The sequence below is a fragment of the uncultured Methanobrevibacter sp. genome, assembly GCF_902770715.1.
GTDB lineage: Archaea > Methanobacteriota > Methanobacteria > Methanobacteriales > Methanobacteriaceae > Methanocatella.
In genome coordinates, this window is record NZ_CACXTS010000002.1 from 57,672 (window position 1) to 106,301 (window position 48,630).

Sequence of the window (48,630 nt, forward strand, 5' to 3'; positions counted from 1 at the left end):
GTCAAAAGGCATGCTTCATTTTGGGATTTTTCCGCTTTCAATTCATGATATGTTGGATAACCTATTTCAAAAACGGCAGGCATGTCACTGGTCATTTCACGTGCCAGCATGTCCCACGGAGCGGATATTTTCAAAACATCATACATTGTCTGGTTGTTTTCCCTGAGCTCATTTTTAGCGTTGTCGCTTGCCACATCATATTCGTCCTGATCGCCCATACCCCCTGCATCTGCAATATTGATTGCATCATACAAGTCACATGCATCGTCAACTGAGGTATTTGACATCAGCAATTTGATGTTTTCACGAATATCATCGAAAGAGTCGCTTATGGCGGCTGCAACCGCAATAGGTGTTGTCATCATGACAATTCCCAAGTTGGTGTTGTTATTAATCCACCTGTCAGTTTCGGCAACTGCCTGAAGGATGTATTTTCCCAGTTCAGGATTTTCAACGTCGACATCAGTGCATGCTTCACGAATGGAGTCTCCAATAACAATTCCGCTTATCACAAAGTCTTCAAATACCATGTCATCATAATCACGGGTTCTGTGAACATTGCCTGGCTTCGGGTATCCGCTTACCTCTAAAGCAGAAGCGATCTGAGCTATTTTTGCAATTTCATTAGCGTCCATTTATATCATCTCATTGAAAAGCAGATATGGTGCAAAATTAGTGATTATTAAGTCTGCTCCAGCCCTTTTGATTGAAAGAAGAGATTCTGTAATTGCCCTTTCAGTCAGATATCCTTTTTCAATAGCTGCCATTATCATGGAGTATTCTCCGCTTACGTTATATGCAACCAAAGGCAGCATGAACTCATCTCTCACCATGCGAACGACATCCAAGTATGGAAGTGCCGGTTTGACCATCAAAAAGTCCGCACCCTCTATCACATCAAGTTCACATTCACGGATTGCTTCCATGGCGTTTCCAGGATCCATCTGATAGGATTTCCTGTCACCCAAATGAGGTGATGAACATGCAGCAACCCTAAACGGCTCGTAAAATGCGGATGCGTACTTGGCTGAATATGACATTATCATCACATTTTCATAACCTTCATCATCCAAGGTCTGCCTGATTGCTCCTACCCTGCCATCCATCATGTCTGAAGGGGCCACAATATCAGCACCCGCTTCTGCATGTGAAAGTGCAACTTTGGCAATGTAAGGCAAGGATTCATCATTCAATATCTCGATACCATGGTCAGTGTCCTCATTTTCCTTTATCATGCCGCAATGGCCGTGAGAAGTGTATTGGCATAAGCATACGTCACTTATAACAACCAGATTTGTTTCCTTTTTGAGTCTTCTTATTGCTTTTTGAACAATTCCTGTTGCTGAATAATCCGGAGAAGCTATTTCATCTTTAGTGTCCTCTTTAGGTATTCCAAATACAATTATTGATTTCAATCCTTTGGCTTCAAGCTGCTTTGCGAATTCTATTCCACTGTCAAGGGAGTATCTGAATTCTCCAGGAAGGGAGGAAATCTCTTCCTTTTCGTCGCCTTCAAGCTCTTCCTTAAAGTAAATAGGATAAATCAAGTCTTCTTTTTCGAGTTTTGTTTCTCGTACAATATCTCTAATCTTGGCATTCTTTCTAAGTCTTCTCATTCTTGTAGTCGGAAATTCCATAATAATCACTAGTTAATAATTTTGATTTAGAAATATTTAAATTAATATATGATGAAACTGATGATGATTCTGAGATTCCGTCCGGTTAAATTAATCATACAAAATAGTTTAATATAATTTAAAAAATAATATTAAAAGTAGCTATTAAAAAGAGGCCAACTATGTCAAATTCAATTGGAGAAAAATTTAAAATAACAAGCTTTGGTTCAAGTCATGGAGTTGCAGTAGGAGCCATCGTTGACGGATGTCCTGCAAATCTTGAATTGACAGCAGAAGATATTCAAAAGGAACTAAACAAAAGAAAACCTGGAACAAGCAGCGTAACCACTCCCAGAAAGGAAGCTGATGAAGTTCAAATACTTTCAGGTATTTTTGAAGGAAAAACCGATGGGACACCAATTACCGGAGTCATTTTCAATAAAAATCAGCACTCCAAAGATTATTCCATGTTTAAAAGCACTCCACGCCCATCCCATGGGGACTTTGGCTGGATGAGCAAATACGGAAACTACGACTACAATGGAGGAGGCCGTGGAAGCGGCAGAGTAACTATCGGCCATGTCATAGGCGGTGCAATAGCCAAAAAACTTCTTGAAACACAAAATATTGAAGTCATATCCCATGTGATCCAAATAGGAAACATTGAAGCAGAGCCTCAAGATTTCAATACAATAAAAGAAAACATTGAAAAGAATCCTGTAAGATGTGCAGATTTAAAGGCTGCTGAAGAAATGGAAGAATTGATTTTGGCAAAAAAACAGGAAGGCGATTCAGTTGGCGGAATTGTGGAAACAATAGCTGTCGGCACTCCAGCAGGTCTTGGCGAACCTGTCTTTGAAAGGCTGGATGGAGACCTTGCAAGAATCCTAATGAATATTGGTGCCGTCAAAGGAGTTGAAATTGGTCTCGGATTTGATGTTGCAAATCGCACAGGCTCTGAAATCAATGATGAATATCAAATTGAAGACGGGAAAATCACAACAAAGACCAATAATTCCGGCGGAATCATCGGTGGAATGAGCAACGGAATGCCTATAGTTTCCAGAATAGCCATAAAACCTACTCCATCCATTTCCAAATGTCAAAATTCAATCAATCTGGAAAAAATGGAAAATGAAAAAATAGAAATTAAAGGAAGGCATGATCCTTGTATCTGTCCTAGAGTGACAGTCGTGGCCGAATCAAGCACTGCAATTGTCCTTGCAGACCATATGATTCGCTCAGGATTCATCCATCCAACTAATTTGGAAAAGAATATTTAACTTTTTTTAAGAATGCTAAGCTCATCAAACTCCTTATTTTTAAAGGAAGTTTGATAAGAGTTTCTTCTTCCGCTGTTGAACAATGCATGGGAAGTGCTGTGCATTGAAGATTCAACATCCTTGAGTGAAATCAATCTGAATTTCTTAGGATTATTGTAGTTCACATTGAAAGATAATCCGTCAAATGCCGCAATTGTCTTGACGCCTGTTTGTTTGGATATTTTTTTGGCTTCAACAACAGGATTATTCGATATCATTTTAAGGCCCAAATGAGTCATTACGGCAACTTTAGGCTGCACTTCTTCAATCAAATCCATGAAATTGCGTGAACACATGTGTCCAGGTATTGATTTGTTTCCAGGCCTTAACACACTTGCAATCAGTATGTCCGCTCCCTTATGGGCTTCGCCTAATCCTTCAAAGTAGCCTGTATCCGAAGTATATGACACCTTGAATCCGTTGTAATCTATTTGAAATCCAATACCTGCAGGATCGCCGTGCTCAATTTCAGTACCCTTGACCTTGATATTGTCGACCTCTTTTACGACACCAGGTTCCAAAACAACTGTGTCTGATTTGGACTGATGGTATGAGGAGATGCAGGGACCCCACTTTTCAAAACCTTTCAAGACGCTTCTGCTTCCGAATACTGTCCCATTATATTTGGTCATTCCTCTGGTCATTGACTCAATGAGAATTTCAGCATCATTGTAATGGTCTGTATGTGCATGAGAGACAAAGATTCCGCTTAAGTTACGGGGATCAAATCCAAACTGGTAAGTTCTTATAAGCGCTCCTGGACCCGGGTCGACATGATAATTCTTTCCGCCCAGATTATCAATTCTGAAGCCTCCAGTCATTCTTCGCTGTGAAATGGCGGAAAATCTTCCACCACCACTACCTAAAAATGTTATTTTCATTTAAACCCCCACTTATAATGAACATAAAATTATATCGCATCTAAGAGAGGACTTATCTTTTTTGAGGCACAAATCTTCGTTTTCAATAACGACTTTATCTCCGATTTTTACGTTGTCGCTTTCAGTGAACATCAACACGTTTTGACCAGGTCCTGCCAATTGTTTCCAGTTTCCGTCCATAGCCTGTGTTTTGTCATTTAATTGGACTTGCAGCATGTTTCCATCAATTGCAACTACACGACCTATATCTCCCTTTTCAATAATCTTGTTTGCCATGTCAATTGCAAGACTTTGTTGGACAAGCTGCTCTGTCAATTCTTGCCTGAATTTGGTCAAGACCTTAATATCGTGGTCAATAGTTATGTTCAAGTGCTTTTGTGCACTGGAATCTGAAAAACTAGGTTGCTGAATTAAAACATCAAATTTATCCCCAACGGTAGGTGTTTTTGAAGAGACCTGAGATAGAATATCCTCAAATACTTCACCCATATATCTCAAACTCAGGGAAGATTTCCAATTCTTAGAGATTAATGATTCGGCCAACTGTTTTGCATATTGATTACCGAAAAGTATAATTCCTTTATTCCCGGCTTTACGGGATTTGGTTTCTGAACCTAATAATTCAATTATCTGATAACCATTTGTTGTACCATAAATCCTTCTTCTTTTTGTTTCAAAAGTTCCTTTAGTACTCACTTCACCGCGAATGCAATTTCCAACGACTTTCAGTTTATTTGCGTCATCTGTAATCTTGATTGAAATTCCGAGTTCTTCCGCTCTTTTTAAAAATTTTTCGTCGCTTTCAATAGCACCACTATATAATTCTTCCTCTAATGTTCTTAATTGTTCTTTATCACCGAAATATCCTATTTTTCTTTTATCAGCTGCCATTACACATCCTTTTTTACCAATGTAAGCAATAATTAAGCTCATAATATCTCCTGAATTTGATATTCATAAAAATATTCAAAATATTTCAAAATATCAATAATTTATTAATCATATATATTTATGCTAATCCTATATTATAAAGTTTAATAAGTAAAATTGAAATTACACTAAAAAAATTAAGGTTTCACTCTTTTTAAAAAATTGTTAAAAAACCTTAATAATAGTCAAAATTATTTTTAAAGTTATTTAAACGAATATTTAAACAAAAATATTTAAATAATAACATAACATATATTATAATTAGTATAATTGTTAATTATTTATCATTATAGATTAACATGAACACTAAAAAGAATATGGAGAGGAACTTATGATTGATCTCAATAAAATGTTTAAACCTGAATCTGTGGCTGTAATTGGAGCATCCAACACCCCGGGTAAAGTTGGACATATCATTGTTGACAACCTTATCAACGATGGCTTTGAAGGCGCAATATATCCAGTAAACCCTAAAGGCGGAGAGATTCTTGGTAAAAAAGCATATGCAAATATAAAAGACATACCTGAAAAAGTAGACCTAGCAATTATTACAATTCCAGTGGCATTTGTAAACCCTGCTGTTAAGGAATGTGGTGAAGCAGGCGTGGAAAACATGGTAGTAATCACTGCTGGTTTTAAAGAAGTAGGTGGAGAAGGTGCCAAATTAGAAGCTGAATTGACAGCACTTGGTGAAGAATACGGTATAAACATTATTGGACCAAACAGTTTAGGAATCACTGATTCACACACACCGTTAAACGGATCATTTTCACAAATGATGCCACCAACCGGAAATATGGCATTTATTTCACAAAGTGGAGCTATGATGGTAGCTATCATCGACTGGAGTGTAACATCCGGAATTGGATTCAGTAAAGTAATCAGTTTAGGAAACAAAGCTGGAGTAAGTGAAATCGAATTATTACAATACTTGGCCGAAGATGATGAAACCAATGTAATCATCTGTTACTTAGAGTCAATTTCAGATGATGAGGACTTTGTAAGAACCATGAGAGAAACTGCACACAAAAAACCTATCATTGTCTTGAAATCAGGTTCAAGTTCCGCAGGAGCAGCTGCCGCATCCTCACACACAGGAGCGCTTGCAGGCAGTGACCTTGCATTTGACACAGCATTCAGACAATCAGGAATCATGCGTGTAGAAACAATGGCTGAACTATTCGACTTAGGTTTAGCATTCTCCAAAGCACCGCTCCCAAGGGGAGACAACGTTGCTATCATTACCAATGCCGGTGGTGGAGGAGTACTCACAGTAGATGCAATGGAAAAAGCAGGATTGTCACTTGTTCAATTCGATGAAGAAACCACTGCAAGACTAAAAGAATGCGTTACCGAAGAAGGTAGTGCGAAAAACCCTATTGACGTACTTGGAGATGCACCTGTAAGCAGATACAAAGAATCATTGGAAATCGTATTAAGTCAAGATGAAGTGGACAGTTTAATCGTAATGGTTTGTCCTACTGCATCAGCAGACCCTGATGGAATTGCTAATGCCATCTTAGAAGAAAGGAAAGAATTCGACAAACCTATTATTGTTGTAAATATGGGTGGGCCATCATTCGAAGCTGCAAACGAAGCTTTAAGAGAAAACGGTGTTCCAACATACGTATTCCCTGAAACTGCAGTAACCGCTCTTGAAGCAATGACAAGATATGCAAAATTGGAAGACAGAGTATACGATGATGTCGTTGATAACGTTGATGACGTTGACAAAGATGCAGTAGCAGCAATCTTTGAGAAAGTGAAAGCTGATGGAAGAGACACCTTGCTTGGTAGTGAAGCATATGCAGTAGCTGAAGCATACGGAATTTCAGCTGCACCAATTAAACTATCAACAAGCGCTGAAGAAGCAGCAGAACTTGCAGAAGAGATGGAATTCCCAGTTGTGCTTAAAATCGCATCCGATAAAATCTTGCACAAATCCGATATCGGCGGTGTAAAAGTAGGAATCAGCACTGCTGAAGAAGCAAAAGCAACCTACGAAGAAATTATCGCTAACGCTAAAGCAGCACACCCAGATATTGTTCCTGACGGTGTGGAAGTGCAAAAGATGATGGATTCCGGTGAAGAAGTCATTGTCGGTATGATTCGTGACAAACAATTCGGACCTATGATTGCATTCGGTATGGGTGGAATCTACGTAAACCTTATTGAAGATGTTGAATTCAACCTCGCTAAAGGAATGAGCTCACAGGAAATCGATGAGCAAATCGAAAAAACCAAAGTATCCAAATTGCTTGCAGGATACAGAGGAGAAGCACCTTGCGATGTTGAAGAAGTCAAAGAAGCTATTAAAAGAGTAGCAAGATTAACCTTAGACTTCCCAGAAATATCTGAACTCGATATTAACCCAATCTTCGTTTACGAAGAAGGTTCAAGTGCACTCGACATTAAAATAAAATTATAATTTCTCTTATGAGAAATTACTCTTTTTTTCTTTTTTAACTAATTCATGATTAACTGATTTTGTGCTGATAACATGGAATATGATTTAAGTAAAGTTGGCGTTGAAAAAGACTTGCAATATGAATGCATTACAACTACAATGAGCAAGGATGGTGTTAAGAATGCAGGTGCCTTTGCATTCGTATACCTTGGCGAAGATAAAGTGCACTGCCATATCTTTGAAGGGTCAAAAACCTTGAAAAACATATTGGATACTAAAGAGTATGTAGTTAACATCACACAAGATTCATTGGTTTTCACCTATGCTACACTAGATTGCTTAGGCGATGAATATTATACCGATGACACCGACATTGCCATCATTAAAAACACCCCTGCTTACATTATTGTTGATGTTGAAAACATTGAGATTAAGACACCTGAAAACTTCCCAATCAAAGGGGACAAAAACATCTATTTCATTACCGGAAAAATCAGAGAATACGTAATTAACGATGAACATGCACGGGCATTCAACAGAGGAATGTCAGGACTGATTGAGGGGCTCGTCAACTTTTCAAGATATAAAATTGTTGGAGAAGAGCAAAGAAAAGTCTATATGGACAAATTGCTTGAAAATCAAAGAGTCATCAATAAGGTTTCAGATGATAAAACCAAAAAAGCAATGGATTATCTTGTAAAACAGTACGAGAAATACTAATTTTTAAAAAAAAGAAATTAAAGCATAGTTAATTCAACTATGCTTCCCAATATAACATTTTATGTGGGATAGTTTGATTTATTATTCCAAGATCAACTTCTAATTTTTGGAAAGAATCCACACTAGCTTTGTAATTGTCATCTAAACCTGAGATGAATGGGAAACTTTCTAAAGAGTCAGCTTCCACAGCAGGATCGGTAACAATGTCTTCTGGTAATAATTTTACAACTTCATCAGTAGTGTCATTTTCAATGCTGTCATTGATGAATTTAGTTGCATTTTCATGAATTGCAATAATTTTTTCAGCTGCATCTTTATGATTTTTAAGGAAATCATCAGATGCTACAACAACACAGCATGGGTGACCTGGTAAAATTTCAGATGAATCAGCTAGCTCGTCAATGTTATCGTTAGCTTCAGCAATACTTACATAAGGTTGGAAAGTAATAGCTGCAGGAATATTATTGGTCTTTAAAGCGTCATTGATTGATGGCACTTTCATTGCAGACTCATTAATATCATCTAATGATAAACCATGTTGTTTTAAGTAATATGAAAGTAAAACATGTTGGATTGAAGCTTCACCTGGAGTTGCAATAGTTTTTCCTTTTAAATCTGAAGCGAAATGAATATGGGAATCATCAGTTACAACAATTCCTGATCCTTCAGTTTGTGCCGCAGAAATAACTTTAGCCGGAACACCAGCAGAAACAGATGATAATACAGGAGCAATTCCAACGTATCCAACATCAACATCACCACTAGCCATAGCGGTCATTAAGTCTCCACCGTTGTTAAATTGAACAAGTTCAACAGTAATGTTATTATCAGCATACATACCTTTAGCATCAGCAACAAAAAGGGCTGCATCGTGGTCTGAAGGTAAGTAACCTATCTTAACAGTGTCATCTCCTCCCCCTAAAAAGTCGAAAAGACCTGCACTGGCTGTACCCATTACTAAAAATGCAGCAAGTGCTAACACTAAAACAAATGTAATTTTTTTATTCATTATTTTTCACCGTAAATTAATTTAATTAATTGACAATTATTAATATCGAAAGTATATTATAAAAATATTACTTAATAGCTTTATTAACAATTGTTATATTTTGAATCCCCTATTTTAATAATTACTCTAGAAACATATAAATCTATTCATTTAAATTTACCCGTTCAGGAGCAGTGAAAATAGTAAACCTATTGTCTCTTACAAAACCAATCATAGTAATGTTGCCTGTACGGGCTACATCAATGCCTGAAGAGGCTGGAGCGGCATTTGAAATAATAATTGGAATTCCAACACGAATTACCTTAATCAGCATGTCCGCAGGCATTCTTCCACTATATGAAATATAGCATTTGCCGAAATCATACCCCTCTTTTGCAGCGGCACCTATCACCTTATCAACGGCAACATGGCGGCTTACATCCTCACGGATTATGATTTTATCCTCAAATTTTAACTGTGCAACATGAACACCAGCTGTTTTCTGCCAGATTTTCGCCTCATCTGTCAGATGTTTGATGTCTTTGATAATTTGAGTAGCATTAATCCTTAAATCTGATGTATTTGGCTCAATTGTCTTTAGTTCAGACCTTATTCCACCGGCATTATCCGAATTTACTCCCTGATACTCAAGCAATCTGCAGACACAGGCATGTTCACAGTTTCCTTTTCTCTCCTGAACAATACCCTCCTGTTCCAAATCCTCTTCAGGATCATGGTTCAAGCTTGTGGAAACCAGAACATTTGTTCCATCCAGAGTAATCGATTCAATATCGGAATAATCCTTAATCAATCCTTCACCAAGACAGTATCCGACGGCAAAGTCCTCCAAATCCTTAGGATAAGTTGAAAACTTGCGGGGCGGAAGAAAATCAATGAACAGATAAGTGTATTCGTCATCCACACTGTTTTCCTTTATTGTCTTGTATTCGCCGTTATTCCATTGAATAACGTCAGTCTGTCTTAAAAATTCCATAATTATTACCTTCCTGCAAGAGCAACATCAACATAACATTTAAGCTTTTCACATTCATTCAAGTCAGCATTTTCCAGATTGTGAATGCTGGTCTGCTTGTTGTTTTTGGATAGAATAATGTGGGTGTTGATGTAGCCATGCTCCTCAATCAGCTTTAAAAGCCTTTTGCCATATGTCAAATCCGGATTTGAAATGCGGTTAAGCATTAGGCCTAAGGTTCTGCCTTCATCGATTCCCAATACCTCGCACATGCCATACATCTCATTAATTATATCGGCGGCCCAACTCTTTAAGGTTACTTCCTCGCCGTCCTTCAATAGCCTCATCGATTCGACATAAGCCTTTTCAGCAGTGTTTTCTTCATTTAACCTTGCTTCGCTCTGCCAATTTGCATAATCGGATTCGCCCTTAACAAGCATATAAATCAAAAACATATGAAGAAATTTCATATCATGCTCTACAAGACCACACTGATAGAATGGATTGATGTCCAAAGTTCTAATCTCAATATACTCAATTCCATCATTCTTAAGGGAATTAAGCAAATCCTTAGGATTTTTTGGCTTTAACCTGATTTGAGTATACAGTTCCTTGGCCTCGGACAGATCTCCCCTTTCAATGAAATCGTTAACATCATCGACAAATTCATCAACGGAGTTATAGGATGGATTCAATTCAATCAGATTCTTATATCCGCAGGAAGCATTCCTAAATGAAGGTCCTTTAGTGGAATAATAGCTTCCGAAATCATCCTTTGCATCCATCAAATGCAGACATTCATTTGAAAATGTCTTGTGAGAACCGATTGAACAGCCGGTCAGGTAAATGATCAGCCAGCAGTATCGCAGGTAGTTTCTGGCGATTTTCAAATAAACCCTATCTTTGAATTGCCTAAAGCTCAGATTATTGTCATCAAGGGAATGAAGCTCCTTTAACAGTTTATCTGAAAATGAAAAGTTGAAATGAACTCCGGATATCATCTGCTTTTTGACACCATATTTTTTAGCCAAATCTTCACGATACTTTTGTGAGGATATTCCCTCATCAGAGTATTGGGCTATTGGAATCTGATCCCAATATGGCAGGATACATGGAATTGACTGGAACCAAAGATATTCATCTTCGGGAAGTGATGAATTTACAAGGTCTGCCAATAGAGAAAAAGTATTGAATGCCTCATCAATCGTATCGAATGTTGGAGTTATAATCTCTATTTGGCTTTCTGAAAAATCAGTAGTGACTAACGGATTTGTTAGCTTGTCTCCAAATACTTCCGGATGAGGAGTTAAAGACAATTTTCCCTCTCCTTTGGCTCTTAAGGACTCCCATTCAATTCCAAAGGAACCCTTTAAAATTTCTTCTGATGATAATTTAGATAAATTCAATAAATTCATTTCTCCGCTCCAATCATATTCTGCTTATTTTACCATACTCCTCAATCATTGTTTCCAACGATGTGTCATCATTTAATTTAATTATCATGTTCTTTCCAGGATTTGTATGGCATTTAATACGTTCATATAATGGTTTTAAGAATACTTCTTCACCAATTCCCCTATCTTGCAATCCCTGCTTGGATATGTCAACGACATCCTTTGACAGTTTACACAGGTCATCCCTATCGATGAATGCTGGAATATCATCCTTAATCAGCAATTTTCTAAGCTCAGTTGCAGTATATCCTTTATGATATATTACTGTGTCATTGGTTATTAACTCTTCCAGCTCATCAAGCTTATCCTTCAAGCCTACATGGAAAGCTGCTACAGACATGGAATCACTAATCGGTTGAGTACATACGCTTCTAAACTCAACCGTTCCCCTGAATGTCAAATTGATAAATTTGAATGGCCTCAAATATTCAATGTCACTGATTAACGGCTTTATTTCAATTTCCCTATACTCTCCCTTGTCATATACCTCTCCTGTCACATTGTCTTTTGAAAAGTAATCCAAAAGGTTCATTGACTCGAAATTGATATATGAGCCGTCACGCATTACGCAGTAGATGTTCAAGGATTCAAGGTAAGCCTGCAGGTCCCCGATATCTTTAAAGTCGACATTATACATTCCGATATTGTGTGGATTTACACCATGGGTCGAATATTCCCATAGCACATCCCTGAAGCATGTCCTGTGCTTATTTTCATCTACAAGCACTGAATTTGAAAATAATAATGCCTTAATCGGTTCGATTTTTGAAAAGACATTGATTGTGCGAACCAGATTGTCTTTGTGAACATCAATCTGGACCTGTGACGCTGATGAGAACATGCCGTACTCGGGATATTCATGAAAATGCATCGGAATGTTCTCATAATTTTCAGCTGATTTCAGATGATGATAAAGCATCAAGTACCGTTCTGAAGGAATGGGCAAATGCTTGTTATATTTCCTGTAAGGATTGATTCCCATTCCAGTCAATGTATGGTTATGCTCTTCAAATGATTCCTTGACAAATGAATAGTAGTCTGTGAACCGTTCATTAATCGTGAACAGATCCTTTTCACGACCCATTGCAAACTCAATGTTGTTATATGAACAGTCATAGCATACTATATCCTCATTTTTCTGATTTTTTAGCGAGAATACATTTCCGTCATAGTCGATTCCATCATTTTCAAAATCTTTGTAATGCCTTTGAAACTTGGAAGTTACTTCATGAACCACATCAAAATCAACAGCCTTCTTGTCAAGATTGAGAATTGGAATTTCGATTTCAACACCGATAAAATCCTTTTTCTGATTTGTCGGTTTGATAAATTCATTATATAATTCTTTTCTAACCTGTTCTTGAGTAATCATTAATTTCATCTCTCTTTAGGGACTTTGAAAATTCTTCGATTGCATTTTGATGCTCTTCAATCAATATATATTCATTTTCATGCTCTTCACTTTCAAAAATAATCTTGCCGTCAATCAATCCGAACAGTTTATTCAATTCAACAGGCAACCAGTTTTCATCATCCGTCAGTGGAGTTGAAGCGACTAAAAAGCCCTCCTCATTTTTTAAATAGTATAGGGAATTCCTCATGTTGGAGTGGATGTAAGTCAAGTCCCCATCATAAATCATTAAATTAAGCTTGTTATTTTTGGACAAGCCTCTGACGATTTGATTCAACAAGTGGAATCTTTCCTTGATTGTAGACAGCGCACCCTTATTTCTTTCAAACTCATCGACTTTGTCTATTATATATAGAAGTATTCGCTCGGAATCCGTATCCCCAGTTTCCTTATCTTTATATTCGTCAAGTTCGGGGTAGTCGAATATTGTTCCGTTATGGATCAGCATCCATGATCGGTTATTGCCATCGGCTTCAGTAAAAGGGTGACAATTGGGAGATATGATTTCACCTACAGTAGCCAACCGGATATGAGCGAATACGTTTTTTCCAATAACAGGATTGGACAATATATTTTTTAAGTGTTCGCTACATGATGCTTTTACCGGCTCTTTATCTATAACAAATTCATCGGACTGCATATTAGCTAATCCCCATCCATCTGGATGTTCTTCAGAGTGATTATAAAAACATTGCAGACATTCATTTACTTGTTTCGGCGTATTTGAATTAAAACAAAAAATTTCACACATATATTACCCTCCTATTATTGATTAATCATAATAGCCATATTATGATAACAATTGTTATATAATTTATGATATATAAATATTTTCAAAAAGAATTAAAAAAAAGAAAAAGGATAGTTAAGAACCATCCCAGAATATTTTATCTTGTGAAATAGGCTGTTTTAAAACACCTAAATCAACTTCCAAATTCATGAAGTCCATTACATCCTGTTTGAAACTGTCATCAAGTCCTGAAATAAATGGGAAGCTGGAAATAGCTACTTTTTCAACTTCGACATCAGAAACAATATCAGACGGAATCATTGATGCTGCTTCATCAGAATTATTATTGATGAAATTTGTGGCATTTTCATGAATTTTCAGAATAGTGTTGGTCTCATTTGGATGTTCCTCTAAAAATTTATCAGATGCAACGACAACACAGCATGGATGATCTGGCAAGATGTCCTGTGAACCTGCAAGCACATTTGCCCCGTTTTTCTCAGCAATGGTCACATAAGGCTCAAATGTAATCATACCGTCAATCTTATTGGTTTTAAGTGCATCGTTCATTGAAGGAACTTTCATTGATGAAACTTTCAAGTCCTTTAAGGACATTCCATTCTGCTCTAAATAGTATTGAAGCAACATATATTGAATTGAAGCTTCACCAGGTGTTGCAATGCTTTTGCCTGCAAGGTCCTGAACGGAACTGATTCCAGAGTTTTTAGAAACGACCAGTCCACTGCCGTCAGTTTGAGCTGCGGAAATCACTTTAACGGGAACTCCTTTTTGAATTGATGCCAAAACAGGAGTGATTCCAACGTATCCCACATCAACATCACCGCTGGCCATTGCAGTCATCAAGTCACCGCCATTGTTAAACTGAACCAAATTGGTTTTGATGCCATTGGAAGCGAATTGCCCTTGAGCATCCGCAACGAAAAGTGCCGCATCGTGGTCTGAAGGCAGATATCCGATAGTTACGGTATCACCGCTACCCATCAAGAAGAACACCCCTACAGCAACAACAGCAATGATTGCAACAATAATTGCGATAATTTTATTATCCATATAATCACCAATTAATAAGTATATTGAAAAAATAATTAAAGGTTTTGATTATGGTAGCCGAAAAAATAGACCAATGCATGAAACCTCATGGCGAGGAAGGAATAGAGACAATCAAAAACATGAACGAAAACCACAGGGAAATTTCCGAATTTGCATTCAGCTGCATTGACATTGGAGCAGAGGATGAAATACTTGATATCGGCTGTGGCGGAGGAGTCAACATTGAAAAGTTCCTCAGGATAACACTAGGAAATGTTGACGGGCTGGATTATTCTGAAGTATCTGTAAGCGAATCCATCAAGAGAAACCAGGCTGCAATTGATGATGGAAGATGCAAAGTCATTCAGGCGGACGTCACTGACATGCCGATTGATGATGAAAACTACGATCTGGTTACCGGATTTGAAACCATTTACTTCTGGCCTGATTTGGGCGAAACATTCAAGGAGGTTTCAAGAATCATAAGACCAAACGGCCAGTTCATGATTGCCCAGGGAACAGACGGCACCCATCCGGATGATGAAAAGTGGCTGGCTACCGTTGAAGGAATGAGCATCTATACCGCTCCCGAATTGGAAAAGTATTTGCTGAACGCCGGCTTTAAAAGTGTTGAAAGCTTTAAAAAAGCTGACGATTATATCTTGGTTGTCATTGCACAAAAATGAAAAACATTTAAATATTATTTTAGACAAGTGTAATCTATGGAAAAAATAACTATTGTTATATAATTTTCCGAAATCTAAAATATGATATGAAACATAACTATTAGTGATAAAATGGACTTGGAAAATAAAATCGATATTGTAAAAAACATCTTAAAGGGCAAAAAAGTAGCTATCGGATTTTCAGGCGGTGCCGATTCAACATTGATAGCCTACCTATCTTCAAAAGTTGCCAAAGACACATTGGCCATTACAATAAACAATCATCTGATGCCAAGTGATTTCATTGAAAATACAAAAAAGACCGCCGAATCATTTGGAATAAGACATGAGATAGTCGACATCAACTTTTATGAAGATGAGGATTTCCTGAAAAATTCTGCCAAAAGATGCTTTACCTGCAGAGACCTGATGTATTCAACCATCAAAAAGGTAGCTCGTGAAAATGATTTTGATTTTATTTGCGACGGAAACAACATCAGCGATCTGGTTCAGGACCGTCCAGGAATTCTAATAACCTATAAAAACGGCTTTAAAACACCATTCATTGAGGCCAGATTAACCTCCAAAGACATTCACGAATACCTGGATAAAAACAATATACAATATTCAAGATCAACCACATGTCTTGCAACCAGAATTCCGACAGATACGCAGATAACACCTGAAGAAATTGCTAAAATAAGTTATGGCGAAGATTATATTTTAGACATTACAAACTGCGAAATAGCAAAACTTAGAACTTTTGATGAAATTGGTATTATTGAAGTGGACGACATTGATGAAATTCTTCATGACAATAAATTTAGACAAATCAATGATGAATTAAAAGGTCAAGGCTTTAAGAAAGTTGCATTAAATTTAACGGAAATTGATGATAACGAATACATAAAACTTGACTATAATGAAGGGTCCTTTTCATACCAACTTCCATTTACTATAAACATCGAAAATACCTTAAAAGAAATTACAGAAGAGGTCGTTTCAAAATCCGGTGAAAAAATAGAACTTGAAAAGATTAGCATTTTTGAAAGCGGATTGATTGAAGGGCATGATTTGGAAAGCTATGATGCTGCACTAGACATGTTCATGGACACATTAACAAAAATAAGAAGAAACATTTAGGTGAAAAAATGCCGACAAGATACATTGGAGACGGATACTGGGAAATAGCTTCCCGCCAAATGAGCATAGTAACAAGAAGCGAACAACAAAGATTCAAGGATGCAAAAATTACAGTAATCGGCTGTGGCGGTATCGGTGGAGAAACCATAGAAATGCTTGCAAGAATGGGTGTTGGCGAACTGGTTTTAGTTGACAAGGATGCATTCGATTTATCAAATTTAAACAGACAGACCCTGGCTACAATAGCTGACCTGGGACTTGACAAAAGCTCAGTGGCCGCTGAAAAGGTAAGATTGATCAATCCATATGTAAAAACAAGCATCTTCAATGAGCATGTGGATAAAGGAAACATAGATAAGGTAATTGGAGACAGTGATATTGTAATCGATGCACTTGACAATGTCCTCACAAGAGTCATCGTCTCAAGAACCGCAAAGGAAAAGGGAATTCCATACATTCACGGAGCGATTCACGGAACATTAGGCCAGATTACAGTTTTCCTGCCGAACAGCGACAAGACTTATGAGGAAATGTTCAACCTGCCTTCAATAGGAAAAGAATTGGATGATGAGACAATTGAAGCATTGAAAGGAGTAACTTCAGGAGTTCCTCCAGTCATTGGTCCAACACCAAACCTGATTGGATGTCTTGAAGCCTTTGAAGCATATAAGATTATTACAGGAGTTGGAAAGGTTACCGTAGCTCCAAAAATTTTAAGCTTTGATTTGCTTGACTTGGGTTCATTCAGTTTAGAGGAGATTTAACATTAATCTCCCACTAATCTCATAATCACATATCTATCAAAGAAAACGAACACCACTTCCGCTTTTTGATTATCATCAATGAATTTGATTTCACTGGCGCTTTTAACACCATCAATTAATGTATATTGGCTGTTTGCAACAAATCCTACCTGTTCGTCGGCTAAAAAAATAGCTATCGCATCACTGTCATGCTCATTATCAGGCTGCTTGACCAGATTAAAGATTCGCCCGTTTTCAAATGGATTAAGGCCTTTGAAAAAATTAGTTCCGGAAACGGTTATCAAGACATCATCGCTATTTTTTATAAATTCCATTTGAGCAGACAATTGATTAGCCTTTTCGAATTCTCCTTCCGCTTTCAGATAATACACTCTGGTTTCCATTGGCATACCCATGCTTTCATAAATTTCCGCCTTCAAAAACAAGTATTCAGATGCATCTTCATCTTCAGGCAAGTTGTCTAATGCATAATCAATCAAATTCATCGCCTTTTCATAATCGCCTTCCGGGAAAAATGTTACCTTTGCGAAATTATATAAGGTGTTTGCTTTATCTTTTTTAATAAAATCAGAATTGTTGAGTTTAAGGGCATTGTCAAAACATTCAATAGCTTTCTCATACTCTGATAATGAATCCAAAATAAGTGCTTTTGCATTCCAGTTCCTGAAATCATTGGGATTCTCATTTAGAGCATCATCAATAATACGTAGTGCCTCTTTTAGTTTGCCTTCTTCCTTTAGTTTCAAAGCCTTTTCCGACTTTGGGATTTCCTGGAACTTGAATGTGGTCTGAACGCTATTGCCTTCAACTGCATCTTTAGAATAATCCAAATAGTTCAGGTCTTTTTTGGGCTGATTTCCCATCATATCACCGAAACCCGTTATTTTCACTAATAATATATTGGTGGATAAATCTTATTTAAATTTAGGGATTAATAACTGTCAATAATTATATTTTAAGGCAAATCTATAATTCAAGAACTTCCACTACACTTTCAAACTCTTGAAATTTTTTAATACCAATCCTCATCACATTCATAGCTCATCCAGATATTTTCCAGTCAAGCTATCATCAGAGCTGATAATGTCCTCCAAACTACCGCAGGCCAATACTTCACCAGCAACGTTGCCATCAATTCCAATATCAATGATATAGTCAGCATTTGCAATCAAATCAAGGTCATGCTCAATTACAATAACAGTAGCTCCATTTTCGATTAAATGATTGAATACATCAATCAGCACCTTCACATCCAACGGGTGAAGGCCTATTGTCGGCTCATCAAAAATGAATATGGAATTCTTCTGGCTTTTTCCTATTTCAGAAGCTAGCTTTAACCTTTGCGCTTCACCACCTGACAGGCTTGGAGTGGCTTCTCCCAAAGTCAGATATCCAAGACCCAAATCAGATAACTTCTGCAATTTGCTTGTAGCCTTTTCAAGACCGAAGAGATCTTCCAATGCCTCATCAACAGTCAGGCTCATGATATCTGCAAGAGACAATCCGTTATACTTGATGTCATCGACTTTCTTGTCATATCTCAGCCCGTCACAGTCAGGACATGTCATTTCGACATCCGGCAGAAACTGCACGTCCATCGATACGCTGCCTGTTCCATTACAGGTCGGACACCTTAATTTTCCTGTGTTATATGAAAAGTCAGCCATCTTATATTCATCACTCAGTTTGGCGAATTCTCTTCTTAAGTCATCCAATACCTTTGAGTATGTTGCAACTGTGCTTCTTACGTTCTTGCCTATTGGAACGCTGTCAATCAATTCTATCTTTTTAATGCCATCACAGACAATGTCTCTAATATCATCAGATAATTCTTCATCATTAATCTGTGCTTTAACTGCGGGATATAGTGCCTCCAAAAGAAGAGTAGTCTTTCCGCTGCCTGACACGCCGCTTACAACAGTCAGTTTCCCTTTCGGTATTTTGATATCCATTTCCTTTACGTTATGAATTTGAGCAGTTCTGATTTCAATGGCACCATTTTCAAATATATCGCCTGATTTGTCCCTAATAACAACATTTTCAGATTTTGTCAGGAATGGTGCAATTTGCGAATCTGAACTATTTTTAATCTCGTCGAGAGTTCCCTGGGCGATGATGTTTCCTCCATCGGCCCCGGCAGATGGACCCAATTCAATCATGTAATCGGCAATGCTTAGGATTCTTGTGTCATGGTCAACCAGAATTATCGAATTTCCATCCTCAACCAAGCGTCTGATAACATTGATCAAACCGTCGACATTGTTCGGATGAAGGCCTATGGACGGCTCGTCCAAGACGTATAATACCCCTGTTGTGCGGCTTCTCAATGTCCTTGCAATCTGAACCCTCTGAAGCTCTCCGGTTGAAAGGGTGTTTGAAGGTCTGTCAAGTGAAATATAGCTTAATCCCAAATCCAGAAGTATTTTTGCATTATCCATGAACTCCTCGATTATCTCTTCGGCCATCTCACGAACATCATCAGGCAACTCGCCAACAACCCTCTGAACCCATAAGACCAGATCTTTAAGATTCATCCTGCAGGCTTCGGCCAGATTGATTCCGCCCAAAAGAGTTTCTCTAGCTTTTGAATTCAACCTTGTGCCTTCACAGTCGCTGCAGACTTTGGTTGTCAAAAATTTGTTAATCTTTGTCAGGCCCTTTTCTGTTTTGGCATTTTTCAAGGCTTCTTCAATAGCTCGGTGGGCATTCCTATACTCTGCGTTCAGTTCAAACAGTTTGCCGTTCTTTGATGGAATGTTGATGTATTTTTTAACAGCTGGGCCATTATAGACAATGTCCTTTTCCTCATCACTCAAATCCCTGAAAGGAACGTCCAATCTGACGCCAAGCTCTCCTGCAACATGATACATCCAGGAGATGCCGAACTGGTTCCATGCATCAACTGCACCTTCTTCAAGCGTTTTGGACTCATCCGAAACCAATTTGGCTGAATCGACATCACGAATAAATCCTGTTCCGCTGCATGTCGGACATGCTCCATCTGAGTTGAATGCATATTCTTCAGCTCCCAATCCATAAAATTCCGCACCGCATTCAGGGCATTTTATTGGAATTTCCCGGGCAACATTCAACGTTGGCTCCTGCATGTGCCCATTAGGGCAGAAATAGTTTCCGCATCTTGAATACAATAACCTTAAGGAGTTCAAAAGTTCTGTCGAGGTTCCGAAAGTTGACCTGATGTTCGGAACGTTCGGCCTTTGATGCAGGGCCAGAGCGGCGGGAACATACTGAATCAAATCGACCTGCGCCTTTTTTGACTGTGAAATCCTGCGCCTTGTATAAGTGGAAAGTGCATCCAGATATCTTCTGGAACCTTCTGAATAAAGCACACCAAGAGCAAGTGATGATTTGCCGCTTCCGGAAACTCCTGAAATAGCTACAATCTTTCCGAGAGGAATGTCAACATCAATATTTTTCAGGTTGTGAACCCTTGCTCCCCTAATGATTATCATATCCCGATACATGATTAAATATTGGAAAGCAAATTTAATATATTTTAATGAAATTTACAGTATAAACAATCTTCAGATTACTTAAAATAACTTAAATATTTTAACATTAAAAATAGTATATTATGAGCGAATATGCACAATGGGATTCAAAATGGGCATTTATTTTTGCAATGATCGGAGTTGCAATAGGCCTTGGAAACATTTGGAGATTCAGCTATGTCGTATACTCCAACGGCGGAGGAGCATTTTTCATTCCTTATTTTGTTGCAATAGCGATTATGGGAATACCATTTCTTATTTTAGAGTACGGCATTGGTTTTTCATTTAAGCGGTCGTTTTCAGAGATTCTAAAAAAGATCAACCCGAAATTTGAATTCATAGCATGGATACTGATTTTTTCAATTTCAATTGTCCTGATGTATTATATGGTGATAATAAGCTGGGATCTGTTCTATATAGGAAGCAGCCTGTCATTCGGCTGGGGTAGCGATACTGCGCTTTATTTTGTCAAGAATGTTGGCGGAACAGCAAACATTGCAGACTTCGCAAACTTCTTCATACCTATTGGAATATGCGTCATCATAAGCTGGGCAATCTTATGGTTCATCTCCCACAAATCCATCGACAAGGGAATCGGGCTGGCATCAAAAATCTTGATTCCGCTGGTATTCATAATCATGGCAATCATTGTCATATTCTCATTGACCTTGCCTGGAGCAGGCATAGGAATAGATGCACTGATTAATCCGAATTGGGCTGGCCTTTTGGACATCAATATCTGGCTGACAGCATTTTCACAAATCATATTCTCCCTTGGAATGGGTGAAGCGCTTGCAATCACATATGCAAGCTATCTGGCCGACAATTCAAAATTGACCGACAATGTATTTTTCATTATCGCATCAAATTCAAGCTTTGAAATATTCACAGCATTTGGAGTATTTTCAATATTGGGATACATGACCGCAACATCCGGAACTCCATTAGTGCAGCTTGTAAGCGAAGGAACCGGACTGATATTCGTAGTATTTCCAAAAATCTTCAGTCTGATGGGGCCTGTTGGACACATTCTGGCACCGTTGTTCTTCATAGCAGTATTTTTCGCAGGAATGACATCTTCATTCGCATTCTTTGAAGTGGCAATAGGGTCAATTTCAGCCAAGTTCGACATGAGCCGTAAAAAAGTGGTTACAATACTGACTGTCGTGGGATGTGCTGGATCATTGCTTTTCACTTCCGGAATGAGCAGCTATCTTGTAGGCGTTGTTGACTCCTTCATCAATCAGTTTGCAATCCTCCTGCTTGTTGCAATCCAATGCATAATCTTCGGATGGTATTATGGTGCTGAAAAGTTAATACCAATACTAAACGAGAAATCAATCATAAAGGTTGGACCAATATGGGTAACTATCATAAAATACATACTTCCAATCCTAATCATGATAATGTGGATAATCGGAATAGTCAATCTGTTCATGAGTTCCAGTTCATTTGAGATAATGGTTGATGTACTTATTATGGCCGTGGTTGTAGTCCTGTCAATTATTTTCTATAGAACAAAAACAGCAAGCAATTAAATTAGAAAAAAAAATAAAAAAAAGAAAGCTCTTAGCGAGCTTTTAACACTATAACAACTCTTTTCTTAAATCTATAGTGTCTTTTAAATCTGGCCCTGTGGAAATGATAGTTACAGGAACGCCTGTTTCGGTTTGAATATCTTCGATGAATGCCTTGGTTTCAGCGGACAATTCACTGTAGTCCTGTACGCGTGCGCAGTCAAATAGCTTATCCACACATGTCAATGCGATTTGGGTTGCACCGTTGATTCTGCATGATTCCTTAGCAAGTTCCATGTCAAAGTAACCGATTCTTCTGCGTCTTCCAGTTACAACACCATATTCTTCGAGTCCTTGGCTTTCAGCTTCTTCCTGTGTCATTTCAGTTGGGAATGGACCTTCACCAACACGGGAAATGTAAGATTTGAATACATTAATGACTTCATCGACTTTAGTTGGGCCGACACCGACATCGGCTGCGAATGTGGATGCTGTAGTGTCTTTACTGGTTACAAACGGATATGAGCCATAGTAAAGTGATAGCGCAAAGCCTTGAGATCCTTCAATGAATACATCTTCGCCATTATCAATCGCTTCGTTTACTTCAAGTGATACATCGGTGATGTAGTCTTCAAGTTCCGGAATGTCACGGGCCAATTTGATTGACCTCATTACGCGGTCGGAATTTGCCGGTCCGCATCCTGAACCTGTACTTCCGATTTTTTTGGATAAATGTTCGGAAGCTTTGTCCCTGTCAATGTGAGTCTCATCAATAATAGCACATCTTGGGTCAATAGACATCCTTTCTTTTACATTATATTTCTTCAAGTCTTCGAATTCTTTATATAAAACGTCAGGGTTTACTAAAACTCCCGCTCCAATCATAAGTTTTGCATCAGTATGTACGAAACCTGACGGGGTTAGTCTTAAACCATATTTTTCACCATTGAATTCAACGGAATGTCCTGCATTTGGTCCGACTCCCGCACGGGCAATTATATCTGGTTTGTCATTATCACAAAGGTATGTGATGCATTTTCCTTTACCTTCGTCGCCCCAGGCTCCACCAACTAAAATACTACAAGTCATTTAATAACTCCTTAAAAATTAATATGAGAAAATTTGTAAAATTTTCATACGACTATTATTTTATCATTAATAATTAAAAAACTTTTCCTAAATATACAATGATGGAAAAAACTAAAAATTAAAATAAGAATTTTGATTGAATGTTCAAAAAAAAACACCAATCAAATTATTTTTTGGAAAACAGCAACGGATGGTTTTCACACATAGGGTCTTTAATCAGGTTTCTTTTTTGATGATACTTCAAAAAGTAAAGCATCCATTGATTTGAAAGTTCACGAAGTGACGCATCGTCCAGTCTCTCGAATGGGGAGAAAAAGTCCATCTGATTTCCTCCGACCACTATTCCCATCTCATCAGTTTCAATAAGCATGAAAAAGTCGCTGCGGATATTGTGGATATCAAAATCCTCAACAACGGAAAATGTTTTTTCGGATTTGAAATTATAGAAGAATGTATTCAGATATTCGAAATCGATGAATTTGACTTCCTTGATATTGAATTGGAACTCTTCACTTAAAAAGTGAACCTTATAGTTATATCTGGACAAAAAGTCCACATCCCATATGTTACTGTAAAAAACAGTCAAAAAAGAATCTTGAGCAAAACGGACAACCAATGAAAAACTTTCATCGGATTTTGGAGTGCCTAGTTCCACATCTCTAAACTGCAAATAAATTGAATCTTGAGATATTTCAAGAGAAGTCCATTTACCTGAATTAATCAATACTTCACGAATTAATTTTAAAGATCTTGTATTCATTTTAACACCTGATTTTCAACAAAAACCTCATAAGCTCCTTCAATTTCATATTCTTTTTCATCATCATAGGATTTATCCCATCTAAAAGGATTAATTTCAATTTGGTTGTTAATTGTCCCATCCCAATTAATGTTAAAGTTTTCTTCTTTCAAATATTCTTCAATGATTTTTCCAATTTCCAATGCCTTTCTTTCATCGTTTTCAAAATCGCCAAATGTGATTTTCAATTTTGCCTCTTCAATTGCCTCCTCAACATCTTCAAAGGTGTAAAAGCAGAATCCTTCAGACTTGAACTTGTTATTGTTTAAGTGAACAAAGAGTTCAAATGCATCGACGACACCCTCCTCTATGTCATATCCACAATTGTGAACTGCAACAATCTTTTCACAGGCCAATCTGCTAAATGCATTCTCCAATCTAGAGAAATTTTCACTTGTGAAATCATTTAATGAAATTTCGCATCCGGAAAGGTCTATTTCCTCTTCAATGAATTGGTCTTCCAAAATTTCTATAATCTCGTCGACTGAAAAAAATCCAGATTTAGTCAGCAAATCTTTCATATATTCCAATTCATCGACTAAATCCTGATCCATAATATCCCTAATCATCTTCTTCATACATTAAAAGACGGGTGACATTACCCCTTTCAGTAAAACCACAAATTATACGGCTTTCGCCTATTTTTGCTACATAAAAATCATCATGTGCTTTAAAACCATATCCTTTGAGCTTTGTATATGCTTCAAATGCAATTTTAGCGTGAATTCTGTAATTCTTTTGGAAATTGTAGAAAATGTCTCTGAATTTCTTAACGGAATTGATTTCCTCAATTTCATCAGATTCAACAGCTACAAAAATGTCAAGGCCATCTTCAGAGACCACATAATATGCATCATATTTTAAAATAGCTGTTGATGCCATTGCCAAGGTATGGCATGCATCGAAATCTGTCTGAAGAACAGGTGATGCAAACTCGACAATTCCGAATTCGTCTCCAATAGCCTTAATTTGGCTAGCTGCCCTAATCAAGTTTTCACCGAATATATCTTCACTGTCCCAAGCCCATGACCATTGGTTCAAATCATTTGAGAAAAATCCTAAAATCTGAACGGGCATCTTAATATCCCCAAAGGTGATTGTGCCTTTTTCGATATCCAAATCGCCCACATCATCTCCGATTAATTGTGATAAATTATCCTGCTTATCCAGTGCCAATGCACCATATTTTGATAAAATTACTTTAAATGAATCATCATGTTCAATAGTTATTGGTTTTTCTACTTCTTTCAATTTCAACACCTAAATATCTAATTTAGAAATTCTGTCCATTGCTTCTTTGGTATTTTCTAATGTATTGAATGCAGTGAGTCTTAAATAACCTTCACCGCTTGGACCGAATCCTGAACCTGGAGTTCCGATAACATTTGCTTCATTTAATAATAAATCAAAGAAAGCCCATGAATCCATGTTATTAGGAGCTTTAACCCAGATATAAGGAGAGCTTACTCCACCGTAAACTTCCAAGCCTAAATCGGTTAAGCTTTCGCGGATTACTTTTGCATTTGCCATGTAATAGTCAACGATTTCTTTAATCTGTTTTTTACCTTCTTCTGAGTAAGTTGCTTCAGCAGCCCTTTGTACCGGATAGGATACTCCATTGAATTTTGTGGTTTGCCTTCTGTTCCATAATGGATTGATTTCCACTTCATTTCCTTCGCTGTCATAACCGATTAATTCCTTAGGAACGACAGTGTATGCGCAACGGGTTCCTGTAAATCCAGCAGTTTTTGAAAAGCTTTTGAATTCAATGGCTACTTCTTTTGCACCTTCAATTTCATAGATACTGTGAGGAACATTATCTTCATTGATAAAAGCTTCATAAGCTGCATCGAATAAGATTATGGCTTTGTTTTCTTTTGCATAGTCAATGAATACTTTCAATTGGTCTTTATTTAAGGTGGTACCGGTCGGGTTATTTGGGTAGCATAAGTAAATAATGTCAACATCTTCCTCAGGCAATGCTGGCACAAATCCGTTTTCCGCATTGCATTTGAGGTAAGTCAAACCATCATACATTCCGTCTTCCATCTCGCCGGTTCTTCCAGCCATCACATTTGTATCAACATAAACTGTGTAAACGGGATCGGTTACTGCAATTTTGTTATCGATGCCGAATATTTCCTGAATGTTTCCGGTATCACATTTTGCTCCGTCGCTTATGAACACTTCGGAAGTTTCAAGAGAAATTCCATATTTTTCATAATCGTTTTTAATTATGGCTTCAGCTAAAAAATCATAACCTTGTTCCGGACCATAACCCATGAAGGTTTCTGCATTACCCATTTCATCAACTGCATCTTTAAATGCTTCAATAACCGCAGGCACTAAAGGTTTGGTAACATCTCCAATCCCCATTTTGATTACGTCAGCTTCAGGGTTATTCTTTACAAATTCAGATTCTCTTCTAGCTACTTCGACAAAAAGGTAACTGCTTTTTAATTTAAGATAGTTTTCATTAATTTTAACAACCATGATTAATCCTCATATAACAATTATTAATCTAATTTATATTTTATTTTAAGAATTATATAAAAGCAATGTTTTTAGAAATTTTAGCTAAAAATTGTAAAAAAATACAAAAAACATTAGCAAGTATTTAAGAAAAAAATCACCTGATTAAAATTATCATAATGATTATTTAAATTTGTAAAATTGCCTTTGAAATTAAACATGATTACTGCCAGGTAAACTAATTTTATGAAAATATTTAAATTAATGAATAATACATATATAATATTATTATAAAATTTTAAGGGTTGGGATAATGATGAACGTAATTACTATACTACTTTGGATAACAATTGCAATAATCGGTGCAATTGCAATTATACTTGTAAAACTACACTACAAAGGCGATGAACTTGAAGCTGAAGAAGGATCAATTCTTCCAAATACAGGCAGTCTTTCTGGAATAATAGCTCAGGGAAAGGAGAAACTTTCATCAGGTAGTAATGACAATAGATTATCCTCAAGATCAACCCAAACCAATACCAAATCTTTATACGGGAACAGGCCAAGAACAGCATCAATAGGTTCTGATGCATATATTGTTCCTGAAGTTGAAGAAAACAATAATGTTACTTACCAATATGAATCTGAAAATCAGGTACTTATTAATTATGGAAATGATGTTAAAAAATTCCAAGAACCAATCAAACAAAGCCAGATGGATATTATGACTCAAAATAAAGAAGATAAAACTGAATTAAAAGATTTATTTACAATTGATGAATTGATTAAAGAATCTAAAAGAAAAGATAACGAAAGAGAAAAAGAATCACAAAGAACTGAGGAAGAGGATGCTGAACTAATTGAACTTAAGGAAAGCATCAAAAGAAGAAAAGAGCATCCTGTTGAAGACCCTCTCATCGAAGAAGTTGTTTCTGAAAATGAAACAATCGGCGATTTAATCAAAGATGATGAACCTCAAGTCGGTATTGCCAGTGCTATCAGTGCAGAAGAGGAAGCACCTGAAACTGAAACCAATACTGCTTCACAAAAAGATATCGAAGAAGCTATCACTTCCGCTTCACAGGAAAGCGAAGAGGAAATTGAAAGCATCTCTGAAGATTCAAACATTACTGAAGTTTTACTAGAATCCGAAAGTGATGATGATTCACTTGACATTCCTAATGAAGAGATTAAAGAACCAACCCTTAAAACTCCAAGCAAAGTAAGTGAAAGCAAAGACACTGAATTTGGAGCTCCAATTGATGATGGCATGGATTTAGATTACAGAAAAGATTTAAATAGATTCACAAACAAAATTACAGGTTCCAAACTCTTCCAGGACGTAAAAGAAAAAATCATTACTGAAACAGAAGAGCTCAGACCAAAAGAAGATGAAACATACATCAGAAACGTTAAAGAATATGATGAGTACGAACCTATCATAAATGAAACCCATATTGATTATGAAACACTTCACGAAACCGATGAGCAAAGATTAAGAAAAGAAAACACACGCAGAGTTTTCAATAATAAAAAATCACCGGAACCTGAACTTGCACAGCCTAAAGTTGGAGAAATCAAAAGCAAACCAAGCAGGGACAATATCAAAATCAATATCGGTAACGCTGAATATGTGCTTAAAAAAGGAGATGAAATTATCTTCAATCACATGGGCGAAACCTATTCAAGCCAAGTTTATGCAATTAAAGGTGATGACATCTACGTCAGGTACAGACGTAAAGACATTACAATTAAACCAGAAGATGTGAAAAAAGTATATTAAATACTTTTTTTCCAACTCTTTTTTAAAAAAAAAATAATTATTCATTGATTCTATAGTTTCCGTCTTCCACAATGTATTTTGGAACGCTTATTTTTAGAGAACGTATGATGTTTAAATAAAAGTCATCCAATTCCCTATCAGCATAAGGATAGGTGAATTCGAAGATATACAAATTGCTATCTTCAACATATAGAAACTCATTACGCCTTATCTCATTTTCCCCATCGCTGAAAGATGAAACAATCATGTAGTAAATCTGATCATTGATTGTTATGAAATCAGAATTAACCACTTCGATTTTATCGTTATTTTTCAAATTCTGTTCAATGCCGTCCATTATTTCAGGAAGCCCTACCAGTGTGGGAGTGGTTGAAAATTTGATGGACATTGGGATTTTAGTATTTACAAGATACAGGTCATTAAATTCCTCTTTAGTTGCAACAGGCTCAAAATCTTCAGGAATCTGGAGAGATGAATAACCATTTGTAAACATTGTCATTTAATCACCTATTTATGTGCATAGTAGAACACTAATTTGTCATCTTTAATCTCATCAAGGCGAGCAAAGCCAACTCTTTCAAATTGAACGACACTGCCAACTTCCAAATCACGAAGTGCACCTTCACCAAGACCTGATTTTATTGATGCGTCATCCATAACTATTTCAACATCAACATTGTCTTCAGTAGGCACCCATTGAATGATTCTAGCCTTGACTGCTCTTGCATCTTCAAATGAAGTGGAGTGATAAGTTATCTTATCTCCTGCAATTTCAACATTGACTGCATCCATCAACCTGAACAGTCCGTCGTTGATGTCAGATGCCGCCAGGTATACTTTTCCATCAAACGGCAAGACCCTGTTTCCTCTGTCCAAATGGTCTGCGTGAAGTGGCCTTTCAATATCTACTTTGCCGTCTTCATAACCTTCGACTTCAATTAGCTGTGGGTCTTCACAGAAGAAATACCTGTTTGCTACAGGCTCCAGGAAATTGCGGTTAAGTCCGTAAATCTTTTTCCAACTGATGGCTGAATCGGCCATTTTTACACCGATTTCAGTAATCAGGTTATAGATTGTCCTTGGGTCAATTCCACGCCTTGCAATAGCTCTCAAGGTTCCTAGTCTAGGGTCATCCCATCCGGAATAGGTTCCATCTTCAATTCCTGCCATCGCCTTTGAGGTTGAAAGGGCAATGTCTTCCATCTTAAGCCTTCCGTAGTGGATATACTCTGGAGTTTCCCATTCCATTGCATCATAAAGGTATTTCTGCTTTTCAGTGTTTGCCAAATGGTCTTTACCTCTTAAAACGTGAGTCAATCCCATTAAATGGTCATCCACGGCAACTGAAAAGTTCATCATAGGATATATTCTGTATTTGGTGCCTAAGCGAGGATGCTCCTCATCGACTAATCTCATAGCAACCCAGTCACGAATAGCAGGATTCTTATGATTTATGTCTGTTTTTACTCTTAAGACAGCCTCTCCAGCTTCCATAGTATCGAATTTATCCCATAACTCAAGGTTTTCTTCTACGCTATTGTCACGGCAAGGACAAGCTTTGCAGTTATCCTTAAGTTCCTTGAAGGTTGCGCCGTCACAGGTACACATGTAAGCTGCGCCTTTTTCAATCAATTGGCGAGCATAATCATAATATGTTTCAAATCTGTCAGACTGGTAAATCACTTCATCGGCTTTAATGCCCAACCATTCCAAATCTTCAGGAATCATTTCATAAGCAGGTTCATAGACCCTTTTAGGATCTGTGTCCTCAATTCTTAAAATTAATTTACCATTGTGTCTTTTTACATATTCTGCATTTGGAACAGCTGCTCTTGAGTGTCCAATATGCAAAGGTCCGCTTGGATTTGGAGCGAATCTCAAAACTATGTTATCATGAGTTCCAGGAAGCTCTTGCAAGCCGACCTCTTTAGCTTTAGGCTTTTTGTCTTGAACTTCAACGCCCAACTTTTCCATTTCAGCAGCTTGCTCTTCCGGAGACAAAGCATTAACTTTCGCTACAATCTTTCCAGACATCGGACCAATTTCTTTTGCTTTGCTTCTGAGTTCAGGTTCGTTTGACATTATGGAACCCATTACGGCTCCGGGATTTGCGCTACCCTTATGCTTGGCCGCATTCAACAAAGCGTGCTTGTAAATAATTTCTTCTAAATCATTCATTTAATCATCACAATAAAAAGTCATTTTATAAAAATAAGTAATATTATTTATCTAATTGAAGATATATAAAGATTAAGAATAATTGGGGTATTGATAAAAATGAGGCTTGGAAAAACAAATCTGGAAGTTAACAAAAATGGATTCGGTGCTCTTCCGATACAGAGACGAAACATGGAAGACTCAATTGAAATCCTTCAGACCGCTTATGAAAATGGGATAAATTTCTATGATACTGCACATTTCTACACTGACAGTGAAGAAAAGATTGGTCGTGCATTGAGTGATGTTAGAGAAGACATATTTCTTGCAACAAAAAGTGGATCAGAAACAGTAGAAGAATTCTGGAGTGATTTGGAAACATCACTTAAGAGCATGAAAACCGACTATCTCGACCTACATCAGTTCCACAACATCTCATTTTGCCCTAAAGAGGATGATGACTTATACAAAGCAATGCTTGAAGCGAAGGAAGAAGGCTTGGTCAGACACATCGGAATCACAACACATAAGATTACACATGCTCATGAAGCGCTTGACAGCGGATTATATGAAACATTGCAATATCCTTTCTCATATTTAAGCGGCGAAGAGGAATTGCAGCTGGTTGAAAAATGCAGGCAGCTTGACGTCGGTTTCATTGCAATGAAGGCAATGGGCGGAGGATTGATTAAAAACTCCAAAGCGAGTTTCGCTTACATTAATCAGTTCGACAATGTCCTTCCTATTTGGGGAATCCAAAAGCTTTCAGAACTCAATGAATTCCTATCCTATGATGAAAGCACCGTTTTGGATGACGATTTAAGGGCAGCCATTGAAAAGGACAAAAAAGAGCTTGGAGTTAACTTCTGCAGGGGCTGCGGATACTGCATGCCATGCCCGGAAGAAATCAACATCAGCCTATGCGCCAGAATGTCACTTTGGATTAGGCGTTTCCCGACAGAACCGAATATGGATGAGAAGACTCAGGAAATAATGAAAAAAACTTTAGAATGTACGGAATGTTATTCCTGTGTAGACAAATGCCCATATGAGCTGGATATCCCGGAACTTCTAAAGGAAAACTATGAAGACTATCAGAATGTCCTAACCGGAAAAACCAAGGTGTAAATATGAAACAGTGCATTGAAAACCCGAATGATGTCGATTGGCTTGGATTTTGGGCCGAAAGACTGGAAGGAAAAGTGAACAAAGACTGGGATGCGGCTGCTCCTGGATTTTACAAAAGAACAAAAAAAGATGACTATAACAATGCATTGTTTGACATGCTGATTCTTGATGAAAATGATAGCGTTTTAGATGTTGGATGCGGTGAAGGGTCAATTACAATACCCCTTTCTAAAAAGGTTGGAAAAGTAATTGGAATTGATTCATCCCCTAAAATGCTGGAATATCTTGAAAAAAGAGCCGTTGAAAATAATGCGAATAATATAGAAACCATCTTAAAGCCTATTGAAGAGATAAGATATGAAGAAATTGGGGATGTTGATGTCGTTGTCTGCTCAAGGTCCCTAAATGCAATAATACCCCTCGATGAAGTTCTGCTGGAACTGAATAAGATAGCCAACAAATATGTCTTCATAACAATCTTCGGACCTGAAAACAAAAAGATAGAAAAGGATTTCGATAAAGAGCTTGGAATAAAGACTGAAGATTTTCCGGATTACAACTATTTCTTTAACATCCTATTCAATTTGGGAATCTATCCGAATATTCAGAGATTTGACCTCAACAACTATCGCGAATATGACAGCATCGATGAAGCCATGGACAACGGCAAGTTCCGGCTTGATTTATATAATGATGAAGAAAAGGAACTTCTCAGAGAATATCTGGAAAGGATACTTACCTTTGATGAGAAAACAAAAAAATACTATAATGTCAAAGACAAGGCTGACTGGATAATGGTGTGGTGGAAGAAAGAATGAAACAATTTGTTGTTGATGCATTCACTGATGAAGTCTTTAAGGGAAATCCTGCTGCCGTTTGCATAATGGATGATTGGATTTCAGAGGAATTAATGCAAAATATCGCTATTGAAAATAATTTATCTGAAACATCATTTGCAGTTAAGCAGGGAAATAGCTATACAATAAGATGGTTCACCCCCGGAGGAGAAGTTGACCTTTGCGGTCATGCCACACTTGCAACTGCATTTGTAATTCTTAATTATTATGAAGAGGAAAGAATGGAAGTTCATTTTAGAATGGATAATACCTCTCTAATCGTTAAACAAAAAAACGATTTGTACGAAATGGAATTTCCATCATATGATTTGAAAAAGATTGAAATAACTGAAGAAATTATCGATGCATTGGGAATTAAGCCCAAAGAGATTTACCTGGCAAGAGATTTATTATGCATTTTTGATGATGTGAACTATGTTATTAATTTTAAGCCAAATTTGGAAAAAATCGAAAAGCTAGATGGATTGCTGTTGCATATTAGTGCCGAGGGTGAAAAAACAGACTGCGTTTCCAGGTCTTTTGCGCCAAAATTAAATATTGCTGAAGATCCGGTATGCGGTTCGGGACATTGCCATATTGTTCCCTACTGGACAAATGTCTTAAATAAAACGGATATAATTGCATATCAGGCCTCTGCAAGAGGGGGCACTCTATACTGTAGCTTAAGAAAGGATAAAGTAATCATATCCGGAAAAGCAACATTATTTAGTGAATCAAAGCTCAATATTGAAAAATAATTAAAAAAAAATATTATAAAGTGAAATTAATCACTTTTTATCATGGTTAATATCATCTTATATGGGCTGTTTTCAGCTTGAAGTGCATGCGGTTCATTTGCAGGCATTATGATGATTTCACCTGCTTTAACAGTATTTTTTACACCTGAAATTGTAATTTCAGCTTCACCGTCAATAACCTGAACCATTGCATCAAATGGAGCTGAATGCTCGGACAATCCTTGGCCCTGATCAAAGGCGAAGAATGTTACTGTGCCTAACTCCTTTTTGATTACTTCACGGCTGACTACGCTGTCCTTTTGATAGTCCAATAGGGATTGGATATTCAAAGCTTTAGATTTAATATCCTCATTCATTGCCTATTCCCCCATAATTGTTTTAATATCAGCTATTGCGTCACCGGTGGTTGGAGTTAAATTGTAGTTTCCTACCAATACATTCAAGATGTCTTCATTACACCATGCAGGAAGTACTGGTCCAATCCACATGTCGGTTTTGCCTAAGTATAGTAAAGCCCAGAGCACTGCAGCTGCTTTTTGTTCCATCCAGGAAAGAACAATAGTCAATGGCAATTCGTTCAATTCCATGTCGAACAGTTCGCATAATGCGAGAGCAACATCAACTGCTACAATTGTGTCGTTACATTGACCTACATCCAATAGTCTTGGAATGCCTTCAATGTCGCCTAAGTCCAAGTCGTTGAATTTGTATTTGCCGCATGCTAAAGTTAAGATAACGGTATCTTGAGGCAAGTTTTGTACGAATTCTCTGTAGTAGTCATTGTGTTTTGCCGCTTTGTCACAACCACCGACAACGAAGAATCTTCTGATTTTACCTTCTTCGACCAATTTTTTGATTGCATCAGCATGTTCTACAATAGCTCCTGCACTCCATCCTGTAGTGATTGTGGTTAATTCTTCAGCTTCTAAAGATCCAAGGGATTTTGCACATTCGATAACTTCTGAGAAGTCGTAGTCTTCTACGGTTTTTACGCCTTCAAGTTTTGCAACATCCATGGTGAACATTCTTTCTTTGTATGCGTCAAGTGCTGGCAATACGCAGTTGCTTGTTCCGACAATTGCAGCATTGTATTTTTTAAATACTGCTCTTTGGTCGTGCCATGCTCCGCCTAACTGGCCAGCCAAGTTTTCGTACTTGTTGAGTCCAGGGTATCCGTGAGCAGGCAACATTTCAGAGTGGGTGTAGACTTTGATGTCTGTTCCCTCAACTTGTTTTAACAATTCTTCTAAAGCTTTTAAGTCGTGACCTGTCACAATGATTGCTGGTCCTTCTTGTGCTCCAACTTTTACTTCTACAGGTTGTGGTTCTCCGTAAGCTTCGATGTGTGCGTCTTTGAGCAGTCTCATTACATCTACGCTGACTTTACCTGCTTCCAAAGCAAGTGCAACTAAATCATTTACGTCAAAGTTGACGTTAGTTAATGTAGTATATAAACCTTTGGTTAAAAATGCATCGATTTCAGGGTTGAATTTGCCTAAAACATTTGCATTGTAGTTGTATGCACTAATTCCTTTCATAGTGAAGATCAAGTTATCCTGTAATCTTGCTACTGTTGGTTTTTTACCGCAAACTCCACTTACAGTACAACCGGTACCTTTAGCGGTTTGGGAACATTGATAACAAAACATATCTAATCCGTCTGCCATTTAAATTACCTCTTTAATTATTGTTAATTATAATTTTCAACAAGTTGGTATATAAGTATTCTGTCACTATTCAAGGGTTAAAAGTAGTAAACTTATTATATTTCATTCAACAGATACAATAACATGGACGAGAATATAACTGTACTCAAGGGACTTGGACTGACAATGTATGAAGCACAGGCATATGTGACATTGACCTCACTAATATCATCGACAGCAACTGAAATATCAGAAAAATCAGGCATTCCGCGAAGCAAAATATATGATGTTATGAACGGATTAATCAAGAAAAACTTTATTGACGTTGAAGATGGAAGGCCTCTTAAATACACCGTCAAATCCCCAGTTGAAGTATTGAGCCGTGAAAAAGAACGTATTAACAGTGAAATTGACGATGCAATAACCAGATTAACATACATCTATGAAAACGAAATGAGTCAAGTTCAGGCACCAATATGGAGAGTTTATGGTGTTGAAAAAATCATTGCACAGGAAATCGAAATCATAAACAGGGCAAAAAGCTCCGTAAATATGAGAATAGGATTCCTATTTGAAGGTGAAGGCAAGGCCCTTGTTAAGGTATTTAAAAAAAGGAGAAATTTGAAAGTGAACATTTTAGCTTCCCCGACATGCTACATCAACGATGAGGAAGTCAATATCATCAAATTGTTTGAAGATGCAGACATCACCATTCAAAAGGCAGACATCCCCTTTGTAAAGGTTTTGATTTCCGATTCAAAAGAGATGATGCATACCTACACCAAGTTTTCTGAGGATAAAAGAAATGTTATTCCAGAAACTGCAATTGGAATCTGGAATAAGTACGAAGATATCGCTAAAAACTACGATGACCGCTTTATGAATCAATTGAAGAAATTGAAGAAAAAATCTACATGAATTTATCTTCAAATTCCACTAAGACACCCAACAGCAAATCATCTAATCGATTGATACTGTTATCCACAATATCTTCAGGAACATCCCAGAATGCAGATGCAATGCCACCGGCAATGGCCGCCTGAGTATCTGCATCTCCGCCAAGAGAGACCGTATTTCTGATGGTGTCTTCATAATCATCAGCTTCCAAAAAGCAGATGATTGATTCGGGTACGCTTCCTGCACATGAAACGTCAAACGAATAATAAGGCCTTATCTCATCCACTGTCCTGTCCAAATCATATTGATATCTGGTTTCAACATGGTCCTTGATTTCATCCTTACTGGCTCCAATCTTTGCAAGATAGATTGCATCCACTGTAGCTAAAGCTCCTTTTATTCCTTCAGGATGATTATGGGTAACTGCTGCAGACTTATAAGCTAAATCCTGAGCTTCTTCAAGTGAATCCGCAACCCAGGCACATGGTGAGACCCTCATTGCAGAACCGTTCGCCCAACTTCCGTAAGGCTTTGGGTTTTCTTGCATTACCCACTGGCTGAACATTCTGCCGTAACCTGCATTTGGATATTTACTGCCGAAATACTGTAATTCTTTAATTAACACACTTTGTGAAGTTTTATCCTTAATCAACCAATTGGCAATAGCCAATGTCATGACAGTATCATCTGTAAATATTGACCTGTCTGTAAACAATTCAAAATCCTTTGTTTTAATTGAATTGAACTCTCTGGTTGATCCGATAATGTCTCCGCAAATTGTTCCGATAATACCTTTCATGATATTATATTGTGTTTATGTAGTTAATAAAGTTATTGCTTGACGCGTGAAATAATATCTGTGCAAAATTTTGCAATTAAAAATAGATAGCTATCAAAGTAGAATTAACTTCGATAGCTATTGTAGACAGTCAAAGAAACCTACATAAATGTTTACATAAATCTCTTTTCAATTAATTATTCTATATCGTTGGAGAAAAAGCAATAGCCTGCATCTATCACTTGCCAATGATGAATTCCCATAGAATAAATTAATTCGAAAGATAATCAAATACTAACTATTTAACATTCTTTCTAACATTAGTAAAAAAAGATACCAATGTTAGAAAGACAATTAAGGGACAGATAGTCCTCTAAAACAACTATCCGCCCAAGCAGTCATTTAATTATTCTAATTCCAATGGTCCCAACTTAGTTAAAGTCTTATGAAATTCCTCCATTGTGGTTTTGAATTTTTCACCTTCGGAAGCTGAAATCCATTCATGTCTGAACCTTTCTTTTTCAATGCCGAATTCCTCAAGAATGTCTTCAACGATTTTTGATCTTCTTGACCATTTGTAGTTTCCTGCATCATAGTGGCAGTCCCCAATATGGCCGCCCCCTACAAATACTCCGTCGGCACCTTCCTGAAATGCTTTGAAAATCATTGAAGGACTAATTCTTCCTGAACACATTACACGAATGATTCTGACATTTGGCGGGTATTGCATACGTGCGGTTCCAGCAGTATCTGCTCCACCATAACAACACCAGTTACATATAAACCTACAATTTTTAAATCATCAGACATCAAATCACCTCATAATTCAGTTTTTTCTGGACTGTATAATGGAGGTTTTACATCATCTGAAACTCCAGCTACATAACCAGTTCTATTATAGTATTAAGCATTATTATTCAAAAACGGAAAAAATTTAAATATCATGATTAATTATTATAAATACGAATGTCCAATGGAAAAGTAATACATTTAAAAAAAAGAATGCAACATATTTTTTACAAAAAATATTTACAAAGTTTACCAAAAAAAGTTAAAAAAAAGAGAGAAATTATGCGCTTCTCTCAAGTACGAAATCTGCAATATCTTTAAGTACTTGTTTAGATGAAGAGTCATCCAATATTTCAAGTACTTCTTTTGCTTTGTCAACAGATTCTAATGCCAAATTGCGAGCATATTCAATAGCACCACAATTTGTTAAAATTTCAATCGCTTCATCTATCTCATCTTGAGAATTATTTTCAGCTTTTAAGATTTCAAGCAATCTGTCATCATCGACGCTTTCCAAACCTTTGATTGCAATGATTGTCATCTTGCCTTTGCCGATGTCTGAACCGATTGGTTTACCTAATGTTTCCTCATCGGATGCAAGATCAAGGTAATCATCCTGAATCTGGAAAGCAAGACCAATCAAACGGCCATACTCATACATTGCATCAATGACTTCATCAGAGGCACCGCCCATAATGGCTCCCGCTTTTGTAGCGGCTGCAATCAATGCACCGGTCTTTTTGAAAATCATTTCCATGTATTCATCTTCGGTTACATCGAATCTTTCTTCAAAGCCCATGTCCAAAGCCTGACCTTCACAGATTTTTACGCAAGCATCTGCAACGGTAGCTAAAGCCTTATTATTCTGATCTGAACTGGTTCCTTCAGTACCGATAATGATTTCAAAAGCTTTGGAGAACAAGGTGTCCCCTGCTAAAATTGCAACATCATCGCCCCAAACCTTGTGGACGGAAGGCATTCCCCTTCTCATATCATCCTGATCCATGATATCATCATGAATCAATGAAAATGTGTGGATAAGTTCAATAGCTGCAGCTGATTTCAAGGCGTTTGTGCGTTCACCGCCAACAGCTTCGGAAGTTATTAATGTTAAAGCCGGCCTAAGCATTTTTCCTCCAGCCCTTGTTAAGTAAACAGATGCTTCAGCAAGATTATCTGGAGTAATAGTGGCTAATTCTTCTTCAATAGTTTTTGTAATGTCTTCGGAATAAGTTCCGAGTACTTCTTTTACATCACTCATTTAAATCCCTCATTTAACTTTTAAAAACTTGTGCTTGTGCATTTCTCAAGATATGAATATCATATCCGATTCTGTATCCCTCTTCTTCAGCAAGTTCAGCATAAGCTGCAAGCATTGATAAATCCCCGTGTGCCGGAATAATATGTTGCGGTTTTAGCATACGCAAGAATTCCCTATGGTCTTCTCTTCCAGCGTGTCCGGAAACGTGAGCATTAGGATAAATTCTAGCACCTTTTAACTTTAATCTCCTTTCCATAATATGCCTGTTAGCTGCATTAGTTGGATTAGGAATGATTGGTGCTGAAATAATAATATTATCACCTTTTTTGATATTGAACGGAGTTCTGCCATTGGCTATCCTTGGAAGCAATGCATCAGGTTCACCTTGGTGTCCTGTAGTTACAAGCAAGTAATTTGCCCTATCCTCATCAGCCTTCATTAAGGCTTTGTTCACAGCTTTTGGAGAGCCGTAAATACTTGCGTTTTTAGGCAATTTCAAAATTCCCAATTTCTGTGCTATACCGCAGAATCTTTCCATTGACCTTCCAAGGAAAAATATTTCCCTGTGACTTTTCTTTGCAATATCCGCAATAGCCTGAACACGTTCAACGTGAGATGAAAATGTGGTAACTATCATACCAGTCTTTTCCTGTAAAGGATTCTTCATTACATCCTCTAGAATATTACGGGCAATACGCTCCGAATGAGTTTTTACTTCATTATAATTAATGGCATTAGTTGTCTCTACAATTAATGCAAGCACTCCTTCCCTACCTAACTCTTTTAATCTTTTATAGTCCGGTGGAGGAGACACCTTTTGATGATTGTCAAATTTGAAATCCAAAGCATAAACAATTATGCCCTCCGGAGTATGTAAAACCGGAAATACCGCTTGTGGAATACTATGTGTTGATTGAACAAATTCTAAAGTAATGTCCTTTGAAAGTTTTATCTTATTCCCCGGATTTAAAGGCTTGATTTCATTGGTTACTTTGAATTTGCGTTCTCCTTTAATTTGTTTTTCAATCAAAGCGGCAGTATAAGGTGTTCCAATTAATGGTGCATCATATCTGTGTGCCAATTTTGCAACTGCACCGATGTGGTCCAAGTGACCGTGTGAAAAGACGATTGCCTTAACTTTTCCGTCAACGTCTTTCATCAATGTGTCATCTGGAATAACACCCCTTTCAATTAAATCTAAACTATGCATCCGATCGATATCTGTATCTTCGTGCATACTAATCCTGTCCAAGTGAATACCCATATCAAAAATAATTACGTCTTCATTAATCTTGACGGCAGTCATGTTTTTCCCGACTTCCTGGTATCCACCAATAGCGATTACTTCAACGCTCATGTTTCATCTCCTTGAATAATTTTTTGTGTTAATACCTCTTTCATTTAGCCATTCTCTTGTTTTTCCGCGAATAACCAAATTAGATTGTTTTAATTCTTCAATGTTATTAGCACCAACTAAAAACATTGCAATTCTTAATGAATTATTGAATCTTTCAATGAATTTGTTAAGTTGATCTTGAGAAGTAGAATTTTTCAAAAATGGCAGTGCCATACCAACAGCATCGGCACCGAGGGCAATGGCTTTAGCGGCTTCAAGACCGCTACGAATTCCTCCTGATGAAATAACAGGAACGTCAACTGCATTAACAACTTCAACAGTGCTAATTGCTGTTGGAATTCCCCAATCCCAGAAGGTTTCGCCTAAATATCTGTCTTCAGCCCTATATGTTTCCACAGCTGCCCAGCTGGTTCCTCCGGCACCTTCAATATCAATATAATCAACACCTACATCAACCAATAATTTTGCAGATTCTCCGGATATTCCGCATCCGGTTTCCTTAGCAACAATTGGAATTTCCACGCAGTCAGTGATTTTGCCGATTAAATCAAGATATCCTCTTGCATCCAAATCACCTTCAGGCTGTATTGATTCTTGAAGAGGATTTAGATGAATAGCCAAGATATCGGCATCCAAAATTTCAACAGCCTTTTCCGCCAAGTTTAATTGAGGCGCTCCGATATTTCCAACAAGTAAACAATTTGGAGCGTTTTCACGAACAACAGTGTAAGTGTCTTCAAGTTCAGGATGTTCACAAGCTGCTCTTTGAGACCCAACACCCAATGCAATGCCATTGCTTTCAGCGGCAATCGCTAACTGCTTATTGATTTCCTTTGAAGCAGGGTGCCCTCCGGTAATTGCTGTTATGAATAAAGGTGAATCTAATTTTTTGCCGAATACGGAAGTGGATAAGTCAATTTCATTTTTGTCAACTTCCGGCAATACATTGTGGATTAATTCAATATCTTCAAATCCTGTAGTCTTATTCTTAAATTCCACATCATAATTTTCACAAATTAATAAATGCTCTAATTTTCTATCTGAAATCATGTGTTAATTTCCCCTTGAAATTACAGTTCCTTTTACGTCTTCATTTTCCAATACTTTAAAAATATTATTTTCAACTTCAGCATTTATTATCTTGGATTCAATTCCTAAATCTGCTAAATATAATAATTCTTTAATTTTACCCACCATTCCACCGGTGACGTCAACATTTGTTGTTCCTTCCAATGTTTCCAAATCATCTAAAGAAGAGAATTTATCAAAAAATATCGCATCATCATGTGTTTTAGGGTTTTTATCATACACACCATCAACGTCAGTTCCGAGTATGACTCTGTCAGGGTTAAGATTTATTGCCAAATATTGTATAATCTGATCGCCGGAAATGACGCAAAGCTCCAACTCGTCATCCAATACGACATCCCCATAAATAACCGGGATAAAACCTTTAGCCAAATATCTCTTAAAGGAATCAAGATTTCCTTGAGTTATCCTTTTATTTGTAGCTGTCATGAAACTGGAAGCTGGTATTGCAACTACAGGCAATCCTTCCTTAATGAATTCTTCACAAATCAGCATGTTCAATTTTTTAACTGCATTTTGAATTTCGCAAAATCCAATTCTTTTTTGAGGATACTCTGACTCTTCAAATCTTTCGCCGATCTTATATTTCTTGGCTGGAGGATGTCCAAAAGAACCTGCTCCATGAACTATAATCAACTCTTTGAAAGAATTATCCAAAGATGATTTGATTTCAAGAGCAATTCTTTTAAGGCTTTCACTGTCAACCTCGCTTTCAATGGAGTCCTTATTAGTTAAAATACTTCCGCCAATTTTTAAAATTATCATAAAATCACATGTAAACCCTTGAAGAAACTCCCCTTTTAGTAAAGTTGACCTTTAAAATATTGTCATCACGGGCAATGGCATTAGCCACTTCATCCACTTTTCCAGGACAGAGTGCGATAATGCTTCCTCCGCCTCCTGCACCGGTAGTTTTGGAACCTATTGCACCGGCTTCTCTTGCATTATACACCATACGGGATAATTCCAATGTATTCACACCAATAACATCTAAGAATCCATGATTGATATTCATTAATTCGCCTATTTTATTGTAATCCTTTTTCAAAATAGCCTGCTTAGCGTAATTGGTCAAATTCCCCATGGCGGTAATGACTGGATTTATAATTTTCGGATTTCTATTCTTCAAATTCCTAACATCCTTAACCATCTTTCCAGTGTTTCCGTGTTTGGTTGTATAACCCACAACAAATGGTGCATTGAAGTTAACTTTGAAATGCTCAACTTTCTTGTTTCTTGATAAGTAAACAAGACCCCCATATGTTGAAACCAAAGTGTCAAGGGGACTGGCTACGCCCTGAACGGCTTGTTCAACCATGTGAGCATCATGAGCCAATGATTTCTTATTAAACCTAACATTATGATATCTGTATAATGCCGCCAATGTAGCTACAGTAACGGCCGCAGAAGAACCGAGTCCTGAACCGATAGGAACATTTGATGACAATGTTATTTCTATTGGAGAGTGATCGTGTGCTCTATAAAGAGATTCTAAAATATATCTAATAATACCTGGTTTTCCTTTTGTTAAAATGTATCTTTTTTCTCTTGAAATTAATTCCGCTTCAAATCCAATATCAGGTGCTTTAAAAATAGATTTCTCAGAATTGGATTCTCTAATGGTAATATAAGCTCTCTTATTAACGGCACCTGCAATAGCAGGTTCTCCATAAACCACAGAATGTTCACCAAATAAAATTGTTTTTGCAGGAGCAGAAGCTTTTGCTATCATAAAAACACCCTATTTAAAAATCCCCGAAGCATATCCGACAACAGAAGTTAAATCTCCAGTAACGTCACCGCTAGTTTGGTAAGCCAATATGTCACAATCATTCTTTCCGCATCTTTTAGAAAGGGAAATGGCGGTCATTACCGGACCATAACCACACATGGTAATGTTATATTGAATAACCTCTTCAAAAAGCTTGAATTCATTCATCTCTTCAATATCTTCCAAAACAAAGCCATCAACCTTATTGGCTTTTTCCTGATTATTAAAATGAGAAAGGTCTGTACTTGCAATAACACAATAAGACCTGTTTAATTTGTTTCCCGCTTCAAAAATAGCATTTGCCAAATCATTTGAAGTTACAAAGGTTTGAGTACCCATCGTAATCGGGACAATTTTAAAATCATCAGAAAAATATTGAAGGAAAGGTAACTGAACTTCAATACTGTGTTCACGAAGGTGAGCATGAAAATCAGCGCTTGCAATATCCGAAACGGATATTATCTCATCAGCAAACTCGCTGTCGACATCAACGCTTCCCAATGGTGTAATCCATTGGCCTTCATTGAAAACAGAGATTTCAGTACCGAATCCTGTGTGATTTGGACTTAAAATGATAAAAACTTCAGGAAAACCATTCTCAACGATTTTGCAATAACCGTGTGAAGCTATTGCACCAGAATATTGATAACCTGCATGAGGAACCATGACATTGATAGGGTAATCTCCATTATCAAAGTCACTTAACTTGGGAATGAAACCAATGCCAGAATCATCTAAAAAACAGCTTTCAATAAGCCTTTTTAGACTTTCAGCATCCCCTGGATAAAATGCTCCAGCAACCGCAGGTTTTCTTATCATTTAACTCACTTAAAATTTAAGTTCGAAGTCAGTTGAATCAATATCTAGGTCACCGTCTTCAGGAATATCTCCTCTTTCTCTTAAGATTTGTCTTGCAAGTAACCAGTAAACTAAAGCAATAGCTTTTCTACCTTTGTTGTTTACAGGAACTGCAATATCAACGAAACTGAGTAAGTTTTCAGTATCACATAAAGCAATTACAGGAATACCATTTTGTTTGGATTCTAAGATTGCTTGTGCGTCTGATCTAGGGTCAGTTACAACAATAATTTTTGGTTCAATGAATTTAGCGTAATTTGGGTTTGTTAAAGTACCTGGGATGAATCTGCCTGGAATGGTTTTTGCGCCAGTGAGTTCACCGAATTTTTTAACAGGAGCTTGACCGTATTGACGGGTAGCAACTACTAAAATGTCTTCAGGGTCGTATTTTGCTAAAAGTTTTGCAATTTGTCTAATTCTTTCATCAGTTTTTTGAATATCTAATACATATAAACCATCAGATCTTACTCTGAAAATGTATTTTTCCATGTCACTAGTTTTTTGTTGAGTTCCGATATGTAAACCAGCTGCTAAATAATTATCTAAATCTATTAAAAGTTCATCATTTGCCATTTTATCACCTATTTAATCTTCATCTTCAATTTTAACACATTCATTTGGACATACGTCCATACATACTTCACAATAACTGCATTCTGAAGGATCAGTAATTACAATTTTGTCTCCTTCAAGAACTAATACCTCCATTGGACAGACATCAGCACATTCTGCACAGTCCGCACCATCACATTTGTCATAATCAATTGTTACTTTAGCCATATTAAAATCCCCAAAATTTTAAAATGTACCCATTTTCGGATTTGGAAGCTCCTCTTCAATACGGATAAGCTCATTCAATTTAGCTATTCTTTCCCCACCTATAGCTCCGGTTTTTATCATAGGAGATGAAAAACCAACAGCGAGATGAGCAATAGTCTCATCAGTAGTTTCACCGGATCTGTGAGATACTACAGGAACAATATTGTTTTCTTTAGCTAACTTTACTGTAGCATAAGTTTCAGACAATGAACCTATTTGGTTCGGTTTGATAATGATTGCATTAGCAGCATTCATCTCAATGCCTTTTGCCAAGAAGTCCTTATTTGTTACAAACAGGTCATCTCCACAGATTAGGCATCTATCGCCCACTTTTGCAGTCAATTGAGCAAATCCATCAAAGTCTGATTCGTCAAATGGGTCTTCTACATAAAACATATTATAAGTATCAATAATATCTTTTACGAAATCAATTTGATCTCCAGTATCCCTTTTAATACCATCTTGAGCATAAATATACTTTTGCTCTTCTGCATTCCATAATTCGGAAGCAGCCATATCTAAAGAAGGCCTGATTTCAATACCTAATTCGTCACCAACTTCTTCACAAGCCTGAGCTTGAATTTCCAAAGCATTATCATTAGTGATATTAGGCACCCATCCTCCTTCATCACCTTTACCGCCGGTAAAGTTTGAATCTTTAGTTTGAATTAACTCTTTCAATCTTTTATGAACTGAAGCATTTGCAAAAATTGCATCGCTAACATTAGTGGCTCCAACAGGAACAACTAGGAATTCCTGAATATCCGGCGCATTAATGCCTGCGTGTGCTCCACCATTCATCATATTTCCAAGAGGGAAAGGCAATTCATTTACTAAGTTTCCACCAATGTATTTATATAATGGCATATTATAAGATGCAGCTGCAGCTTTAGCTACTGCCATGGAAATAGCAACAGCTGTATTGCCTCCAATAGCAGATAAATTGTCAGTTCCATCAACTTCCCTTATCACTTCATCAATGGTCGCCAAGTCTTCAGCATCCATTCCAATGAGTTCAGAAGCAATTAGATTTTCCATTTCACTTACAACTTCATCAATTCCACCTTTAGGATAAGACACTACCTCTCTTGAACCAGTGCTTGCTCCACTAGGCGCAGCGGCTCTACCAGAACTATTCCAAGTAATCACATCTACTTCGATAGTCGGGTTTCCCCTGCTGTCCAAAATCTTTCGAACTTGGACGTCTTCTATTATACTAACCAAAAAAAACACCTCAGTGCCATTTAATTTGTTACCAACTAACCTATACTCCTTAAAAATCAGTAAGTTTCTTTATAGAGTTATATTGGTATTTTTTATTTTTTTTAAATAAATATTAGGAATAAATAGAAAAAACTATTTATTCATCTCTAATTACATCTAATGGTAAAACTCCAGCTTTAAGTTCTTCGTAAGCTATATCAATTGGATCTAAGGAATCTTTAATTTCCACTAAAGGTTTTGCACCCATAGATATTTGAATTGCTCTAGCTCCGAGAAGTCTAGCTCTTTCAAACCTTGTTAATTTTTTTTCAACATTCATGAATATTACTTCCATATTTAGGCATATATTTTACCAAGATTATATTTTATAATAAAACAATATCCCTACAAATTGTAAAATCTATTCCCATGTTTCCACATGAGAAATCAACATTCTTCTACAACAATATCTAGTTAAACCTAAGTCATCTAAAACATCTTTAGACTTTTCACCAGCATCTACTCTTTTATTATATTCATCGAATAATGCTGATACAGGTTTTCCACAACTTAAACATCTAATAGGAATCATTTATATCATCTTTTTTAATTTAAATAAAATATAAAAGTACAGAAATAATTATCTGTAACTTTTTTGTTTACGTGCTCTTGCTCCAGGACCACCATATTTTTTAGGTTCTGAACGTCTTGGGTCACCTACTAACATAGTTCTGTCATATTGAATGAATTTTTCTTTTAAATCCATATCTTGTGACCATTGGACAAGTCCTTTTGCAATTACCATACGTGCAGCTTCAGCTTGTCCCATTACTCCTCCACCAATGACTTTGACGTTGATATCAACTTCGTTAGCTAAGTCACCAGCTAAGATTAATGGTTCTTGTAATTTCAAGTTAGCAAGCTCTGGAGAGTAAAGTTCTAAAGGAATTTTGTTAATTCTAACTTTACCAGTTCCTTCACGAACAGTACCTCTTGCGATAGCTGTTTTACGTTTTCCACTAGTATGAATAACTTTAACCATAATCACACATCCATTTATCTAAAAGGTAGCTCCTAAAAGTTTGGAGATTTCCCCTAATTCAATACCTTTTTTAAGATTTTTGTATTCTGCTTCCGGAACTGCGGTGAGTTCTGCATCAGCATATTCTGCTGGTACGCCAACAAATGCTTTTAAACCTTTGAATGCAGTTTTACCTTTAGATTTTTTGAAAGGTAACATTCCTCTTACAGTTCTTCTAAATATATCATCTGGTCTTCTAGGATATTTTGGACCTAAGTCACGAGGGTTAGAAATACTTGCCCTGTCAACTCTTTGTTTGTATTTAGCGTAAGCCCAATCCTTGTTTCCAGTTAACATAATTTTTTCAGCGTTGAGAATAACTACTTCTTCGCCTTCTAAAAGATTTTTACTAGTTATACTAGCTAATCTTCCTAAAACGCATCCTTCTCCATCAATAATCATAATAACACCCTATTTATTCCATGATCCTAATGTTTGATCCTTTAGGATTAGTTTCGATTATTTCATCAATTGCGATGCATTCTCCACCAGCACTTTCGATTTTTTCTTGTGCTTTAGCTGAGAATTTTAATGCTACGACATCTACTTTTTCTGTTAAATCACCATTTGATAAAACTTTACCCGGTACTAAAATAGTTTCGCCAGCTTCAGCATGTCTTGCAATATCAGACAAATTTACTTCAGCGGTTCTTCTATTAGACCTTTCAAGTCTTTGAGCAACATCTTTCCAAATAGCTGCATCTTCACTTCTTGATTTGTCATAAAGTTTATTAATAAGTTCAATAAGGTTAGGATTAGTTTTTATAATCTTTTTAGCCATTATTTACTTCCTCCTTCTTCACTAAATCTGATAAACTTATCTGCTTTTTCACCTAATACTTCACAAGCTTTTAATAAAACTTCTTTAGGAGGCATTGATCCATCAGTTTCTATTCTAAATATGAAATCATTTTCACGATACCCTACATTAATGTATCCGTTAGTTGAAGCTCTAACACAACTTTTACACATAGCGCAGTTTTCAATGTCCAAAATCTTAATCTTTTTAGATCTTCTGTCAGATTTCAAAACACCTCTAGGACATGCAGATGCACAGTCATAATCAATTTCAACATCATCATTGAAAGTGATTTCAGGATATTGCTTGTATGCACATACAGTTGTTGGCATCCATTTTGCATGTTCTTTTCCATAACCGACTTTTGCGACAGCTTCAAGATGTATTTCTTCGCCTTCTTTAAGCTTAACTAAAGGAATAGTATCGTATACTGGTTTAATTTTTGAGTCTGAAGATATTAAATCCTTAGAATAAACAACTTTAGGTCCTTCTTCATTCAAACTGAACATAATCCCATTAGTATACTCTTCCCAATCATCATCTTCAGGTAATGATAAACCTTCAAGAGCATCAAGATCAGAAACTAAAGGAGTTAAACCAAGTCTATGAGCAAGCACCTCATTAAACATTGCAGAATCATTTCTCATAATATTTACATCTTCGATAGCTATTTTCGGCACGTTCACCATAGCGCATCTTCTGATTGCATTTATAAAAGGCACTTCTGCATCACGAACAATGAATACAATTTCATCATTGCTTTGACTTTTTAATTCTATCTCCATATTAAACCCTTCCACTTAAACTCTTCTTCCTCTTTTACCACCAGGTCTTCCAGTACCATCGTGAGGAATTGGAGTGATATCTTCGATTTTTCCTATTTTAATTCCAGCTCTTGCTAAAGCACGAATAGTAGCTTGTGCACCAGGTCCTGGACTTCTAGGTCCATTTCCACCAGGAGCTCTTACTTTAATGTGTAAGCCAACAAATCCTTTTTCTTTAGCATCATCAGCTATTCTGGTTGCTGCAGCCATAGCTGCGAAAGGTGAAGCTTGTTGTCTGTCTGCACGTACAACTCTTCCACCAGACCATTGTGAAATAGTTTCAGCACCAGTAATATCTGTTACAGTAATAATAGTGTTATTGAATGATGAGTAAATATTAGCTATACCCCATT

Annotated in this window: 50 protein-coding genes and 1 pseudogene (1 of these 51 cut by a window edge); 12 read left to right on the forward strand and 39 right to left on the reverse strand. The window is 37.0% G+C overall.

What is annotated here, in order from left to right; translation table 11 throughout:
- Both QZU81_RS01015 and hemB read right to left on the reverse strand, forming a co-directional pair.
- On the reverse strand, positions 1-635 hold the 5' portion of the coding sequence (locus QZU81_RS01015) for a triphosphoribosyl-dephospho-CoA synthase (RefSeq protein WP_295588992.1). The gene continues 241 nt to the left of window position 1, outside the view; only the first 635 of its 876 coding nucleotides appear in the window; its start codon is at positions 633-635; its stop codon lies beyond the left edge, outside the window.
- Complete coding sequence (gene hemB, locus QZU81_RS01020; RefSeq protein WP_295588994.1) at positions 636-1,637, reverse strand: porphobilinogen synthase; 1,002 nt, start codon at positions 1,635-1,637, stop codon at positions 636-638.
- A gap of 161 nt (positions 1,638-1,798) precedes the next feature.
- Here hemB and aroC point away from each other — a divergent pair, with 161 nt between their 5' ends.
- Positions 1,799-2,899 (forward strand): chorismate synthase, encoded by a 1,101-nt coding sequence (aroC, locus tag QZU81_RS01025; RefSeq protein WP_295588995.1) that lies wholly within the window; start codon positions 1,799-1,801, stop codon positions 2,897-2,899.
- On the opposite strand, the gene QZU81_RS01030 is transcribed toward aroC, so the two are convergent.
- Both QZU81_RS01030 and QZU81_RS01035 read right to left on the reverse strand, forming a co-directional pair.
- A complete protein-coding gene (locus QZU81_RS01030) occupies positions 2,896-3,819 on the reverse strand; it encodes an MBL fold metallo-hydrolase (protein WP_292850880.1) in 924 nt (307 codons plus the stop codon). The two genes, aroC and QZU81_RS01030, sit on opposite strands and share 4 nt — an antisense overlap.
- 12 nt (positions 3,820-3,831) lie before the next feature.
- The gene (locus QZU81_RS01035; RefSeq protein ID WP_295588996.1) at positions 3,832-4,752 is read right to left on the reverse strand and encodes a DUF2121 domain-containing protein; all 921 of its coding nucleotides are present in this window, start codon (positions 4,750-4,752) and stop codon (positions 3,832-3,834) included.
- 328 nt (positions 4,753-5,080) lie between these two features.
- Here QZU81_RS01035 and acs point away from each other — a divergent pair, with 328 nt between their 5' ends.
- Together acs and QZU81_RS01045 are read left to right on the forward strand one after the other, a co-directional pair.
- Positions 5,081-7,177, forward strand: coding sequence for an acetate--CoA ligase alpha subunit (gene acs / locus QZU81_RS01040; RefSeq protein WP_295588998.1), 2,097 nt, complete (start codon positions 5,081-5,083; stop codon positions 7,175-7,177).
- A gap of 72 nt (positions 7,178-7,249) precedes the next feature.
- Complete coding sequence (locus QZU81_RS01045) at positions 7,250-7,876, forward strand: DUF447 domain-containing protein (protein ID WP_292850885.1); 627 nt, start codon at positions 7,250-7,252, stop codon at positions 7,874-7,876.
- 37 nt (positions 7,877-7,913) lie between these two features.
- Here QZU81_RS01045 and QZU81_RS01050 read toward each other — a convergent pair whose 3' ends face one another.
- From QZU81_RS01050 to QZU81_RS01075, 6 genes are all read right to left on the reverse strand, one after another.
- A complete protein-coding gene (locus QZU81_RS01050) occupies positions 7,914-8,885 on the reverse strand; it encodes an ABC transporter substrate-binding protein (protein WP_295589000.1) in 972 nt (323 codons plus the stop codon).
- A gap of 142 nt (positions 8,886-9,027) precedes the next feature.
- Entirely contained in the window at positions 9,028-9,858 is an 831-nt protein-coding gene (gene fdhD / locus QZU81_RS01055; RefSeq protein ID WP_295589002.1) for a formate dehydrogenase accessory sulfurtransferase FdhD, read from the reverse strand.
- A 5-nt stretch (positions 9,859-9,863) separates the two neighbouring features.
- Positions 9,864-11,252: a glutamate--cysteine ligase gene (locus QZU81_RS01060; protein ID WP_295589004.1), complete on the reverse strand. Its 1,389-nt coding sequence runs from the start codon at positions 11,250-11,252 to the stop codon at positions 9,864-9,866.
- Between the two features lie 13 nt (positions 11,253-11,265).
- Positions 11,266-12,663, reverse strand: coding sequence for a hypothetical protein (locus tag QZU81_RS01065; RefSeq protein ID WP_295589006.1), 1,398 nt, complete (start codon positions 12,661-12,663; stop codon positions 11,266-11,268).
- On the reverse strand, positions 12,641-13,453 hold the full coding sequence (locus tag QZU81_RS01070; RefSeq protein ID WP_295589008.1) for a class II glutamine amidotransferase: 813 nt from the start codon (positions 13,451-13,453) through the stop codon (positions 12,641-12,643). Before QZU81_RS01070 ends, QZU81_RS01065 begins: the two co-directional genes overlap by 23 nt.
- A 114-nt stretch (positions 13,454-13,567) precedes the next feature.
- Positions 13,568-14,503 carry an ABC transporter substrate-binding protein gene (locus QZU81_RS01075; protein ID WP_295589010.1) on the reverse strand — a complete coding sequence of 312 codons (936 nt, stop codon included), beginning with the start codon at positions 14,501-14,503 and terminating at the stop codon, positions 13,568-13,570.
- A gap of 50 nt (positions 14,504-14,553) precedes the next feature.
- Between QZU81_RS01075 and QZU81_RS01080 the strand changes: the two genes are divergently transcribed.
- The 3 genes from QZU81_RS01080 to QZU81_RS01090 all read left to right on the forward strand — a co-directional run bounded on the left by QZU81_RS01080 (position 14,554) and on the right by QZU81_RS01090 (position 17,054).
- Complete coding sequence (locus tag QZU81_RS01080; protein ID WP_295589012.1) at positions 14,554-15,168, forward strand: class I SAM-dependent methyltransferase; 615 nt, start codon at positions 14,554-14,556, stop codon at positions 15,166-15,168.
- Between the two features lie 111 nt (positions 15,169-15,279).
- Positions 15,280-16,290, forward strand: coding sequence for a 7-cyano-7-deazaguanine synthase (locus QZU81_RS01085; RefSeq protein ID WP_295589014.1), 1,011 nt, complete (start codon positions 15,280-15,282; stop codon positions 16,288-16,290).
- A gap of 8 nt (positions 16,291-16,298) precedes the next feature.
- A complete protein-coding gene (locus QZU81_RS01090) occupies positions 16,299-17,054 on the forward strand; it encodes a HesA/MoeB/ThiF family protein (protein ID WP_295589016.1) in 756 nt (251 codons plus the stop codon).
- A 2-nt stretch (positions 17,055-17,056) separates the two neighbouring features.
- Here the strand turns inward: QZU81_RS01090 and QZU81_RS01095 are convergent, their stop codons facing one another.
- Both QZU81_RS01095 and QZU81_RS01100 read right to left on the reverse strand, forming a co-directional pair.
- On the reverse strand, positions 17,057-17,917 hold the full coding sequence (locus tag QZU81_RS01095) for an HIRAN domain-containing protein (RefSeq protein ID WP_295589017.1): 861 nt from the start codon (positions 17,915-17,917) through the stop codon (positions 17,057-17,059).
- A gap of 171 nt (positions 17,918-18,088) precedes the next feature.
- On the reverse strand, positions 18,089-20,527 hold the full coding sequence (locus tag QZU81_RS01100) for an ATP-binding cassette domain-containing protein (protein WP_295589018.1): 2,439 nt from the start codon (positions 20,525-20,527) through the stop codon (positions 18,089-18,091).
- 122 nt (positions 20,528-20,649) lie between these two features.
- On the opposite strand from QZU81_RS01100, the gene QZU81_RS01105 reads away from it, so the two are divergent.
- Positions 20,650-22,104: a sodium-dependent transporter gene (locus QZU81_RS01105; RefSeq protein ID WP_295589019.1), complete on the forward strand. Its 1,455-nt coding sequence runs from the start codon at positions 20,650-20,652 to the stop codon at positions 22,102-22,104.
- A gap of 48 nt (positions 22,105-22,152) precedes the next feature.
- Here QZU81_RS01105 and QZU81_RS01110 read toward each other — a convergent pair whose 3' ends face one another.
- The 5 genes from QZU81_RS01110 to QZU81_RS01130 form a co-directional block, all read right to left on the reverse strand.
- On the reverse strand, positions 22,153-23,172 hold the full coding sequence (locus QZU81_RS01110; RefSeq protein ID WP_295589020.1) for an adenylosuccinate synthetase: 1,020 nt from the start codon (positions 23,170-23,172) through the stop codon (positions 22,153-22,155).
- A gap of 166 nt (positions 23,173-23,338) precedes the next feature.
- Positions 23,339-23,932 carry a hypothetical protein gene (locus QZU81_RS01115; protein ID WP_295589021.1) on the reverse strand — a complete coding sequence of 198 codons (594 nt, stop codon included), beginning with the start codon at positions 23,930-23,932 and terminating at the stop codon, positions 23,339-23,341.
- Complete coding sequence (locus tag QZU81_RS01120; RefSeq protein ID WP_295589022.1) at positions 23,929-24,525, reverse strand: DUF6891 domain-containing protein; 597 nt, start codon at positions 24,523-24,525, stop codon at positions 23,929-23,931. Before QZU81_RS01120 ends, QZU81_RS01115 begins: the two co-directional genes overlap by 4 nt.
- A gap of 7 nt (positions 24,526-24,532) precedes the next feature.
- Entirely contained in the window at positions 24,533-25,231 is a 699-nt protein-coding gene (locus QZU81_RS01125) for a DUF6882 domain-containing protein (protein WP_292825706.1), read from the reverse strand.
- Positions 25,232-26,464: an LL-diaminopimelate aminotransferase gene (locus QZU81_RS01130; protein WP_295589023.1), complete on the reverse strand. Its 1,233-nt coding sequence runs from the start codon at positions 26,462-26,464 to the stop codon at positions 25,232-25,234.
- Positions 26,465-26,756: 292 nt separating this feature from the next.
- Between QZU81_RS01130 and QZU81_RS01135 the strand changes: the two genes are divergently transcribed.
- Entirely contained in the window at positions 26,757-28,226 is a 1,470-nt protein-coding gene (locus QZU81_RS01135; RefSeq protein ID WP_292825700.1) for a hypothetical protein, read from the forward strand.
- Between the two features lie 37 nt (positions 28,227-28,263).
- On the opposite strand, the gene QZU81_RS01140 is transcribed toward QZU81_RS01135, so the two are convergent.
- On the reverse strand, positions 28,264-28,725 hold the full coding sequence (locus tag QZU81_RS01140) for a hypothetical protein (RefSeq protein WP_292825697.1): 462 nt from the start codon (positions 28,723-28,725) through the stop codon (positions 28,264-28,266).
- 8 nt (positions 28,726-28,733) lie between these two features.
- Positions 28,734-30,404 carry a glutamate--tRNA ligase gene (locus QZU81_RS01145; RefSeq protein WP_292825694.1) on the reverse strand — a complete coding sequence of 557 codons (1,671 nt, stop codon included), beginning with the start codon at positions 30,402-30,404 and terminating at the stop codon, positions 28,734-28,736.
- A gap of 90 nt (positions 30,405-30,494) precedes the next feature.
- On the opposite strand from QZU81_RS01145, the gene QZU81_RS01150 reads away from it, so the two are divergent.
- Genes QZU81_RS01150 through QZU81_RS01160 form a run of 3 tightly spaced genes read left to right on the forward strand, consistent with a single transcriptional unit; the run spans position 30,495 to position 33,105 of the window.
- A complete protein-coding gene (locus QZU81_RS01150; RefSeq protein WP_342764254.1) occupies positions 30,495-31,511 on the forward strand; it encodes an aldo/keto reductase in 1,017 nt (338 codons plus the stop codon).
- A gap of 2 nt (positions 31,512-31,513) precedes the next feature.
- Positions 31,514-32,329: a class I SAM-dependent methyltransferase gene (locus QZU81_RS01155; RefSeq protein WP_292850932.1), complete on the forward strand. Its 816-nt coding sequence runs from the start codon at positions 31,514-31,516 to the stop codon at positions 32,327-32,329.
- Positions 32,326-33,105 (forward strand): PhzF family phenazine biosynthesis protein, encoded by a 780-nt coding sequence (locus QZU81_RS01160; protein ID WP_295589024.1) that lies wholly within the window; start codon positions 32,326-32,328, stop codon positions 33,103-33,105. The genes QZU81_RS01155 and QZU81_RS01160 overlap by 4 nt, the downstream gene beginning before the upstream one ends.
- Positions 33,106-33,131: 26 nt before the next feature.
- On the opposite strand, the gene QZU81_RS01165 is transcribed toward QZU81_RS01160, so the two are convergent.
- Both QZU81_RS01165 and hcp read right to left on the reverse strand, forming a co-directional pair.
- Positions 33,132-33,461: a cupin domain-containing protein gene (locus QZU81_RS01165; RefSeq protein ID WP_295589027.1), complete on the reverse strand. Its 330-nt coding sequence runs from the start codon at positions 33,459-33,461 to the stop codon at positions 33,132-33,134.
- Positions 33,462-33,464: 3 nt separating this feature from the next.
- Entirely contained in the window at positions 33,465-34,772 is a 1,308-nt protein-coding gene (gene hcp / locus QZU81_RS01170; RefSeq protein WP_295589029.1) for a hydroxylamine reductase, read from the reverse strand.
- 123 nt (positions 34,773-34,895) lie between these two features.
- Here hcp and QZU81_RS01175 point away from each other — a divergent pair, with 123 nt between their 5' ends.
- Positions 34,896-35,669: a TrmB family transcriptional regulator gene (locus QZU81_RS01175; protein WP_295589031.1), complete on the forward strand. Its 774-nt coding sequence runs from the start codon at positions 34,896-34,898 to the stop codon at positions 35,667-35,669.
- On the opposite strand, the gene QZU81_RS01180 is transcribed toward QZU81_RS01175, so the two are convergent.
- The 18 genes and pseudogenes from QZU81_RS01180 to QZU81_RS01265 form a co-directional block, all read right to left on the reverse strand.
- Positions 35,662-36,447, reverse strand: coding sequence for an ADP-ribosylglycohydrolase family protein (locus tag QZU81_RS01180; protein ID WP_295589033.1), 786 nt, complete (start codon positions 36,445-36,447; stop codon positions 35,662-35,664). The two genes, QZU81_RS01175 and QZU81_RS01180, sit on opposite strands and share 8 nt — an antisense overlap.
- Positions 36,448-36,832: 385 nt before the next feature.
- Positions 36,833-37,236, reverse strand: a pseudogene (locus tag QZU81_RS01185) (hydrogenase iron-sulfur subunit).
- Positions 37,237-37,495: 259 nt separating this feature from the next.
- A complete protein-coding gene (idsA, locus tag QZU81_RS01190) occupies positions 37,496-38,476 on the reverse strand; it encodes a short chain isoprenyl diphosphate synthase IdsA (protein WP_292850955.1) in 981 nt (326 codons plus the stop codon).
- A 13-nt stretch (positions 38,477-38,489) separates the two neighbouring features.
- On the reverse strand, positions 38,490-39,833 hold the full coding sequence (locus tag QZU81_RS01195; protein ID WP_292850958.1) for an RNase J family beta-CASP ribonuclease: 1,344 nt from the start codon (positions 39,831-39,833) through the stop codon (positions 38,490-38,492).
- Between the two features lie 3 nt (positions 39,834-39,836).
- Positions 39,837-40,883 (reverse strand): type 2 isopentenyl-diphosphate Delta-isomerase, encoded by a 1,047-nt coding sequence (gene fni / locus QZU81_RS01200; RefSeq protein WP_292850961.1) that lies wholly within the window; start codon positions 40,881-40,883, stop codon positions 39,837-39,839.
- Between the two features lie 3 nt (positions 40,884-40,886).
- On the reverse strand, positions 40,887-41,687 hold the full coding sequence (locus tag QZU81_RS01205) for an isopentenyl phosphate kinase (protein ID WP_292850964.1): 801 nt from the start codon (positions 41,685-41,687) through the stop codon (positions 40,887-40,889).
- A 4-nt stretch (positions 41,688-41,691) separates the two neighbouring features.
- Positions 41,692-42,654, reverse strand: coding sequence for a mevalonate kinase (gene mvk / locus QZU81_RS01210; RefSeq protein WP_292850967.1), 963 nt, complete (start codon positions 42,652-42,654; stop codon positions 41,692-41,694).
- A gap of 9 nt (positions 42,655-42,663) precedes the next feature.
- On the reverse strand, positions 42,664-43,512 hold the full coding sequence (amrB, locus tag QZU81_RS01215) for an AmmeMemoRadiSam system protein B (RefSeq protein WP_292850970.1): 849 nt from the start codon (positions 43,510-43,512) through the stop codon (positions 42,664-42,666).
- Between the two features lie 9 nt (positions 43,513-43,521).
- Positions 43,522-44,124 carry a 30S ribosomal protein S2 gene (rpsB, locus tag QZU81_RS01220; RefSeq protein WP_292825645.1) on the reverse strand — a complete coding sequence of 201 codons (603 nt, stop codon included), beginning with the start codon at positions 44,122-44,124 and terminating at the stop codon, positions 43,522-43,524.
- 12 nt (positions 44,125-44,136) lie between these two features.
- On the reverse strand, positions 44,137-44,331 hold the full coding sequence (locus QZU81_RS01225; protein WP_067043591.1) for a 4Fe-4S dicluster domain-containing protein: 195 nt from the start codon (positions 44,329-44,331) through the stop codon (positions 44,137-44,139).
- Positions 44,332-44,349: 18 nt separating this feature from the next.
- Entirely contained in the window at positions 44,350-45,594 is a 1,245-nt protein-coding gene (gene eno, locus QZU81_RS01230) for a phosphopyruvate hydratase (RefSeq protein ID WP_295589035.1), read from the reverse strand.
- 136 nt (positions 45,595-45,730) lie between these two features.
- Positions 45,731-45,928: a DNA-directed RNA polymerase subunit K gene (locus tag QZU81_RS01235; protein ID WP_292740280.1), complete on the reverse strand. Its 198-nt coding sequence runs from the start codon at positions 45,926-45,928 to the stop codon at positions 45,731-45,733.
- 66 nt (positions 45,929-45,994) lie between these two features.
- The gene (locus QZU81_RS01240) at positions 45,995-46,165 is read right to left on the reverse strand and encodes a DNA-directed RNA polymerase subunit N (protein WP_292825639.1); all 171 of its coding nucleotides are present in this window, start codon (positions 46,163-46,165) and stop codon (positions 45,995-45,997) included.
- A 48-nt stretch (positions 46,166-46,213) separates the two neighbouring features.
- Positions 46,214-46,615 (reverse strand): 30S ribosomal protein S9, encoded by a 402-nt coding sequence (locus QZU81_RS01245; protein WP_292825636.1) that lies wholly within the window; start codon positions 46,613-46,615, stop codon positions 46,214-46,216.
- Between the two features lie 18 nt (positions 46,616-46,633).
- Positions 46,634-47,056 carry a 50S ribosomal protein L13 gene (locus tag QZU81_RS01250; RefSeq protein ID WP_292825633.1) on the reverse strand — a complete coding sequence of 141 codons (423 nt, stop codon included), beginning with the start codon at positions 47,054-47,056 and terminating at the stop codon, positions 46,634-46,636.
- 13 nt (positions 47,057-47,069) lie between these two features.
- Positions 47,070-47,435 carry a 50S ribosomal protein L18e gene (locus QZU81_RS01255; RefSeq protein ID WP_292825630.1) on the reverse strand — a complete coding sequence of 122 codons (366 nt, stop codon included), beginning with the start codon at positions 47,433-47,435 and terminating at the stop codon, positions 47,070-47,072.
- On the reverse strand, positions 47,435-48,238 hold the full coding sequence (locus QZU81_RS01260) for a DNA-directed RNA polymerase subunit D (protein ID WP_292850976.1): 804 nt from the start codon (positions 48,236-48,238) through the stop codon (positions 47,435-47,437). The genes QZU81_RS01255 and QZU81_RS01260 overlap by 1 nt, the downstream gene beginning before the upstream one ends.
- Before the next feature lie 15 nt (positions 48,239-48,253).
- Positions 48,254-48,630: 30S ribosomal protein S11 (locus tag QZU81_RS01265; protein ID WP_295589036.1), on the reverse strand; the 377-nt coding region annotated here is incomplete at its 5' end.

Coding starts and splice junctions, on each gene's coding strand:
- hemB (WP_295588994.1), bottom strand. CDS start 1,637: ATGGAATTTCCGACTACAAGAATGAGAAGACTTAGAAAGAATGCCAAG.
- aroC (WP_295588995.1), top strand. CDS start 1,799: ATGTCAAATTCAATTGGAGAAAAATTTAAAATAACAAGCTTTGGTTCA.
- QZU81_RS01030 (WP_292850880.1), bottom strand. CDS start 3,819: ATGAAAATAACATTTTTAGGTAGTGGTGGTGGAAGATTTTCCGCCATT.
- QZU81_RS01035 (WP_295588996.1), bottom strand. CDS start 4,752: ATGAGCTTAATTATTGCTTACATTGGTAAAAAAGGATGTGTAATGGCA.
- acs (WP_295588998.1), top strand. CDS start 5,081: ATGATTGATCTCAATAAAATGTTTAAACCTGAATCTGTGGCTGTAATT.
- QZU81_RS01045 (WP_292850885.1), top strand. CDS start 7,250: ATGGAATATGATTTAAGTAAAGTTGGCGTTGAAAAAGACTTGCAATAT.
- QZU81_RS01050 (WP_295589000.1), bottom strand. CDS start 8,885: ATGAATAAAAAAATTACATTTGTTTTAGTGTTAGCACTTGCTGCATTT.
- fdhD (WP_295589002.1), bottom strand. CDS start 9,858: ATGGAATTTTTAAGACAGACTGACGTTATTCAATGGAATAACGGCGAA.
- QZU81_RS01060 (WP_295589004.1), bottom strand. CDS start 11,252: ATGAATTTATTGAATTTATCTAAATTATCATCAGAAGAAATTTTAAAG.
- QZU81_RS01065 (WP_295589006.1), bottom strand. CDS start 12,663: ATGATTACTCAAGAACAGGTTAGAAAAGAATTATATAATGAATTTATC.
- QZU81_RS01070 (WP_295589008.1), bottom strand. CDS start 13,453: ATGTGTGAAATTTTTTGTTTTAATTCAAATACGCCGAAACAAGTAAAT.
- QZU81_RS01075 (WP_295589010.1), bottom strand. CDS start 14,503: ATGGATAATAAAATTATCGCAATTATTGTTGCAATCATTGCTGTTGTT.
- QZU81_RS01080 (WP_295589012.1), top strand. CDS start 14,554: ATGGTAGCCGAAAAAATAGACCAATGCATGAAACCTCATGGCGAGGAA.
- QZU81_RS01085 (WP_295589014.1), top strand. CDS start 15,280: ATGGACTTGGAAAATAAAATCGATATTGTAAAAAACATCTTAAAGGGC.
- QZU81_RS01090 (WP_295589016.1), top strand. CDS start 16,299: ATGCCGACAAGATACATTGGAGACGGATACTGGGAAATAGCTTCCCGC.
- QZU81_RS01095 (WP_295589017.1), bottom strand. CDS start 17,917: ATGGGAAATCAGCCCAAAAAAGACCTGAACTATTTGGATTATTCTAAA.
- QZU81_RS01100 (WP_295589018.1), bottom strand. CDS start 20,527: ATGATAATCATTAGGGGAGCAAGGGTTCACAACCTGAAAAATATTGAT.
- QZU81_RS01105 (WP_295589019.1), top strand. CDS start 20,650: ATGAGCGAATATGCACAATGGGATTCAAAATGGGCATTTATTTTTGCA.
- QZU81_RS01110 (WP_295589020.1), bottom strand. CDS start 23,172: ATGACTTGTAGTATTTTAGTTGGTGGAGCCTGGGGCGACGAAGGTAAA.
- QZU81_RS01115 (WP_295589021.1), bottom strand. CDS start 23,932: ATGAATACAAGATCTTTAAAATTAATTCGTGAAGTATTGATTAATTCA.
- QZU81_RS01120 (WP_295589022.1), bottom strand. CDS start 24,525: ATGGATCAGGATTTAGTCGATGAATTGGAATATATGAAAGATTTGCTG.
- QZU81_RS01130 (WP_295589023.1), bottom strand. CDS start 26,464: ATGGTTGTTAAAATTAATGAAAACTATCTTAAATTAAAAAGCAGTTAC.
- QZU81_RS01135 (WP_292825700.1), top strand. CDS start 26,757: ATGATGAACGTAATTACTATACTACTTTGGATAACAATTGCAATAATC.
- QZU81_RS01140 (WP_292825697.1), bottom strand. CDS start 28,725: ATGACAATGTTTACAAATGGTTATTCATCTCTCCAGATTCCTGAAGAT.
- QZU81_RS01145 (WP_292825694.1), bottom strand. CDS start 30,404: ATGAATGATTTAGAAGAAATTATTTACAAGCACGCTTTGTTGAATGCG.
- QZU81_RS01155 (WP_292850932.1), top strand. CDS start 31,514: ATGAAACAGTGCATTGAAAACCCGAATGATGTCGATTGGCTTGGATTT.
- QZU81_RS01160 (WP_295589024.1), top strand. CDS start 32,326: ATGAAACAATTTGTTGTTGATGCATTCACTGATGAAGTCTTTAAGGGA.
- QZU81_RS01165 (WP_295589027.1), bottom strand. CDS start 33,461: ATGAATGAGGATATTAAATCTAAAGCTTTGAATATCCAATCCCTATTG.
- hcp (WP_295589029.1), bottom strand. CDS start 34,772: ATGGCAGACGGATTAGATATGTTTTGTTATCAATGTTCCCAAACCGCT.
- QZU81_RS01175 (WP_295589031.1), top strand. CDS start 34,896: ATGGACGAGAATATAACTGTACTCAAGGGACTTGGACTGACAATGTAT.
- QZU81_RS01180 (WP_295589033.1), bottom strand. CDS start 36,447: ATGAAAGGTATTATCGGAACAATTTGCGGAGACATTATCGGATCAACC.
- idsA (WP_292850955.1), bottom strand. CDS start 38,476: ATGAGTGATGTAAAAGAAGTACTCGGAACTTATTCCGAAGACATTACA.
- QZU81_RS01195 (WP_292850958.1), bottom strand. CDS start 39,833: ATGAGCGTTGAAGTAATCGCTATTGGTGGATACCAGGAAGTCGGGAAA.
- fni (WP_292850961.1), bottom strand. CDS start 40,883: ATGATTTCAGATAGAAAATTAGAGCATTTATTAATTTGTGAAAATTAT.
- QZU81_RS01205 (WP_292850964.1), bottom strand. CDS start 41,687: ATGATAATTTTAAAAATTGGCGGAAGTATTTTAACTAATAAGGACTCC.
- mvk (WP_292850967.1), bottom strand. CDS start 42,654: ATGATAGCAAAAGCTTCTGCTCCTGCAAAAACAATTTTATTTGGTGAA.
- amrB (WP_292850970.1), bottom strand. CDS start 43,512: ATGATAAGAAAACCTGCGGTTGCTGGAGCATTTTATCCAGGGGATGCT.
- rpsB (WP_292825645.1), bottom strand. CDS start 44,124: ATGGCAAATGATGAACTTTTAATAGATTTAGATAATTATTTAGCAGCT.
- QZU81_RS01225 (WP_067043591.1), bottom strand. CDS start 44,331: ATGGCTAAAGTAACAATTGATTATGACAAATGTGATGGTGCGGACTGT.
- QZU81_RS01235 (WP_292740280.1), bottom strand. CDS start 45,928: ATGGAAGTAATATTCATGAATGTTGAAAAAAAATTAACAAGGTTTGAA.
- QZU81_RS01240 (WP_292825639.1), bottom strand. CDS start 46,165: ATGATTCCTATTAGATGTTTAAGTTGTGGAAAACCTGTATCAGCATTA.
- QZU81_RS01245 (WP_292825636.1), bottom strand. CDS start 46,615: ATGGTTAAAGTTATTCATACTAGTGGAAAACGTAAAACAGCTATCGCA.
- QZU81_RS01250 (WP_292825633.1), bottom strand. CDS start 47,056: ATGATTATTGATGGAGAAGGATGCGTTTTAGGAAGATTAGCTAGTATA.
- QZU81_RS01255 (WP_292825630.1), bottom strand. CDS start 47,435: ATGGCTAAAAAGATTATAAAAACTAATCCTAACCTTATTGAACTTATT.
- QZU81_RS01260 (WP_292850976.1), bottom strand. CDS start 48,238: ATGGAGATAGAATTAAAAAGTCAAAGCAATGATGAAATTGTATTCATT.